Origin of the sequence: Streptomyces meridianus, assembly GCF_023703325.1 — a bacterium.
GTDB lineage: Bacteria > Actinomycetota > Actinomycetes > Streptomycetales > Streptomycetaceae > Streptomyces > Streptomyces meridianus.
In genome coordinates this window covers 1-56,459 of sequence record NZ_JAMQGM010000011.1, presented here as the reverse complement: position 1 = coordinate 56,459, position 56,459 = coordinate 1, and the positions used below count along the sequence as shown (strand labels likewise).

General features: G+C 71.0%; 53 protein-coding genes and 3 pseudogenes (1 of these 56 running past the window's edge). 23 read left to right on the top strand and 33 right to left on the bottom strand.

Annotated elements, in window-relative coordinates:
- A protein-coding gene (locus M1E25_RS04855; RefSeq protein ID WP_251410082.1) for a PPOX class F420-dependent oxidoreductase crosses the window boundary here: on the bottom strand, positions 1 to 308 show its 5' portion. The gene continues 73 nt to the left of window position 1, outside the view; only the first 308 of its 381 coding nucleotides appear in the window; its start codon is at positions 306 to 308; its stop codon lies off the left edge, out of view.
- Positions 309 to 574: 266 nt separating this feature from the next.
- Between M1E25_RS04855 and M1E25_RS04850 the strand changes: the two genes are divergently transcribed.
- Positions 575 to 1,918 carry a pyroglutamyl-peptidase I gene (locus tag M1E25_RS04850; RefSeq protein ID WP_251410079.1) on the top strand — a complete coding sequence of 448 codons (1,344 nt, stop codon included), beginning with the start codon at positions 575 to 577 and terminating at the stop codon, positions 1,916 to 1,918.
- Positions 1,919 to 1,999: 81 nt separating this feature from the next.
- Here M1E25_RS04850 and ggt read toward each other — a convergent pair whose 3' ends face one another.
- Entirely contained in the window at positions 2,000 to 3,817 is a 1,818-nt protein-coding gene (gene ggt / locus M1E25_RS04845; protein ID WP_251410076.1) for a gamma-glutamyltransferase, read from the bottom strand.
- A 108-nt stretch (positions 3,818 to 3,925) separates the two neighbouring features.
- On the opposite strand from ggt, the gene M1E25_RS04840 reads away from it, so the two are divergent.
- Positions 3,926 to 4,684 (top strand): hypothetical protein, encoded by a 759-nt coding sequence (locus tag M1E25_RS04840; protein ID WP_251410074.1) that lies wholly within the window; start codon positions 3,926 to 3,928, stop codon positions 4,682 to 4,684.
- 154 nt (positions 4,685 to 4,838) lie between these two features.
- Complete coding sequence (locus M1E25_RS04835) at positions 4,839 to 5,597, top strand: NIPSNAP family protein (RefSeq protein ID WP_251410072.1); 759 nt, start codon at positions 4,839 to 4,841, stop codon at positions 5,595 to 5,597.
- A gap of 15 nt (positions 5,598 to 5,612) precedes the next feature.
- Here the strand turns inward: M1E25_RS04835 and M1E25_RS04830 are convergent, their stop codons facing one another.
- Positions 5,613 to 6,062: a DUF6278 family protein gene (locus M1E25_RS04830; RefSeq protein WP_251410070.1), complete on the bottom strand. Its 450-nt coding sequence runs from the start codon at positions 6,060 to 6,062 to the stop codon at positions 5,613 to 5,615.
- Positions 6,063 to 6,198: 136 nt separating this feature from the next.
- On the opposite strand from M1E25_RS04830, the gene M1E25_RS04825 reads away from it, so the two are divergent.
- Positions 6,199 to 8,034 (top strand): SGNH/GDSL hydrolase family protein, encoded by a 1,836-nt coding sequence (locus M1E25_RS04825; RefSeq protein WP_251410068.1) that lies wholly within the window; start codon positions 6,199 to 6,201, stop codon positions 8,032 to 8,034.
- A gap of 35 nt (positions 8,035 to 8,069) precedes the next feature.
- Here the strand turns inward: M1E25_RS04825 and M1E25_RS04820 are convergent, their stop codons facing one another.
- The 5 genes from M1E25_RS04820 to M1E25_RS04800 form a co-directional block, all read right to left on the bottom strand.
- Positions 8,070 to 8,849, bottom strand: coding sequence for an exodeoxyribonuclease III (locus tag M1E25_RS04820; RefSeq protein WP_251410066.1), 780 nt, complete (start codon positions 8,847 to 8,849; stop codon positions 8,070 to 8,072).
- A gap of 121 nt (positions 8,850 to 8,970) precedes the next feature.
- Entirely contained in the window at positions 8,971 to 9,615 is a 645-nt protein-coding gene (locus M1E25_RS04815; RefSeq protein WP_251410170.1) for an MBL fold metallo-hydrolase, read from the bottom strand.
- Between the two features lie 49 nt (positions 9,616 to 9,664).
- Complete coding sequence (pcaDC, locus tag M1E25_RS04810; RefSeq protein WP_251410064.1) at positions 9,665 to 10,939, bottom strand: bifunctional 3-oxoadipate enol-lactonase/4-carboxymuconolactone decarboxylase PcaDC; 1,275 nt, start codon at positions 10,937 to 10,939, stop codon at positions 9,665 to 9,667.
- Positions 10,940 to 10,958: 19 nt separating this feature from the next.
- A complete protein-coding gene (locus tag M1E25_RS04805; protein WP_251410062.1) occupies positions 10,959 to 11,282 on the bottom strand; it encodes a hypothetical protein in 324 nt (107 codons plus the stop codon).
- Positions 11,283 to 11,426: 144 nt separating this feature from the next.
- On the bottom strand, positions 11,427 to 12,449 hold the full coding sequence (locus M1E25_RS04800) for a Gfo/Idh/MocA family protein (RefSeq protein WP_251410060.1): 1,023 nt from the start codon (positions 12,447 to 12,449) through the stop codon (positions 11,427 to 11,429).
- Between the two features lie 101 nt (positions 12,450 to 12,550).
- Here M1E25_RS04800 and M1E25_RS04795 point away from each other — a divergent pair, with 101 nt between their 5' ends.
- From M1E25_RS04795 to M1E25_RS04765, 7 genes are all read left to right on the top strand, one after another.
- On the top strand, positions 12,551 to 13,315 hold the full coding sequence (locus tag M1E25_RS04795; RefSeq protein WP_251410058.1) for a GntR family transcriptional regulator: 765 nt from the start codon (positions 12,551 to 12,553) through the stop codon (positions 13,313 to 13,315).
- A gap of 234 nt (positions 13,316 to 13,549) precedes the next feature.
- Positions 13,550 to 14,560 (top strand): sugar ABC transporter substrate-binding protein, encoded by a 1,011-nt coding sequence (locus tag M1E25_RS04790; RefSeq protein ID WP_251410167.1) that lies wholly within the window; start codon positions 13,550 to 13,552, stop codon positions 14,558 to 14,560.
- The gene (locus tag M1E25_RS04785) at positions 14,557 to 15,654 is read left to right on the top strand and encodes an ABC transporter permease (protein ID WP_372500522.1); all 1,098 of its coding nucleotides are present in this window, start codon (positions 14,557 to 14,559) and stop codon (positions 15,652 to 15,654) included. The genes M1E25_RS04790 and M1E25_RS04785 overlap by 4 nt, the downstream gene beginning before the upstream one ends.
- Positions 15,651 to 16,463 carry an ATP-binding cassette domain-containing protein gene (locus M1E25_RS04780; protein ID WP_251410056.1) on the top strand — a complete coding sequence of 271 codons (813 nt, stop codon included), beginning with the start codon at positions 15,651 to 15,653 and terminating at the stop codon, positions 16,461 to 16,463. Before M1E25_RS04785 ends, M1E25_RS04780 begins: the two co-directional genes overlap by 4 nt.
- 246 nt (positions 16,464 to 16,709) lie before the next feature.
- Positions 16,710 to 17,852, top strand: coding sequence for an ROK family glucokinase (locus M1E25_RS04775; RefSeq protein WP_251410054.1), 1,143 nt, complete (start codon positions 16,710 to 16,712; stop codon positions 17,850 to 17,852).
- The gene (locus M1E25_RS04770; protein WP_251410051.1) at positions 17,849 to 18,436 is read left to right on the top strand and encodes a sugar kinase; all 588 of its coding nucleotides are present in this window, start codon (positions 17,849 to 17,851) and stop codon (positions 18,434 to 18,436) included. The genes M1E25_RS04775 and M1E25_RS04770 overlap by 4 nt, the downstream gene beginning before the upstream one ends.
- Before the next feature lie 238 nt (positions 18,437 to 18,674).
- Positions 18,675 to 19,631: a serine/threonine dehydratase gene (locus M1E25_RS04765; RefSeq protein WP_251410048.1), complete on the top strand. Its 957-nt coding sequence runs from the start codon at positions 18,675 to 18,677 to the stop codon at positions 19,629 to 19,631.
- A gap of 147 nt (positions 19,632 to 19,778) precedes the next feature.
- On the opposite strand, the gene M1E25_RS04760 is transcribed toward M1E25_RS04765, so the two are convergent.
- From M1E25_RS04760 to M1E25_RS04750, 3 genes are all read right to left on the bottom strand, one after another.
- Complete coding sequence (locus M1E25_RS04760; protein ID WP_251410045.1) at positions 19,779 to 20,537, bottom strand: aminoglycoside adenylyltransferase family protein; 759 nt, start codon at positions 20,535 to 20,537, stop codon at positions 19,779 to 19,781.
- 82 nt (positions 20,538 to 20,619) lie between these two features.
- Entirely contained in the window at positions 20,620 to 21,819 is a 1,200-nt protein-coding gene (locus tag M1E25_RS04755; protein WP_251410042.1) for a cytochrome P450 family protein, read from the bottom strand.
- 52 nt (positions 21,820 to 21,871) lie between these two features.
- A complete protein-coding gene (locus M1E25_RS04750) occupies positions 21,872 to 22,855 on the bottom strand; it encodes a helix-turn-helix domain-containing protein (protein ID WP_251410039.1) in 984 nt (327 codons plus the stop codon).
- Positions 22,856 to 22,950: 95 nt separating this feature from the next.
- On the opposite strand from M1E25_RS04750, the gene M1E25_RS04745 reads away from it, so the two are divergent.
- Complete coding sequence (locus M1E25_RS04745; RefSeq protein WP_251410036.1) at positions 22,951 to 24,480, top strand: S9 family peptidase; 1,530 nt, start codon at positions 22,951 to 22,953, stop codon at positions 24,478 to 24,480.
- Positions 24,481 to 24,625: 145 nt separating this feature from the next.
- Here the strand turns inward: M1E25_RS04745 and M1E25_RS04740 are convergent, their stop codons facing one another.
- From M1E25_RS04740 to allB, 4 genes are all read right to left on the bottom strand, one after another.
- Positions 24,626 to 25,273: a bifunctional 4-hydroxy-2-oxoglutarate aldolase/2-dehydro-3-deoxy-phosphogluconate aldolase gene (locus M1E25_RS04740; RefSeq protein ID WP_251410033.1), complete on the bottom strand. Its 648-nt coding sequence runs from the start codon at positions 25,271 to 25,273 to the stop codon at positions 24,626 to 24,628.
- Positions 25,274 to 25,536: 263 nt separating this feature from the next.
- Positions 25,537 to 25,968, bottom strand: coding sequence for a guanyl-specific ribonuclease (locus tag M1E25_RS04735; RefSeq protein WP_251410030.1), 432 nt, complete (start codon positions 25,966 to 25,968; stop codon positions 25,537 to 25,539).
- Positions 25,969 to 26,180: 212 nt separating this feature from the next.
- A complete protein-coding gene (gene alc, locus M1E25_RS04730) occupies positions 26,181 to 27,326 on the bottom strand; it encodes an allantoicase (RefSeq protein ID WP_251410027.1) in 1,146 nt (381 codons plus the stop codon).
- Positions 27,323 to 28,633 (bottom strand): allantoinase AllB, encoded by a 1,311-nt coding sequence (gene allB / locus M1E25_RS04725; protein ID WP_251410161.1) that lies wholly within the window; start codon positions 28,631 to 28,633, stop codon positions 27,323 to 27,325. Before allB ends, alc begins: the two co-directional genes overlap by 4 nt.
- Before the next feature lie 344 nt (positions 28,634 to 28,977).
- Here allB and M1E25_RS04720 point away from each other — a divergent pair, with 344 nt between their 5' ends.
- On the top strand, positions 28,978 to 29,787 hold the full coding sequence (locus M1E25_RS04720) for an IclR family transcriptional regulator (RefSeq protein WP_251410024.1): 810 nt from the start codon (positions 28,978 to 28,980) through the stop codon (positions 29,785 to 29,787).
- Positions 29,788 to 29,984: 197 nt separating this feature from the next.
- Here M1E25_RS04720 and M1E25_RS04715 read toward each other — a convergent pair whose 3' ends face one another.
- Positions 29,985 to 30,290, bottom strand: coding sequence for a DUF5955 family protein (locus tag M1E25_RS04715; RefSeq protein WP_251410159.1), 306 nt, complete (start codon positions 30,288 to 30,290; stop codon positions 29,985 to 29,987).
- 324 nt (positions 30,291 to 30,614) lie between these two features.
- Between M1E25_RS04715 and M1E25_RS04710 the strand changes: the two are divergent.
- The 4 genes and pseudogenes from M1E25_RS04710 to M1E25_RS04695 all read left to right on the top strand — a co-directional run.
- Positions 30,615 to 31,244, top strand: a pseudogene (locus M1E25_RS04710) (nucleotidyltransferase family protein); the annotation flags it as partial.
- A 189-nt stretch (positions 31,245 to 31,433) separates the two neighbouring features.
- Positions 31,434 to 33,050 (top strand): malate synthase A, encoded by a 1,617-nt coding sequence (gene aceB / locus M1E25_RS04705; RefSeq protein ID WP_251410021.1) that lies wholly within the window; start codon positions 31,434 to 31,436, stop codon positions 33,048 to 33,050.
- Positions 33,051 to 33,186: 136 nt separating this feature from the next.
- On the top strand, positions 33,187 to 33,966 hold the full coding sequence (locus M1E25_RS04700; protein WP_251410018.1) for a class I SAM-dependent methyltransferase: 780 nt from the start codon (positions 33,187 to 33,189) through the stop codon (positions 33,964 to 33,966).
- Positions 33,967 to 34,087: 121 nt separating this feature from the next.
- Positions 34,088 to 34,456 (top strand): annotated as a pseudogene (locus tag M1E25_RS04695) (helix-turn-helix transcriptional regulator); the annotation flags it as partial.
- A 120-nt stretch (positions 34,457 to 34,576) separates the two neighbouring features.
- On the opposite strand, the gene M1E25_RS04690 reads toward M1E25_RS04695, so the two are convergent.
- On the bottom strand, positions 34,577 to 35,443 hold the full coding sequence (locus M1E25_RS04690) for an RNA-guided endonuclease InsQ/TnpB family protein (RefSeq protein WP_251410015.1): 867 nt from the start codon (positions 35,441 to 35,443) through the stop codon (positions 34,577 to 34,579).
- 138 nt (positions 35,444 to 35,581) lie between these two features.
- On the opposite strand from M1E25_RS04690, the gene M1E25_RS04685 reads away from it, so the two are divergent.
- Both M1E25_RS04685 and M1E25_RS04680 read left to right on the top strand, forming a co-directional pair.
- Entirely contained in the window at positions 35,582 to 35,749 is a 168-nt protein-coding gene (locus tag M1E25_RS04685) for a hypothetical protein (protein WP_251410012.1), read from the top strand.
- Between the two features lie 122 nt (positions 35,750 to 35,871).
- Positions 35,872 to 36,282 (top strand): annotated as a pseudogene (locus M1E25_RS04680) (GyrI-like domain-containing protein); the annotation flags it as partial.
- A gap of 200 nt (positions 36,283 to 36,482) precedes the next feature.
- Here the strand turns inward: M1E25_RS04680 and M1E25_RS04675 are convergent.
- The 13 genes from M1E25_RS04675 to M1E25_RS04620 all read right to left on the bottom strand — a co-directional run bounded on the left by M1E25_RS04675 (position 36,483) and on the right by M1E25_RS04620 (position 48,662).
- The gene (locus M1E25_RS04675; RefSeq protein WP_251410009.1) at positions 36,483 to 37,880 is read right to left on the bottom strand and encodes an 8-oxoguanine deaminase; all 1,398 of its coding nucleotides are present in this window, start codon (positions 37,878 to 37,880) and stop codon (positions 36,483 to 36,485) included.
- Between the two features lie 70 nt (positions 37,881 to 37,950).
- Complete coding sequence (pucL, locus tag M1E25_RS04670; RefSeq protein WP_251410006.1) at positions 37,951 to 38,895, bottom strand: factor-independent urate hydroxylase; 945 nt, start codon at positions 38,893 to 38,895, stop codon at positions 37,951 to 37,953.
- A gap of 7 nt (positions 38,896 to 38,902) precedes the next feature.
- Complete coding sequence (uraH, locus tag M1E25_RS04665) at positions 38,903 to 39,301, bottom strand: hydroxyisourate hydrolase (protein WP_251410003.1); 399 nt, start codon at positions 39,299 to 39,301, stop codon at positions 38,903 to 38,905.
- Entirely contained in the window at positions 39,298 to 39,813 is a 516-nt protein-coding gene (uraD, locus tag M1E25_RS04660) for a 2-oxo-4-hydroxy-4-carboxy-5-ureidoimidazoline decarboxylase (protein WP_251410000.1), read from the bottom strand. Before uraD ends, uraH begins: the two co-directional genes overlap by 4 nt.
- Positions 39,814 to 40,347: 534 nt before the next feature.
- Positions 40,348 to 40,746, bottom strand: a complete 399-nt coding sequence (locus M1E25_RS04655; RefSeq protein ID WP_251409997.1) for a helix-turn-helix domain-containing protein — start codon at positions 40,744 to 40,746, stop codon at positions 40,348 to 40,350.
- Positions 40,743 to 41,000, bottom strand: coding sequence for a YkoF family thiamine-binding protein (locus M1E25_RS04650; RefSeq protein ID WP_251409994.1), 258 nt, complete (start codon positions 40,998 to 41,000; stop codon positions 40,743 to 40,745). Before M1E25_RS04650 ends, M1E25_RS04655 begins: the two co-directional genes overlap by 4 nt.
- A gap of 90 nt (positions 41,001 to 41,090) precedes the next feature.
- Entirely contained in the window at positions 41,091 to 41,582 is a 492-nt protein-coding gene (locus M1E25_RS04645; RefSeq protein WP_251409991.1) for a cupin domain-containing protein, read from the bottom strand.
- 72 nt (positions 41,583 to 41,654) lie between these two features.
- Complete coding sequence (cysK, locus tag M1E25_RS04640) at positions 41,655 to 42,608, bottom strand: cysteine synthase A (protein ID WP_285830380.1); 954 nt, start codon at positions 42,606 to 42,608, stop codon at positions 41,655 to 41,657.
- 29 nt (positions 42,609 to 42,637) lie between these two features.
- Positions 42,638 to 43,291, bottom strand: a complete 654-nt coding sequence (epsC, locus tag M1E25_RS04635; protein ID WP_251409988.1) for a serine O-acetyltransferase EpsC — start codon at positions 43,289 to 43,291, stop codon at positions 42,638 to 42,640.
- Entirely contained in the window at positions 43,288 to 44,268 is a 981-nt protein-coding gene (locus M1E25_RS04630; RefSeq protein ID WP_251409985.1) for a DMT family transporter, read from the bottom strand. Before M1E25_RS04630 ends, epsC begins: the two co-directional genes overlap by 4 nt.
- Positions 44,269 to 44,289: 21 nt before the next feature.
- A complete protein-coding gene (locus M1E25_RS25735; RefSeq protein WP_308290389.1) occupies positions 44,290 to 44,514 on the bottom strand; it encodes a tautomerase family protein in 225 nt (74 codons plus the stop codon).
- A gap of 22 nt (positions 44,515 to 44,536) precedes the next feature.
- Positions 44,537 to 48,370 (bottom strand): amino acid adenylation domain-containing protein, encoded by a 3,834-nt coding sequence (locus M1E25_RS04625; protein ID WP_308290388.1) that lies wholly within the window; start codon positions 48,368 to 48,370, stop codon positions 44,537 to 44,539.
- Between the two features lie 115 nt (positions 48,371 to 48,485).
- Positions 48,486 to 48,662, bottom strand: a complete 177-nt coding sequence (locus M1E25_RS04620) for a hypothetical protein (protein WP_251409982.1) — start codon at positions 48,660 to 48,662, stop codon at positions 48,486 to 48,488.
- A 157-nt stretch (positions 48,663 to 48,819) separates the two neighbouring features.
- Between M1E25_RS04620 and M1E25_RS04615 the strand changes: the two genes are divergently transcribed.
- Positions 48,820 to 49,833: a helix-turn-helix domain-containing protein gene (locus M1E25_RS04615; RefSeq protein WP_251409979.1), complete on the top strand. Its 1,014-nt coding sequence runs from the start codon at positions 48,820 to 48,822 to the stop codon at positions 49,831 to 49,833.
- 427 nt (positions 49,834 to 50,260) lie between these two features.
- Here M1E25_RS04615 and M1E25_RS04610 read toward each other — a convergent pair whose 3' ends face one another.
- The gene (locus tag M1E25_RS04610; protein ID WP_251409976.1) at positions 50,261 to 50,695 is read right to left on the bottom strand and encodes a GNAT family N-acetyltransferase; all 435 of its coding nucleotides are present in this window, start codon (positions 50,693 to 50,695) and stop codon (positions 50,261 to 50,263) included.
- A 517-nt stretch (positions 50,696 to 51,212) separates the two neighbouring features.
- Between M1E25_RS04610 and M1E25_RS04605 the strand changes: the two genes are divergently transcribed.
- From M1E25_RS04605 to M1E25_RS04595, 3 genes are all read left to right on the top strand, one after another.
- Positions 51,213 to 51,800 (top strand): RNA polymerase sigma factor, encoded by a 588-nt coding sequence (locus M1E25_RS04605; RefSeq protein ID WP_251409973.1) that lies wholly within the window; start codon positions 51,213 to 51,215, stop codon positions 51,798 to 51,800.
- The gene (locus M1E25_RS04600; protein ID WP_251409970.1) at positions 51,797 to 52,069 is read left to right on the top strand and encodes a hypothetical protein; all 273 of its coding nucleotides are present in this window, start codon (positions 51,797 to 51,799) and stop codon (positions 52,067 to 52,069) included. The genes M1E25_RS04605 and M1E25_RS04600 overlap by 4 nt, the downstream gene beginning before the upstream one ends.
- 216 nt (positions 52,070 to 52,285) lie before the next feature.
- Positions 52,286 to 53,008 carry a hypothetical protein gene (locus tag M1E25_RS04595; protein WP_251409967.1) on the top strand — a complete coding sequence of 241 codons (723 nt, stop codon included), beginning with the start codon at positions 52,286 to 52,288 and terminating at the stop codon, positions 53,006 to 53,008.
- 34 nt (positions 53,009 to 53,042) lie between these two features.
- Here M1E25_RS04595 and M1E25_RS04590 read toward each other — a convergent pair whose 3' ends face one another.
- The gene (locus M1E25_RS04590) at positions 53,043 to 54,665 is read right to left on the bottom strand and encodes an AMP-binding protein (RefSeq protein WP_251409964.1); all 1,623 of its coding nucleotides are present in this window, start codon (positions 54,663 to 54,665) and stop codon (positions 53,043 to 53,045) included.
- Complete coding sequence (locus M1E25_RS04585) at positions 54,662 to 56,335, bottom strand: AMP-binding protein (RefSeq protein ID WP_251409961.1); 1,674 nt, start codon at positions 56,333 to 56,335, stop codon at positions 54,662 to 54,664. The genes M1E25_RS04590 and M1E25_RS04585 overlap by 4 nt, the downstream gene beginning before the upstream one ends.
- Positions 56,336 to 56,459 lie beyond the last annotated feature (124 nt).

Sequence of the window (56,459 nt, the reverse complement as noted above, 5' to 3'; positions counted from 1 at the left end):
CGGAAACGCCAGCCGTACTTGCGGGCAAGAAGCCTGCGGACGGTGCCGGTTCCCTCGGCGTCGAGCAATCGGGCCCGGCCCTCGGCCACGGGGGCTTCGGGTGCGGTCCGGCCACGGGCGTCGCACGGGGCGACCGTGACCCGGTCGTTGTTGCGAATGCGCTTGACCTTGCCCGAGTCGTCCCGGGTCCACACGTACAGCGTGCTGCCGTCGGACGCGGCCCACACCGGGGTGGGCACGGCCGTGCCGGACCGGCGGAAGGTGACGAGGCTGATGTAGGGGCTGTCGGCGAGTTCTTCGGGGATCATGTCGCGGAAGCCTAGGCCTACGTCCCGGCACGAGGCTGACAGGCGGCGCTGTCGAGCGGGTTGGGTTGTGGTGTGGGGCAAGGGGATCTCTGCCGCCCGCGGTCCCGCGGACAGCGTCCGCCGGGTGAATTTCCGCCGGCCCCTGTGACCCGGACGGAGCCGCCGATTTGCAGTCCCTGGAGCGCTGGAGTTCTGTCAGGTGCGGGGATGCCCGTTGTTCACGGCAGGGGCGTCGTCGTCCCGCCTTTGCGTTGGGAGGAACGCCCATGACACGCCCCGTACGCCCGAGACCCCGCACGCTCGGGGCCGCCCTGCTGCTCTGCGTGCCCCTGGTCGCCGGGGCCCCCACCACGGCCGTGGCGAAGGCCCGCGCCGGCGGCGCCTCGCTCACCGTGGAGGAGCGGCGGCTCTTCCGGCCCGTACCGCAGGAGATCCTGCGGCGCAGCGGGTTCGACTCGGTGGGGCCGGAGTTCGCGCATGCCCTGGCGGAGGTGCGGACGTACCGGCAGGCCCGGCACGTCGTCGGCCGGTGCGGGAGTGCGCTGTGGCGGCGGGCCGTCGACCGGGCACAGGGGCGCGGCCCGAAAGGGGGCGACCTCAGTCGCAGCGACGACCGCCCGTTGTACTGGGCCCGGCTGGCCATGAGCAGCTCGCTGCGGGAGTGGGAGCCGTCCTTCGGACTGTCGCAGGGCGGCCGTGAGGCGCTGCTCGACCGGCTCGAGCGGACCTCGCGCGGAGAGGACTCGATCGACCTGCCCCCCGGCGCCGGCATCAAGCGGGTCGTGGTCACGGGCTTCGACCCGTTCCAGCTGGACGCGGACATCCGCCACAGCAATCCGTCGGGAACATCTGCGCTCCTGCTGGACGGCAGGACGATCAGCACGCCCGCCGGCCCCGCCCGTGTCGAAACGGCCGTCTTCCCGGTGCGCTGGGCGGACTTCACGCGCGGGACGGTCGAGCGGACGTTGCTCCCGCACCTCGAGAACGGGCCCCGCCGTGCCGACGCGGTCGTCAATGTCAGCCAGGGCTCGGGTACTTGGTTCGACGTGGACCGCTTCTTCGGCGCGTGGCGCGGCGGCACTCCGGACAACGACAACGTGTCGCGGACGGGGACCGTACCGATCCCGCCCTGGGCCCCCACGGTCCGGCCGCAGCCGCAGTGGACGACGACCACCCTGCCGTACGAGGAACTCGTCGCGGCCCGCTCCAGACCGTTCCCGGTGCGCGACAACACCGCCGTGGTCGAGATTCCGGCAGGCGCGAGCGAGCCGGTGGAGCGACCCGACGGGCCGACTCCCGGCTCCCGGGCCCGCGCGGGCGGTGCCGGGAACTACCTCGCCAACGAGATCGGGTACCGCTCCACACTGCTGCGCGACGCGCTCCGGCTCCGCATTCCCGGAGGGCACGTGCACACCCCGCTGCTGAGCTTCGGCCGGGGCAACACCGACCCGGCCACCGGCCGCATCTCCGACCCCTTCCTCGTACGCGAGCGGCTGGCCATCACGCGTCAGGTGACCGGCCTCGTCGCGATCGCCACGAGCGCGGAGGGTCCGCAGCCGCACGACCGGCCGGAGGCCCGGCGAGGGTGGCGGACGAGCGGCGCCCGCTGACCCGCATCGCCCCCGCCGTGGGCCGGGACCCGCCGCTGCCCCCGGCGGGTCCCGGTCCACGGCACGGTGGGGGCGGTGGTGCTACGGACGCCCGTCGGGGTGGACCACCATCGCGGAGCCGCCTCCGCGGCGCGTCTTCTCCGCCGCCGCGAGCCAGCGTCCGTCCGGGAGCCGTTGGACCCCGGTGGCGGCACCGATCTCGGAAGTCTCCTTGAACACGTGGCCCAGCGCCTCGAGTCGGGCCCGCACCGGGCTGTTCCACAGATCCGGTTCGAGGTCGGTGGCCGCTGTGTTGCGCTGACTGGCGCGTGGCGCCTCGATGGCCTGGTGGAGCGGCAGCCCCCGGTCCAGGTGGTTGGTCAGGGTCTGCAGGACGGTGGTGATGATGGTCGAGCCGCCGGGAGAGCCGAGGGCGGCAACGGGACGCCCGCGGTCCAGCACGATCGTCGGCGCCATCGAGGAGCGCGGCCGCTTCCCCGGGCCGGGCAGGTTCGGGTCGGGCACGTCCGGGCTCGCCGGCGCGAACGAGAAGTCCGTCAACTCGTTGTTGAGCAGGAAGCCGCGGCCGGGCACGGTCATGCCGCTGCCGCCGGTCTGCTCGATGGTGAGTGTGTACGCGACGACGTTGCCCCACTTGTCGGCGGTCGTCAGGTGCGTGGTGCTCTCGCCCTCGTACGTGGTGGGGGCGGCCGTACCGCGCTCGTCGCAGCCCCTGCCCGGCCGGCGCGGATCCCCGGGCGCCACCGGGCTGGTGAGGGCGGCGTCGTCCTTGATGAGGCATGCGCGGGAGTCCGCGAACCGCTGGGAGAGCAGTCCCTTGGTGGGCACGTCCTCGAAGGCCGGGTCACCGACCCACCTCCCGCGGTCGGCGAACGCGATCCGGCTCGCCTCGATGTAGCGGTGGAGGTACGCCTTGTCGTCGAGCTTCGACAGGTCGCTGCGCTCCAGCATGTTGAGCGCCTCGCCGACGGTCGTGCCGCCGGAGGAGGACGGCGCCATGCCGTACACGTCGTGGCCCCGGTAACGGGCCAGGCTCGGGTCCTGCGTCTTGGCCCGGTAGCTGCGCAGATCGCCCGCCGTCATGTCGCCGGGCCGGACCTCGCGGTCGGATGCCGGGGCGACCTGCGGCTCCCTGACCGTGCGCACGACGTCCCGGCCGATGTCCCCGTGGTAGAGCGCGCCGACACCCTTCTTGCCGAGTTCCCGGTAGGTGCGCGCCAGGTCGGGGTTCTTCAGGGTGGAGCCGACCTCGGGGAGCTTCCCGCCGGGCAGGAAGAGCTCCGCGCTGGCGGGGAAGTCCCGGAAGCGGGCCTCGTTGCCGGCCGTCTGCTGCCGGAACGTGCCGTCGACGGTGAACCCGTCGCGGGCGAGTTCGGCTGCGGGTTCGAGGGCGCGCGCCAACGGGATGGTCCCCCAGTCCCGCAGTGCCTTCTCCCAGGTGGCCGCGGTTCCCGGAACGCCGACACTCAGCCCGCTGGTGACGGCGTCCGCGAACGGCAGCGGCTTGCCGTCCTCGTCCAAAAACAGCTTCTCGTCCGCGCTCATGGGCGCGGTCTCGCGGCCGTCGATGGTGCTGACCTTGCGGGTCTTCGCGTCGTAGTGGACGAAGTACCCGCCTCCGCCGATGCCTGCGGAGTACGGCTCGGTCACGCCCAGCGCGGCGGCCGTCGCGACCGCGGCGTCCACGGCGTTGCCGCCGCGGCGCAGCACCTCGATCCCGGCGGCCGAGGCATCGGCATCGACGCTCGAGACGGCGCCGCCGTAGCCCGTGGCGACGGGCGACTTGGCCGGCGCGGCGTCCTCACGGTGCACGGCCGACGTCGGCGGGGAGGCCGCGACGGACACCAGCGCCGTCATGGCGGCGAGCAGTGACAGTTTCCGTGCAGCGGGACGACGCATCCGTTCCTCCACTCAACCGGCGTGCCGGAAGCCTAACTTCGCGCGCCCTTCTGCGTCAGCAACATCACGGACTCGAACAGGGTCGCCGGATGCGGATACATTTCCCGCGTGAACGACGACATACGCGACATCGTGCTGGGCCTGATCGCCACCGGCATCGCCGCCGCCATCGGCTGGTTCGCCCGAACCTACCTGTGGCGGCGCAGGCTCCGCCGCAAGCAGCGCTTCTTCGGCCTCCCGGGGAACTCCGAGTGCCTGCTCGTGGTCAACCGGAAGGCCGGCGGCGAGGACTGGAGCGTTGCCCGACGGGACGTCTTCGGCCTGCTCGAACTCGCCGCGCTCGTCAAGGACTGCGGGGCGAACGTGCAGATCGTCGCCCATGACGCGGTGCAGCAGGGCTTCGGTGAGCGGACCGAGTTCTGTTTCGGCGGCCCGGTCTCCAACCAGCGCACCGCCGCGCACCTGCGGGCGCTCCTGCCGGGGGTGCGGATCGCGTCCGGCCCGGAACCGGGAGCCGGCCGGAAGACCTTTGCGGTCTCCTTCTCCGTCGGGGGCGAGACGTTCGCCATGGAGGAGGGCCGCGCCGAGTACGTCCTGCTCGCGCGTCTGACCGGCGGCGCGAGCGCCCGGCCGGTGTTCCTCGCCTGCGGTCAGCGCGCCGTGGCAAACCAGGCCGCCGTGCGCTACCTGCTCCGTCATCACGAGAGGCTCGCCCGCAAGCACGGCAACGCGTTCTGCCTGCTGCTCAAGGTCGTCGACTCCGAGGCCTACGGGCCGGACGTCGTGGAGCTGGTGAAGGACGTGACCCGGGATGCGACCTCCCCCGTCACCGAGGAGGTCCCCGAGTCCGCCGGGGAGCCTGCCTGACGGGACGGTGTCAACGCGGGCGGTAGTGCTCCTGGTTCCGCAAACGGGGGCGGTGCCCTACTGCTGCGAGGGAGGCACTGTCAGCGGTGTCACCTACATTGAATCTCCTCTCTCGTCGGGGGACGAGTCCGCATCACTGCGACGGAGGCCACTCATGCACCGGAACAGCACCGAACCGCAACGGCTCGATGTCCTCGAACTGCGGCAGTACACCCTGCAGCCTGGCCGCCGGGACGATCTGATCGACCTCTTCGACCAGCACTTCGTCGAGTCTCAGGAGGAGGTGGGCATGCGTGTGGTCGGGCAGTTCCGCGACCTCGGAAATCGGGACCGCTTCGTCTGGCTCCGGGCGTTCCCCGACATGACGACGCGCGCGCGATCCCTGTCCGCGTTCTACGAACGGCACCCCGCGTGGCAGGAGCACCGGGGAGCGGCCAACGACACGATGGCCGACTCGGACAACGTCCTGCTGCTCCGGCCGGCCACCGCGGACAGCGGATTCGCCGAACCGGCGGCATCCCGTCCTCCCACCGGGACGACCGCTGCCGTTTCCCCTGCTCTCGTGACGGTGACCATCCACCGTCTCGGGAGTGCGGCGGCACTGGAGGACTTCGTCGGGTTCCACGAGGATCGCGTACGGCCCCTGTTGGCCGGTGCCGGGTCACCTCCGGCCGCCTGCTTTCGAACGGAGGCCGCCGAGAACACGTTCCCCCGTCTGCCGGTGCGCACCGGGGAGCACGTGTTCGTCGAGGTCTCCGTCTTCGCGGATGCCGACCACCACGAGAAACACCGCGCCCGACTGGCCTCCCTGACGGTGTGGCAGCGGGACGTTCTCCCCGAACTGGCCGGGCGGCTCACCGGCCCGAGCGAGGTCCTCCGGCTTTCACCCACGGGGCGTTCCGCGCTCCGCTGAGACGGGAGCCCGCGACTACGCCTCCGAGGCCTCCGCGTAGACCTGGGACAGCTCGGGGCTGCCGTGGCGCGCCCACTCGCGGCCCCGTTCCACGACGTCGATCCGGCGTCCGGAGCGCAGGACGACCACCGGGCGCCCGGTCGGCCAGACCTGCCAGTGCGTACCGGGCACCGTCCGGACCAGCACCGTGCCCAGGTACAGCCCCGCGTCGTTGCCGAGCCACCCCTCGGCGTCCTCGTCGCCGCGCCAGCGGGGCACGACCTGGTCGAGCTGCTCGAGGGAGGCGGGAGTGTCGTCCAGTCGCAGCCCGGCCTGCGCGGCCTGCACCCGCAGGAGTTCGCACTCCGACAGCAGGGCCGCCACCCCTTCCCGGTCCTCGGCCGGACGGTCCGCGGACCCCGGCGCCGCGGCGCCGCGCACCGCCTCATGCCGTTTACGCCACTTGTCCAGGATCGCGATTTTCATGCTGCCAGAGTGGCATTCGCTCGCCCTTTCGCACCATGGGGCGCGCGATTCCGGCACGGACTGTTGACGCACCGTATGCACCTCCTTACGGTCGTCGGGCACCTGCGAACCGCTGCCGATCCGGGAGGGGACGGGCATGCTCGTCGGAAGAAGACGGTGGACGGCCGGGGGACTGGCGGCGGGAGCGGCGTTCGCCGTGCTGGCCGCAGGCGCCCCGGCGAACGCGGACCCGGAGAACGGCGCACAGGGGCCGGGACGTCCGCTGCCTCTGGAGCAGCACTTCGACAACACGGCCGTCAGCCGGGACGGCCACCCCGGCGAGGCCGACTTCGACGGATCCGGGAACTCGCTGTCCGCGCAGGATCTGAGCGCCGCAGGATGGACACCCGGTCAGCGCCTCACTCTGGACGCAGCGCGGCTGGAGTGGCCGCGGTCGGCGTCCGGCAAGCCCGACAACGTCCGGTCCGACGGGCAGGCGGTGCGGCTGCACGGCTCGGGGAACGCCGTGTCCTTCCTGGTCGCAGGAACGTCACTTCGCTCACCCGGCGGCGCAGTGGCGGGCACCGGCACGATCCGCTACGCCGACGGTTCCACGAGCAGCTACACCCTCACCGCGCCGGACTGGCGGACCGGAAGCCTCGCCACCAAGGCCGTCGCGCTGCCGCACATCAACACCCCAGCCGGCCAACAGGCCGGGAAGGCACGGCTGTACGCGGTGAGCGTGCCCGTCGAACGGGGCCGCACGATCTCCTCCGTCATCCTGCCGAAGGACCCCGGGCCGGACACCGACCTGCACGTCTTCGCCGCAGCGGTGCGCACGCCGGTGGTCGGTTCCTGGACCGGCAGCTGGGCGGCGAGCCCGGCCGGGTACACCGCGGTCGGACCATGGACGGACCGGACCCTGCGCCTGGTGGTGCACAGCAGTTCCGGTGGCAGGAAGGTCCGCATCCGGCTGGCCAACACCTTCGCCGGGCAACCGGTGGAGATCGGCCACGCCAGTGTCGCGGCGCAGGCCGAGGGGGCGACGGCGCAACAGGAGCCGGCGGCCCTGTCCTTCGGCGGCCGGCCCGGGGCACGGATCCCCGCGGGCGCGCAGCTGCTCTCCGACCCGCTCGGCTTCACCGTCCCGGCCGGAGCGAACCTGCTGGTCAGCATCCACCTGCCGGGAACGGTGACGGCGGCGCCGGTGCACAGCCAGGCGATCCAGCGCTCGTTCATCAGTGCCCGGGGCAGCGGTGACCGGACGGGTGAGAGCGGTCCGGACTCGTACACCGGCACCCTCACCACCTGGCCCTTCCTCACCGGTGTCGACGTGGGCGGGGGCCCAGGGACGGTCGTGGCGCTCGGTGACTCCATCACCGACGGGGTCCGGTCGACACGGGACGCCAACCACCGCTGGCCGGACGTTCTCGCCGAGCGCTTGCGGAACCAGGACGAAGTACCGCGCTACGGCGTCCTCAACCACGGCATCTCCGCCAACCGGATCGTGACGGACCGTTACCCCGGTGACGGGGTCAGCACCGACACCGGCGGGGTGAGCGCCCAGCACCGGCTGGACCGGGACGTGCTGTCGCAGACCGGCGCGCGGACGGTCGTCGTCTTCGAAGGGATCAACGACGTGCGCTGGGGCACCTCGGCCGCGGACGTGGTCGAGGGCCTGAAGGCGATTGCCGAACGGTCCCGCGCTCGCGGACTGCGGGTGGTGGCCGCCACGATCGCGCCCTGCGAGGGATACCACGACTGCACCCCCGAGGTGGACGCCCGGCGCACCGCCGTCAACACGTTCCTGCGCGCGAACGCCGGGAAGAACGCCGTGTTCGACGCGCTGCTCGACTTCGACGCCGTCGTCCGCGACCCGTCACGGCCGTCCCGGATGCGGCCCGAGTACGACAGCGGCGACCACCTGCACCCCGGCGACGCGGGTCTGCGGGCGCTCGCCGAGTCGATCGATCTGCGGGCCCTCGAGTCCTGAGGCAGGCCCGGCGCGCCCGGCCGGCCCGCGCCGGGCTACACCTCGAGGTCCACCACGACGGGTGCGTGATCGGAGGCGCCCTTGCCCTTGCGCTCCTCGCGGTCGGAGTAGACGTCCTTCACCGCGACGGTGAAGGACTGGTTGCCGAGGACCAGGTCGATCCGCATGCCCCGGTTCTTCGGGAAGCACAGCTGGCGGTAGTCCCAGTAAGTGAAGGCGCGGTCGTACTTCAACGGGCGCGGCACGATGTCGGTCAGGCCCCTGGCCCGCAGGCTCTCCAGCGCCGCCCGCTCGGCCGGGGTGACATGCGTCAGTCCCTCGAAGGCCGCCGGGTCCCACACGTCCTCGTCGGCCGGCGCGATGTTGAAGTCCCCCAGCACCGCGAACGGACGCCCGCCGGAGGCGTCGCCGGCCACCGCCGCACCGAGGTCCTCGAGCCAGCGCAGCTTGTAGGCGTAGTGCGCGTGCTCCACCTCGCGGCCGTTCGGGACGTACACCGACCAGACGCGGACGCCGCCGCAGGTGGCCGAGATCGCACGCGGCTCCTGCACGCCGTCGTACTCGGGGCCGCCGGGAAGCCCCGCAACCATGTCCTCCATCCCGACCCTGGACAGGAGGGCGACGCCGTTCCAGCGGCCGTCGGCGTTCACCGCGGCCTCGTAACCGAGTTCCTTGAGCTGCTCGCGCGGGAACTGCTCGTCGGTGCACTTGGTCTCCTGGATGCACAGCACGTCGGTGCCGCTGCTCTCCAGCCAGGCCAGCAGCCGGGGCAGCCGGGCGGTGATCGAGTTGACGTTCCAGGTGGCGATGCGCATGCGCCAAGGCTATCGGGGGCCGCCGACAACGGGCCCCGCAGCCGCCCCGGCCATCCGCTCGGGCCGGGACGGGGACCCGTGGCAGCAGGCCGCCAGGGCCACCGGCACCGGTCGGAGCCCGTCAGAGCCCGACCGACTCCCCCGGCTGGAGGCGGGAGTGGACCGCACCCGCGACCCCCGGGCCGTCCGGCCCGAGCATACGGTCGTAGACCGTCCGGGCGACATCGCTCAGCAGGCCGTCGTGAACATCGATCGCCCGCTGCGGCGCGACCTCCCGCACGTAGTCGATCACTTCGCCGATCTTGTTCCAGGGTGCGTGCACCGGCAGCATCAGCGTCTCCACCGGCCGCTCCGGCACGGTCAGGGCGTCGCCGGGATGGAAGACCGCGCCGTCCACGAGATAGCCGACGTTCGTGACCCGCGGGATGTCGGGGTGGATCACGGCGTGCAACTCCCCGTGCACCTCGATGTCGAAACCCGCCGCGGAGAACGTGTCCCCGTGTCCGACCGTGTGCACCCGGCCGGGGAAGACCCCGGCGATCCGGTCCGCGACGCTGCGCAGGGTCCAGACGGCCGCCCCCGGGTTGCTCTCCAGGGCCGCCCGCAACCGCTGTTCGTCGAAGTGGTCCGCGTGCTCGTGCGTGACGAGCACCGCGTCCGCCCCGACGGCGGCGTCCGGCTCGCTGAACCCGCCGGGATCGATGACGAGCCGCTGCCCGTCCTTCTCCAGCCGGATGCAGGCGTGGCCCTTCTTGGTCAGCTCCACAGCGTGGTCCCCTCCGATGCGGTGCGCGGGATCGGTACTTCCCATCGTGCTACCCGTGCGGCGTGGTCTCCTCCCGTATGACGTCGCGGGCGACCCGGAAGGCGGCCGCGGCTGCCGGCATCCCGCAGTACACGGCCGTCTGGAGCAGGACCTCACGGATCTCGGCGGGGGTCAGCCCGGTGCGCAGGGCGGCGCGGGTGTGGGCAGCGAGGTCGTCGACGTGGCCCCCCGCCACCAGGGCCGTCAGGGCCACGACGCTGCGCATGCGCCGGTCGATGCCGGGACGCGTCCACACCCCGCCCCAGGTGCTGCGGGTCAGGAGCTCGTCGAACTCGGCCGTGAACTCGTCGGTGCCCGCCGACTCACGGTCGACGTGGGCGTCCCCGAGCACCTCACGGCGCACCTTCATGCCGGCCTCGTACTCGGTGCGCACGGCCGGCGCCTCGGGCTGCTCCCCGGCGGCCGACAGCTCCGCGAACGGGGAGGCCGGCGCCGACTGCGCGGGCACCCTCTGCCGGGGCCCGATGCCGCTGACGCCCCCCGGCACCTGCCACGCGGTGTCGAAGTGGCGCACGAGCAGATCCGTCACGGCAGCCGGCTGCTCCACCGGAGCGAGGTGGGACGCGGCGGGGACGAGCGCCAGCCGCGCGTCGGGGATGCCGGCGACGAGCAGACGGGCCTCCGCGGGCGGGGTCACCCGGTCCTCGGAGCCCGCCACCACCAGAGTCGGCACCCGGACGCCGGACAGGTCCCCGCGCACGTCGAAGGAGGCCAGCGCCTCGCAGGCCCCGATGTAGCAACCCGGATCGGTGGTCCGCATCATCTGCACGGCCCACTCCAGTATCGCGGGCTGCGACGCGGCGAACGACGACGTGAACCAGCGGTCGGGCAGGGCGCGGGCCATCGGCTCCAGACCGTTGCTGCGCACCACGACGCCGCGCTGACGGTACTCGTCGGGCGTCCCGAACCGGCCCGCGGCCGACACCAGCGCGAGCGAGGCGATGCGCTGCGGGTGCCGCAGCGAAAGCTCGATGCCGACGGCTCCGCCCGCGGAGCAGCCGGCGTAGCCGAACGTTCCGACGCCCAACTGGTCGAGCGTGGCGAGCAGACGTTCGGCGAGATCCGCCACGGAAGTCGCGGCGTGCGCCGGAGCGCCGCCGTGGCCGGGCAGGTCGAAGCGCAGGACCCGCCACTGGCGGCTGAGCTCGGGGATCTGGCGGTCCCACATGTGCCAGGTGGTGCCGAGAGCCGGTCCCAAGATCAGGACCGGGGCGTCTTCCGGCCCGTCAAGGCGGTACTGCAGAGTTCTCGTCGTCGTGCTCACCGGCTTACGCTCCCACATCTCACAGAAGCCCCTGAAGCTGGGGCCTGTCACTTTTCCGGCCCTGAAGGGATCTGCGGTAACGCTCCAGTCGGCGGCCGGTGTGGTTGTCCCCGTCACTGGTGGTGGCCGGATTCACGATGCCCCGGTCCACCCCGATCCAGTCCACCGGTGCGGTGTTCATCGGCGCGGGCTCGACCTCACACGTAGCGAGGAGGAACCACTTGCCGTCGCGGTAGACGAGATCCGTCTCGCCTCTGCGGCACGCGGTCAGCGTGGCGAGGTGATCCCGGTGGCCGGTGCAGGGGATATCGCGCAACCGCCCCGCCACCGTCCAGATGCTCACCGTCCCCGCGTCGTACTGCCACGACAAACACCGGTCATCAGAAGGCTGCGCCGCATCCGGCCGGAAGCCGACCGGCTTCGACTCCGCCCGCATGTGCCGGACCGAGCCCCGCCTTGCGGCCGACGGCGCCGTTCGGGGACGACCTCAGGCCCGGACCGCGTTCCCGGCCTGCTCGGCCTCCTCGATCCGGACCGGCCGGCGCTCCCGCCGCGACATCTCGCACGCCTCGGCGACCAGCAGCGCGCGCAATGCCTCCCGCCCGTCGCACGGGTTGTCCAGCTCGCCCCGCGCCACCTGCACGAAGGCGTCCAACTCCGCCTCGTAGGCGGGACCGAAGCGTTCCAGGAACCCGGGCCACGGCTTGTCCGGGGCGGGCGGCCCCGAGATCTCCGTCGACGTGATCGGGGTGCGCGGGTCCAGTCCGACGGCGATCTGGTCCCGGTCACCGGCCAGTTCCATGCGCACGTCGTATCCGGCGCCGTTGCACCGGGTCGCCGTCGCCGTGGCGAGCGTGCCGTCGTCCAGGGTGAGCAGCACCGCGGCGCTGCTGACGTCCGAGGAGTCCCGGAACATGGCCGGCCCGGCATCCGACCCGATCGCGTACACCTCGGTGATCTCACGGCCCGTGACCCACCGGAGGATGTCGAAGTCGTGGACGAGGCAGTCGCGGTACAGACCGCCCGACACTGGCAGATAGGCGGCCGGCGGCGGCGCCGGGTCGGAGGTGACGGCCCTCACGGTGTGCAGCCGGCCCAGCGCGCCGGACCGGACCGCTGCCCGTGCGGCCAGGTAGCCGGCGTCGAACCGGCGCATGAAGCCCAGCTGGAGGACGGTCCCGGCCGCCTCCACCTCCCGCAGCGCCGTCACGGTACCCGGCAGATCGAGGGCGATCGGCTTCTCGCAGAAAGCGGGCAGTCCGGCGCGGGCGGCACGCCCGATCAGTTCGGCGTGGGCCGCGGTGGCGGTGGCGATCACCACGGCGTCGGGACCGTCGGTGAACAGGGCGTCCACCGACGGGGCCGCGCGGCCGCCCACCCGGTCCGCGACCTCGGCGGCCCGCGCCGCATCGGCGTCCGCGACGACCAGTGAGGAGACCTCGGGGTGCCCGCCCAGCACTTCTGCGTGAAGTGCGCCGATACGTCCTGTTCCGATGAGTCCGATACGCATGGCTCCAACCTGGCGGGCGCCGCACACCCTGTCAACACTTTGTCCTGACAACCGAACGTCACGACTTCCCGTCAACCGGGCTTGCCGATACGCTCGCGAGCGTGGCGAGACGTGAGGCAGAACCGACGGAGGCGCTCCGGCTCGGGGTCGACCGCAGCAGCCCGGTTCCGCTCTACCACCAGCTGTCCCAGCAGTTCGAGGCGGCGATAGAACAGGGCCGGCTGGTCCCCGGAAGCCTGCTCGGCAACGAGATCGAGCTGGCCCGCCGGATCGGGCTGTCCCGGCCCACCGTCCGCCAGGCCATCCAGTCGCTGGTCGACAAGGGGCTCCTGGTGCGCCGCCGGGGCGTCGGCACCCAGGTCGTGCACAGCCAGGTCGGACGTCCACTCGAACTGAGCAGCCTGTACGACGACCTCGAGGCCGCGGGCCGGCGCCCCACGACCCGCGTGCTGCGGCACGCCACCGAGTCCGCCTCGGCGTCGGTCGCCGGACGGCTCGGCATCGCCGAGGGTTCGGACGTCGTCGTGGTCGAGCGCCTGCGCCTGGCTCACGGCGAGCCGGTGGCCCACCTGCGCAACCACCTCCCGCCGGGCCTGCTCGACATGACCACCGAAGAGCTGGAGGCGACCGGCCTCTACCGCCTGATGCGCCGGTCCGGGATCGGCCTGCACAGCGCCCGGCAGTCCGTCGGCGCGCGGGCGGCCACGGCCGGCGAGGGCGAACGGCTCGGCGAGCCGGGGGGCGCTCCGCTGCTGACCATGGAACGCACCACCTTCGACGACACCGGACGGGCCGTCGAATTCGGCACGCACCTCTACCGGGCGTCGCGCTACGCCTTCGAGTTCCAACTGCTCGTGCGCCCGTGAACCGGCGGCCGCGGGCCCTGAGTTCGGGTCTCACGGCGACGACTCCCGGCCAATTCCGGCGACGGCGCATTGACGGTGCTCAGTCGTCACGGCCAGACTCCCGGGGGCCTCCGGCGGACCCGCCGGGTGTCTCCGCCGGACCGGTGGCGGATACTTGTGCGGCGACTCGTGACCGAGGGTCGCGAGAAACAGCCGGCAGGCCGCACGGAGCAGCAGCGAGAGGGGCACGTCATCGTGGCAAGGGCAGGAACAGGCATACGTGCGGCGGGTGCGGTGCTGGCCATGGTGTTCGCGGCCGCCCTCACGGGGTGCAGCAGCACCGGCGGCAAGGGTGCCGAGGAGCAGGCGAGCGACGGGGCCGGCGGCCGGCCCGCGGTGGACACCCCCCGCTACACCTTCGCCATGGTGACGCACTCCGGCGACGGGGACAGCTTCTGGGACATCGTCAAGCGCGGTGCCGAGCAGGCCGCCGCCAAGGACAACGTCAAGTTCCTCTACAGCCAGAACGACCAGGCGCAGGAGCAGGCCGAACTGGTGCAGACCGCCATCGACCAGAAGGTCGACGGGCTGATCGTCTCCCTGGCCAAGCCCGCTGCCATGAAGGACGTCGTCAGCAAGGCCGTCAAGGCGGGCATTCCCGTCATCACGGTCAACTCCGGTTCGGAGGAGTCGAAGAAGCTCGGCGCGCTCTCGCACATCGGCCAGGACGAGACCATCGCCGGTGAGGCCGTCGGCCAGGAGCTCGACAAGCGCGGCCGCAAGAAGGCGATCTGCGTGCTGCACGAGCAGGGCAACGTGGGCCACGAACAGCGTTGCGACGGCGCCCGCAAGACCTTCGGCGGCAGTATGAAGAACCTGTACGTCGAGGGCACCAACATGCCCGACGTGCAGGCCGCCATCGAGGCGAAGCTGCAGGCCGACAGGGACATCGACGCCGTGGTCACCCTCGGCGCGCCCTTCGCCGCCACCGCGGTCAAGGCCAAGGAGCAGGCGGGCAGCAAGGCCGAGATCGACACCTTCGACCTCAACGCCAAGGTCGCCTCGGCCCTGCGCGACGGCGACCTCGGCTTCGCCGTCGACCAGCAGCCCTACCTGCAGGGCTACGAGGCCGTGGACCTGCTCTGGCTCCACAAGTACAACGCCGACGTACTCGGCGGCGGCCGTCCGGTCCTCACCGGTCCGCAGGTCGTCACGGGCAAGGACGCTGGGGCGCTGCAGAAGTACGCGGAGCGTGGCACTCGATGACCGCCACGGCCACGACGCTGTCCGCCGGCATGGGGGCCGCGTCGCGTTCCACCGCGCGCCGCCTCCTGGCCCGGCCCGAGCTCGGGGCCGTGGTGGGCGCCGCAGCCGTCTTCGTCTTCTTCGCCTTCGCGGCCGAGGGATTCCTCCGCGCGTCCAGCCTCAGCACGGTCCTCTACGCCTCGTCGACCATCGGGATCATGGCGGTGCCCGTCGCCCTGCTGATGATCGGCGGCGAGTTCGACCTGTCGACCGGCGTGATGGTCACGTCCTCCGCGCTGATCTCGTCGATGTTCAGCTACCAGATGACGGCGAACGTCTGGGCCGGCGTCGGGGTCTCGCTGCTCGCCACCCTCGCCATCGGGTTCTTCAACGGGTTCATGCTGGTCAGGACCGGGCTTCCGAGCTTCATCATCACGCTCGGCACCTTCCTGATGCTGACCGGCCTGAACCTCGGCTTCACCAAGCTGGTCAGCGGCAGCGTGAGCACCCGGACGATCGGTGACATGGAGGGCTTCTCCTCCGCGCACGGTCTCTTCGCCTCACAGATGTCCTTGGGGGACGTCACCATCAAGGTCACGGTCCTGTGGTGGGCCGGTCTCGTGGCCCTCGCGACCTGGGTGCTGCTGCGCACCCGCACGGGCAACTGGATCTTCGCCGCCGGAGGCGGGGCGGCCGCGGCCCGGGCCGTCGGAGTCCCGGTCGCCCGGACCAAGATCGGGCTGTACATGGCCGTGGCGTTCTGCGCCTGGGTCTCCGGCCAGCACCTGCTCTTCTCGTACGACGTCGTGCAGTCCGGGGAGGGCATCGGCAACGAGTTCCTCTACATCATCGCGGCCGTCATCGGCGGCTGCCTGATGACCGGCGGCTACGGCTCGGCGATCGGCTCGGCGGTGGGGGCGGCCATCTTCGGCATGGCCAGCAAGGGAATCGTCTACGCCCAGTGGGACCCCGACTGGTTCAAGTTCTTCCTGGGGGCCATGCTGCTGCTCGCCACGCTGCTCAACGCCTGGGTGCGCAGACGGGCGGAGGCCACGTCGGCGCAGTCCCGGCAGGATGACCCGACGGCGCGGAAACAGGCAGGTGAGACGCGGTGAGCGCACTGGTCGAGCTGACCGCGGTCAGCAAGTCCTACGGCAACGTCCGGGCACTCGACGACGTGTCCCTGGAGGTCCACGCCGGGGAGATCACCTGCGTCCTCGGTGACAACGGCGCCGGCAAGTCCACCCTGATCAAGATCATTGCCGGTCTGCACCGGCACGACGCCGGCGTCCTCTCCGTGGAGGGTGAGGAGACCGTGCTCTCCTCACCCCGCGAGGCCCTGGACCGCGGCATCGCCACGGTCTACCAGGACCTGGCCGTCGTCCCCCTCATGCCGGTCTGGCGGAACTTCTTCCTCGGCTCGGAACCCCGCAAGGGCGCGGGCCCCTTCCGGCGCCTCGACGTCGCGACGATGCGGGAGACGACCCGCTCCGCGCTGCTGCGGATGGGTATCGACCTCCGGGACGTCGACCAGCCGATCGGCACCCTCTCCGGCGGCGAGCGGCAGTGCGTGGCCATCGCCCGTGCCGTCCACTTCGGCGCCAGGGTGCTCGTGCTCGACGAGCCGACGGCCGCCCTGGGCGTCAAGCAGTCCGGAGTCGTCCTGAAGTACGTCGCGGCGGCCCGTGACGCCGGCCTCGGCGTGGTCCTCATCACCCACAACCCGCACCACGCGTACCTGGTCGGGGACCGCTTCGTCCTCCTCAAGCGCGGTGCCATGGCAGGCAGCCACGCCAAGGACGGCATCACCCTCGACGAGCTCACCCGCCAGATGTCGGGGGGCAGCGAGCTCGAGCAGCTCAGCCACGAGCTCGAGCGGGCGCCCGTGCCGGAGCACCTCGCAGAGGACGTCGCCGGGGACTGACCCGTGTCCCGGATCCGGCCCGGCCGGGTCCGGGGCCGCCCTGCCACCATGCGCCGCCCCGCGCCGGTGAGGCACAATCGCACGGCGGGACCAACCCGCCCAGAACCGTGCCAGCCCGGGCGGCCCGCCGCCCCAGACTCCGCAGGGACGACGACTCTTGCCAGCACGCACCCGCAGCGACCGCCACGGCCGCAGGCCCGGAACCCCGGCGGCCCTCCGCGCCGCTCAGGGCCGCGAGGCGGACCGATGAGCACCTTCCGCGAGCAGGCGTCACGCGGAACGGCCCGCGCCACCGTGCTGCGCACCATCGGTTCCAGGGAGCGCCGCTCCCATCTCGCCGCGCCCCGGGTGCCCACGGTCGGCATCGACATCGGCGGCACGAAGGTCGCCGCCGGGGTCGTCGACGCCGACGGCAACATCCTGGAACGCATGCGCAGCGAGACCCCCGACAAGTCGAAGAGCCCCAAGGTCGTCGAGGACACCATCGTCGAGCTCGTCCTCGACCTCTCCGACCGGCACGACGTGCACGCCGTGGGCATCGGCGCCGCCGGCTGGGTCGACGCCAACCGCTCCCGCGTCCTGTTCGCACCGCACCTGTCCTGGCGCGACGAGCCGCTGCGCGACGCGCTCGCCGCCCGCCTCGCCGTACCGGTCATGGTCGACAACGACGCCAACACCGCCGCCTGGGCCGAGTGGCGCTTCGGGGCGGGCCGCGGCCAGGACCATCTCGTCATGATCACCCTCGGCACCGGCATCGGCGGCGCCATCCTGGAGGACGGCCAGGTCAAGCGCGGCCGCTACGGGGTGGCCGGCGAGTTCGGCCACATGCAGGTCGTCCCGGGCGGACACCGCTGCCCCTGCGGCAACCGCGGCTGCTGGGAGCAGTACAGCTCGGGCAACGCCCTGGTCCGCGAGGCGCGCGAACTGGCTGCCGCCGACTCGCCCGTCGCCTACGGGATCATCGAACGGGTCGGCGGGCACATCCCCGACATCACCGGCCCCCTCATCACCGAGCTGGCCCGCCAGGGCGATGCCATGTGCATCGAACTCCTCCAGGACATCGGCCAGTGGCTCGGGGTGGGCATCGCCAACCTCGCCGCCGCCCTCGACCCGGCCTGCTTCGTCGTCGGAGGCGGCGTCAGCGCGGCCGACGACCTGCTGCTCGGCCCCGCCCGCGACGCCTTCCGCCGCCATCTCACGGGCCGCGGCTACCGGCCGGAGGCGCGGATCGTCAAAGCGCAGCTCGGCAACGAGGCCGGGCTGGTCGGAGCCGCCGACCTCGCACGGCTGATCGCCCGGCGCTTCCGCCGTGCCAACCGCAGGCGTGTCGAGCGCCACGAACGCTACGCACGGGCGGCCTCCGAGTCGTCCGCTGGAGGACTTGCATGACGTCGGCCGATCCGCGCCCCTCGGTGCCGCACCAGGCCCCGCCACCGGGCGCCCCCCAGCCGGGCAGCACCACGACCACCCGGCGGCGTCTGGTCACCCTGCTCGTCGTCGTACTCCTCATCGGGATCCCGACCGGCTACCTCGTGGTCTCCGCTCAGCAGAGCCGTGACAGCGGAAAGGACAAGGCCCGCAAGGCCGCGGCCACCGGGCTCACCGCCGACTGGCCCTCCCGCGTCCAGCGCCGCATCTACGACGTGCCGATACCGCGCTACTCGAAGAACGTCGCCTTCTACGAGACGAACACGTGGAAGGTCAGCCGGCTCTACGTGCAGTTCACGACGACCGACGAGGGCCTCGACACCTTCCTGCACAACATCGGGACCAGCCGGTCCGACCTGCGCAAGGACCGGCAGGCCGTCACCGAACGGAACGCCGCCGTGGTCGGCTGGAACATCGGCTCCGGCTCCCGGTGGGCCGGAACGGCGCACCCGCAGCCCGACCCCCAGCCGGACCACCGGATCGCCGTCGATCTCGGGAATCCCTCGCACCCGACGGTGTATGTGGTGTCCACCGCCACCCCGTGAACCGCGGGTGAACTCCGGGCTCCCGACTTCCGGGACGCCGCACGCGTCGCCGCCGGGAAGGCGTTCGTGATCCTGGACGGCACGGTGCTGCCGCTGGACCGGATCGCCGAGGCACCGGCGGCACCGTGCGTATGGGAGAACCCTAGAGTGGTGGGCGCCCAGCGTGCCGGACGGGCCGCCGGCGTACGGCGCCCCGTCTCCGTCCGGCCGGACGTCGAGACCCAGGGGGCCCACCCGCATGGCCGTGATCCAGCACGAAGACGTGAAGGCTGCGGGCGACCGCATCGCCGGGCACACCCGCCCCGTCGTCCTCACGCCGGCCGGACCCGCGAGCACCGGGGCCGAGGTCCGGCTCGCCCTGGAGTTCCTCCAGCACACCGGGTCCTTCAAGGCGCGCGGGGCGGCCAACTTCACTGCGGCGCACCGGGAAGCCGGCACCCTGCCCGCGGCCGGGATCGTGATCGCCTCGGGCGGCAACGCCGGGCTGGCCTGTGCCTGGGCGGCGGCCCGGTACGGCGTCCCGGCCAACGTGTTCGTACCGGAGACCGCGCCCGCGGTGAAGGTCGCGGCGCTGCGCGCCCGGGGAGCGGTGGTGCACCAGGCCGGGCAGGAGTATGCCGAGGCTCTCGAGGCCTCCCAACGGTTCGCGCGGCAGACCGGTGCCCTCTCCTCGCACGCCTACGACCATCCGCTGATCGCGGCCGGGGCCGGCACGCTGATGACCGAGATCCACCACCGGATGCCCGAGGTGGACACGGTGGTCGTCGCGGTCGGCGGGGGCGGTCTGTTCGCCGGGTGTGCGGCGGCCGCCGCCCACCTGGGGGTGCGGATCGTGGCAGTGGAGCCGCAGAACTGCCGGGCGCTGAACGCGGCGATCGGGGCCGGGCAGGTGGTGGACGTCCCGGTGCAGTCCGTGGCGGCCGATTCGCTCGGCGCCCGGCGGGCTTCCCCGACCGCCCTGGAGCTGGCCCGCGACGGCGATGTGCGCTCGGTACTCGTCAGCGACGAGGCCGTCGTCGCGGCACGGCAGACGCTGTGGAACGAGCGGCGTCTCGTTGTCGAGCACGCGGCCGGCACCGCGATGGCCGCGATCACCTCCGGCGCCTACGAGCCGGCAACCGGCGAGCGGGTCTGCGTGGTGCTCTGCGGGGCCAACACCGACCCGTCCGATCTGTTGGCGGCCCCGACCGGCTGAAGCGCATCGGCGCCCCCCCCGGGACCTCGAGACCACCCCATCGGAGGCGGCCGCCGGGCGGCTGATGCGCCGACTCACCCGGGGCAGGACGAGTTCACCGGACACGCCTGCATGCCGTCATCGGACCGACTCCGTCGGCTGCGGAGCTCAGCGGCGCGACAACCGGTCGATCCGGGCGAGCACGGCGTCCGCGTGAGGACGCACCTGTTCCCTCAACGCGGCGCTCCAGCTCTCCTCGGAGTACCGGCAGCGCAGGTAGAGCTCCCTGGCATGGGCCAGGACCGGGCGGTGCTCGGCGGGCAGGCGGGCCAGGGCCCAGTCGGCCGCGGCGTCCTTCGTCCTGATCTCAGCCGTGGCGAGCGTGCACCAGATGCGAGCAAGGGTCAGCAGGACGTTGCGGGTGTCGCCGTCGAGGTCGTCGAGCAGGCCGGGGACACCGGCCAGGCTTGCGCGGACCAGGTCGGTCTGCGGGACGGGGGCGAGGACCTGCGCCGGTGGCGGGCCGGCCAGCGGACGGTCACCGGCCAGCACCGACGTGATCCCCACGGCCAGATCCGGCATGGGCACCGGCTGCGGCACGACTCCTGCCTCGAATTCCCCGCGCAGCCACTCGCCGTACAGGAAGTCGCCGACCGGGGGGTACCGCCACGGGCACACCTCGCGCCGGGTCACCACGGTGAGCTCGACGGGCCGGGCACCGTTGACGGACCCCGACGTCGCGAGCAACGACCCGACGAGCGCCCGTCGTTCCTGCTCGTCCATGCTCCGACGCGCCACGACGAGCACATCCACGTCGCTGGCCGGTCTCAGGCCGCCCAGTACGGAGGACCCGTGCAGGTACATGCCGATGACCTCAGGTCCCAGCACGTCGTCGACGAGCGGGACGATCTTCCCGAGCTGCTCCACCCGGCCACTGTCCGCCACCGGACCCGGGCATGCAACGGGTTTGCCCGGTACGGAACCCGGACCGTCGCCTTCCCAGGCCTGCCTAACCGAAGCGCACCGGCAGGGACTGCGGGCCCCGGATGAGCATGCCGGGACGCCAGGTGAGGGCCGCGGGGTGGGCGTCGAGCCGCAGTTCGGGACAGCGACCGAGGAGGGTTCCGATGGCGACTCCGGCCTCGAGCCGGGCGAGCGGCGCACCGAGGCAGTAGTGGATGCCGTGGCCGAAGGCGATGTGGCCCTGGGCATTGCGCCGGATGTCGAACCGGTCAGGTTCCGGGAAGCGGGCGGGGTCGCGGTCGGCGTCGGCCATGGCCATCAGTACCAGCCTGCCGTCCCCGGGAATCACCGTGCCCCCGATCTCGACGGGGGCGGTGGTGAAGCGGTAGGTCGGGGTCTCGACAGGGCCCTCCCAGCGCAGCATCTCCTCCACCGCGGACGGCAGCAGGCTCATGTCCGCACGCAGGGCGTCCAGTTGGCCGGGATGGGTGAGCAGGGCGAGGACGCCGTTGGAGATGAGGTTGACGGTGGTCTCGTGCCCGGCGACGAGCAGCAGCCAGACCGTGCCCATGAGTTCGTCGGTGGAGAGCCGGTCGCCGTCCTCGTCGGTGGTGCGGATCAGGGCACTCAGCAGGTCGTCGCCGGGGCGCCTGCGCTTGTCCTCGAGCAGCTGGGCGAGGTAGCGGGATGCGGCTTCTGCGGCGGCCTTGCGCCGGGCCGGGTCCTGGGCGCCCACGGCCTCGTTCGGCCAGGTCCGGAAGGACTCCCGGTCGAGGAAGGGGACTCCCAGCAGCTCGCAGATGACGGACATCGGCAGCGGGAAGGAGAGCGCGTCGACAAGGTCCGCTCGGCCGTCCGGCCGGGCGAGCATGGCGTCGAGGAGTTCGTCGGTGATCGCCTGGACCTGGGGTTGCAGTTTGTCGACGCGCCGCGAGGTGAACTCCTTGGCGACGAGCTTGCGGAGGCGCTCGTGCCGGGGCGGGTCCGAGTTGAGCATGTGCGATCCGGCGGCCACGTTCACCAGGCCGAGTTCCGGGGAGGCGTTGCGCCAGTCCTTGGACAGCCGCGGGTCGGCGAAGGCGGCGCGCGCCGCGTCGTATCCGACGACGAGCCAGGCCTCGGGGCAGTCGGGGATCCTGACCCGGTGCACCGGGCCGCGCTTCCGGAGTGCGGCGTAGACCGGATAGGGATTGCGGACGAAGTCCTCACCCAGGGAGGTCAGGTCGACCGGTTCATCGGTGTCCACAGGCAGCCCCTTCCGAAATGAGCGTGCAGCAGGTTAGTGACGTGGCATCAGCTCAGGAAGAACGTTCTCGGCCATGGCCTCGGGCACGGCCTGTGCTGCTGCCACCGCGGTCCCGCTGCCCCTGCCCGATGCGGTTCACCTGAGTGTCCAGGGCTGCGTGGAGCCAGTCGTGCGCGGCCCCGGCAGTCGGTTCCGAGGGGCCGGACAGTTCTGCGACGAGCTCCCAATAGAGGTCGATACGGGGATCTGCGGCGAGCTGGCCGCTGAGCCGGCGGCGGAAGGCCGGTGTGTCGCGTGCGGCGTGCGAGACGGCGTAGGCGGAGACGAAGCAGTCGAGTGCCTCACCCTCGTGAGGTGGCCGCCGGGCCCGCAGGTCCTGCGCCGCCAGCGCGAAGGCCTCGCCGAGACCCTCGTAGAGCACGGCAGGACGGTAGCCCTTGTCGGCCCGGTGCGCCTCGGGCTGGCCGCGGTCGGTGCCCCGGCAGTCCCGGGAGACGAAGGCGTGGAGTCGTGCGAACGCCAGGACCTGGGCCGGTGTCGGATCCGCGGGCGGCTGCGGAACGGCCTGTTCGACGACCGCGGAGACCACCCGGGCCGGGAGCCGCGGGGGGAGCCATCTCCGCCAGAAGCGGGCCGGGGCGTCCGTGCTGGGCGGGACGGACAGGGCGCCGATCAGCGACAGCCTCTCGGCGCGTTCCCGGGGCGTGGAGTCCCGGAGCAACTGGAGGGCGGCCTCCCGCCACAGCAGGGCGGCGCGTCGGGAGCCGAGCTCCCGCAGATGCGCGGCGACGACCTCCTCGAAGGCGTCCTCCTGCTCCAGGATCCGGCCCACGTCCGGGACCCGCAGGTCCAGCGTCCGCAAGGAGCGGATCAGACGGAGCCGGTCCAGCGCCTCCGGGCCGTACCGACGGTGGCCACCTGAGCTGCGGGCCGCCTCGGGCAACAGGCCGCGGTCCGAGTAGAAGCGGACGCTCTTGACCGTGACACCCGCCTGCTCGGCGAGCTCACCGATGCTCCATGTGCCGTCCTGAACCACAGGCTTGAACCTCCCTCAGGGGGAGTTCCTACGGTACGGCGAGCGCGGCCCGCACCGGGCCGGAACGCGGAGGACGGCAGGCGAGGAGGCGTGTGATGACGGCATTCGTTCTGGTGTCGGAGACCTGCACCGGCGGCTGGATCTGGCGGGAGGCGGCAGCCAGGCTGCGCGCGTCGGGGGCCGAGGTGCACCCGGCGACGCTCACGGGCATGGGCGACCGGCGCCATCTGGCGGGCCCCGCCACCGATGTGGAGACCCACGTCCAGGATCTGGTGCAGCTGATCGACCACGTGGACACGCCCGAGGTGGTGGTCGTCGGTCATGGCTACGGGATCCACCCGGTGCTCGGCGCCGCCGGCCGGCGCCCGGAGCGGATCGCACGGATCGTTCACCTGGACGTCGGCAGTCCCCGGGACGGCGACACCGCCCTGGCCCTGCTGCCCGATCAGGCCCTGTGTGAACGCCTGTTGAGCCGGGACGGGCCGGTCGAGGAGGACTGGCGGGTCATGCCGCCGGCCGGTGGCGACTGGGAGCGGTGGGGCAGCACCGCGGGTGTCCCCGCCGATGCGCTGGCCCGGCTGAGTCGCCTGGCTGCTCCTCAGCCGGTGGGCACCCTCACCCGGCCGCTCCGGCTGTCGGAGGCGGTGTCCGGCCTGCCGGCGACCGGCATCCTCTGCACCGCCAACGGATCGAGCATCGCGATGGTCGAAGCCCGGCTGCGGTTCGGGGACCCGGCCCTGCGGGAACTCGCCGACCGGGGCGTGCGGCTCCTCGAAATCGGCACCGGCCACTGGCCGATGCTTTCCTGCCCCGACGAGCTGGCCGAGCTGCTGCTCCGAGCCGCGGACGGCGAGGGACGCCGACTCGACGGGGTGGCCGGCGAAATCCCCGGCCACCTCCGGCCGTTCCTGCTGGACGTACCGCAGCGACGGCGCGAGCGGACGGGCCGGATCGATTTTCATCTGCCGGACAGCGACCGTCCCTGTCCGGCCGTGGTGTTCGTCCACGGCGGGCCGCTCCCCGCCGGCACGCACCCGACACCGCGGGACTGGCCGGCCTTCACCGGTTACGGCCGGTACGCAGCGAGTCTGGGAGTTGTCGGCGTGACCGTGGATCACCGACTGCACGGTCTTGCCGACCACGGGCGCGCTGCGGACGACGTGGCCGAGGCGGTCGCACTCGTCCGGGCCGACCCGCGGGTCGACGGGGAACGGATCGCCCTCTGGTACTTCTCCGGTGGTGGGCTCCTGGCTGCGGATGTGCTCGCCGCGCCCCCGCCATGGCTGCGGTGTGTGGCGGCGAGTTATCCCGTGCTCGCGCCGCTGCCCAACTGGGGGCTCGGCGACTCCCGGTTCCGGCCGGTGGACGCGGTGCGTACCGCTGGACGTCTGCCGGTGGTGCTGACCCGGGTGGAGCTGGAGCGGCCGGAGTTCGCGGTGACGGTTGAGGAGTTCCTGACCGCAGCGAAGGAGAGCGGGGCCGATGTGGAGGTGATCGACGTACCGGGCGGGCACCACGGGTTCGAGACGCTCGACCACACCGAGGGGGCGCGCAACGCCGTGGAACGCGCGGTGCGTTCGGTCCTCGGGCACCTGCGGGGCGGCGCGGCGGCGGAATGCTCGTAAGGTCCCCGGCGCCGGGACCGGAGAGCGTGGAGACGCTCCACCGGACCGCGGCAGGGCGGGTCCTCGGGGAACACCGCGCGCCACGCACCGGGCGGTGCGAATCGCCGCCGGCCGGAGGGCACGGCTTCCTCACGGCCGGCCGGAGTCACGGGCCGGACGTCCGAGGCGGCGGGGCCGCTTCGGCCAGACGGGAGAACAGGTCGGCGGTGCGCTTGGCAACGGCGTCACGGTCGCCCTCGGAGAGGTCCGATCCGATTCCGCAGGCCGCCGCGCCCGCGGCGATCCAGTCGGGGGCGTCCTCGACCGTGACTCCTCCGCTCGGCAGCAGGGGCGCGTGCGGCAGCGTGGCGCGCACCGCCTTGATCCAGGCCGGCCGGTGGGCCGAGGCCGGGAAGAGGTTGAGTGCGTCGGCCCCGAGTTCCAGGGCCCGCATCATCTCGGTGGGCGTGGCCACGCCGGGGAAGACCGGAACCCCGTAGCGATGGCCGGTGCGGATCACGTCTTCGTCCAGCCCCGGGGAGACGAGGAAGCGCGCTCCCGCGTCGACGGCCATCCGGGCCGAGGTCGCGTCGAGGACGGTGCCCGCTCCGATCAGCGCTTCCTCGCCGACCTCGCGGGTCAGGGTCGTGACGACCTCCAGGGCGAACGGCGTCGTCAGCGATATCTCGAGACTGCAGATCCCCCCGGAGATGAGGGTGTCCGCCGTCGCAGCCGCCTGGTCGTAGCTGTCGGCACGAACCACGGCGAATACCCGCTGCGCCAGCACGGCTGTGGTGATCTCCCATCGGTACACGGCAGTTCGTCGCCCTTCGTCGGTTCACCCGCCCCGGTGGGCGGGTTCGGGAGCGACGCGTGGCCGACCGGTGGGAGGCTCTGCGCAGGCACGCACCTTTGCCACCCTTGGGTCCCCTTGCCCGCCGTACGTCGCTTCTGACCTGAACCGTACCGGGCAGCACCGACATCGACTTCCGGTGGGGGCGTTTTGCGGACATGCCGCAGTGGCGGCCGCCCGTGCGGGGTGCGGTCGCCACTGCGGACGGCGCTGCCGTCCGGCGGTCAGCAGCCGTGGTCGACGAGGTCGAACGACGCGTAGTGGTCGGCGGTGTAGTAGTCCTCCTCGACGTCCTCGCCGGTGACGATGCGGCGCGCTCCGCGGTCGGGAGAGCCGGGGGTGATCACCGTGTACTCGTGGTAGTAGCCGGAGCTCTGGGGCGGCAGGAGGCCCTCACGGTTCTGGAAGACGGTGCCGTCCTGCGGATACGGGTAGGGGCCGCCCGACTCGATGAGGTCCAGGGTGTCGTGGGCCTCGGGCGGCAGGTTCGTGTAGCAGATGTCGCCGACCGCCGCGGCCGCCGGGGCCGTGACGGAGTGTGCGGGGGCGGGGGCGGCCGTCGCCGCCGGGGTGGCGACGGCCGGTCCGCCGAAGAGGAGGGCGGAGGCCAGGGCGCCCAGGGCGCCGATCCTGATGATGTGTGGGGGGAATCGCATGGGACGAGAATGACGCGCGTAGAGTGCGACATGTCAACGTCAACCACCCGAATTCCGCGAGACGTTCACGTTCCTCGGCCGTTGCGGCCGACGGCGTTCACACCCGGAGTGGCCGATTCCCCGCGGTCGGCGACGCGCGCCGGAGCCGGTTCCGGCCATGCCGGCGCATCCGGGCCGGAACCGGTCCGGGTGCGCCGGCAGGCAGCACGACGTCATCCGCCGAGCATGCGATGACGTTCCGTCAGCTCGGCGAGGGCTTCCGGGGTGAGGCTTCCGTGCAGCCGCAGCCGGGCGATCCCGCCGTCGGGGAAGATGTCGATCCGCACATGGGTGGCCGGCGGCGGCTCGTCCAGCAGGAAGCGGTGGAGGGTGTCCGGCTGGAGCCGAGTGCGCGGCAGGAGTTCGGTCCAGGCCGCCGAGGTGTGGTCGGCCGGATCCGCACCGCTCTGCGCATCGAGTGCGTGGACGGCCGCCCATCCGGCCGCATTGCCCTTGAGGTAGGCGGTGTCGATCTCGACGGCCCTGATCGCGGCCCGGCCCGCGAGCGCGTAGCGGACCCAGTCGTTGCCCCGGTCGCGGCGGCGCCGGGTCTCCCAGCCGTCGTCCATGCGGTGCGAACGGCCCGGCGCGATGGTGTTGGCGGGCGGCGAGTAGAAGCGGTCGGACGCGTCCTCGACCCGTCCGCCGTTCTCCAGCGCGACGACGTCGAACGTGCCGAGCGCGGTGAGCCACACCGGATCGGGAGCGACCTCACCGTGCACCCGCAGCCGTGCGATCCCCCCGTCGGGATGCTGCTTGAGGCGCAGATGCGTGAAGCGGCGCTCGCAGTCCACGGCAAAGCCGTTGGCCGCGTGGCCGCCGACGGGCGTCCGGGGAACGATCTCCGTCCACTCGACACCGGGCGCGAGAAGTTCACCGGGCGTGACGACACCGTCCACACAGGCCGCCTCGACACTGACCGCCTGCGGGTAGTTGCCGCGGAAGTGCGCCGTGTCGACGACGATGCCCCGGACCACCCCGGGCACGCCGAGCCTGATGAGCGCCCAGTCGTGGTCGTCGGCGTCCGGGTGGGGGGTCTCCGTGCCCGCACCACGCCGCCGGCGGGTCTCCCAGCCGTCCATCACCTTGCCCTTGTGGCCGAAATGCGCCGGGTCGAACCGGGCCGGCCCGGGAACGAGGAGGTTCTCCCGCTCGGCGAAGAACTCGTCGTTCGCGGCGACGACTCCGGCCCCCAGCCGCCGGTCGGCCAGGTCGACGAGCGTGGTGAAGGGGAACTCGGCGGCCCGGTAGTCGGCGTAGGGGTCCCCGCCGGAGTAGGGGTTCGCGTCGCCGGTGAAACGTACGATCTCCGCTGTCATGCCCGGTTCTGCCTCTCGAGAAGTCGGCCGGTGGGCCCGGTGGTGCTGCCGTGGTCCGCGATACGGCGCCCGCGCAGCCAGGTGGACCGCACGACGCCGTGGAGTGTGCGTCCTGCATAGGCCGTGACCGGGTTGCGGTGGTGGAGCCGCACGGGGTCCACCGTGAACGTCTCGTCCGGGGCGAGGACGGCGAAGTCGGCGTCGCGGCCCGCTTCGATGGCTCCCTTGCGGTCGAGCCCCGCCAGCTCCGCGGGCGCGGTCGCCATCCACCGCGCCACGTCCTCGACGGCGTGACCACGCCTGCGGGCCTCCGTCCAGACCGCGGGCAGCCCCAGTTGCAGGGAGGAGATGCCGCCCCAGGCCTCGGCGAAGTCACCGGTGTCGAAGCGCTTGAGATCAGGCGTGCAGGGTGAGTGATCGGAGACGACGCAGTCGATGACACCGTCCGCGAGACCCTGCCAGAGGGCGTCCTGGTTGGCGGCCTCGCGGATCGGCGGGCAGCACTTGAACTCCGTTGCCCCGTCGGGGACTTCCTCCGCCGTCAAGGTGAGGAAGTGCGGACAGGTCTCGACACTGACCCGCACTCCCTCCCGCTTGGCACCGGCGATGAGCGGCAGCGCATCGGCCGAGGAAAGGTGCAGGACGTGCACCCGGGCCCCGAGCCGTTTCGCCGTTCCGATCAGGCGGGAGACCGCCGCGTTCTCCGCCTCCCGGGGGCGGGAGGCGAGGAAGTCGGCGTAGCGCGGGCCGGGGGCGTGCGGCGCGGAGCCGATGAGGTGCGGATCCTCCGCGTGCACGATGAGCAGGCCGTCGAACCCGGCGATCTCGCGCATGGCACCGGTGAGTTCGTCCGCGCCGAGGTGCGGGAACTCGTCCACACCGGACGGCAGGAGGAAGCACTTGAAGCCGAACACGCCGGCCTCGTGCAGCGGAGCCAGGTCCCGGAGGTTTCCGGGCACCGCGCCACCCCAGAAGCCGACGTCGATGTATGCCTTGCCGCGGGCGACGGCTCGTTTCGTCTCCAGGTGCGCGACACTCACCGTCGGCGGGATGCTGTTCAGCGGCATGTCGACCAGGGTGGTGATCCCGCCGGCCGCCGCCGCCCGGGTCGCGGACGCGAAACCCTCCCAGGCGCTGCGGCCGGGGTCGTTCACGTGCACATGGGTGTCGACCAGGCCGGGCAGCAGCACGTCGTCGCCGAAGTCCTCCAGTTGCGCCCCGGCCGGAACCTCGGCGTCGTACGGGAGAACGCCCTCGATCCGGCCTCCGGTCACGGCGACCGAGGCCGGGCGGGTGCCGTCCGGCATGACCACACGCCGGGCCCTCAGGACCAGTTCCGCTCGGGACACCCGGTTCCTCCACTTCACGCTCGGCGCCCGCCCGCGGCGAGCACCGCGACCGGAGGGCGGAGCGGGGCATGCCTCCGACCCGGCAGTATTCAACGTTCTGTTGAACGAAAGTCTTCACTTCGCGCCCGGCACCGTCAAGACCCCCCGGGCCGACCTCGGCCGCGGGACCCGCGTGACCGGCGGCGATCCCATGCGGCCCCGGCCCGCGCATCCGGCCGGCAGGTAGGCTGCCACGTGCCGGCCGGCGCGGTCCGCGCACCCGACGCGATCACCGGCCCTTCCCGTCCCGAAAGGAACGCGACGTGCCGCCGTCACGCGAAAGCACTTCCGCACAGGCCAGATCAGGAAGCGGGACGGGCGGCGTGCAGTCCCTCGAGCGCGCCTTCGACCTCCTGGAGCGGATGGCCGATGCCGGTGGCGAGGTGGGGCTGAGCAGACTATCGGCCGACAGCGGGCTGCCACTGCCCACCATTCACCGGCTGATGCGCACGCTGGTCTCCTGCGGATACGTCCGCCAACTGCCCGACCGCCGTTACGCGTTGGGACCCCGGCTGATCCGGCTCGGCGAGACCTCGGCGCGTCTGCTCGGCACCTGGGCCCGCCCGCATCTGGCCCGGCTGGTGGAGGAGACCGGCGAGACGGCGAACATGGCCCTGCTCGACGGCGACGAGGTGGTGTACGTCGCCCAGGTGCCCTCCCGGCACGCCATGCGGATGTTCACCGAAGTCGGCCGCCGGGTCCTTCCCCACTCCACGGGCGTGGGGAAGGCACTGCTCGCCCAGTTCCGCGCCGACGAGGTCCGTGCCCTGCTGGCCCGCACGGGCATGCCCGCGGCGACCGAGCGGACGATCACGTCCCCGGACGCGTTCCTGGACGCCCTGGAGCAGGTCCGCGAGACGGGGTATGCCATCGACGACAACGAGCAGGAGATCGGCGTCCGCTGCCTGGCCGTCGGTGTGCCGGGCGCCCCCACGGCCGCTGCCATCTCGGTCTCCGGACCGGCCGGCCGCCTCACCGAGGCCCAGACGGACCGGCTCGTGCCCATGCTGAAGGAGGTGGCGGCGGAACTGTCGGCCGCCTTCGACGACGGCCCGGCGGGTCAGCCCGGTTGAGGCCGGCCCACGGGGACGCCGACCGGATGTCCGCCGGCAGGACGCGCGTCGGCCGGGACCGTCGGACCTCTGCGCCGGTTTGCGGCCACGGCGGAATGCATACTGCCGGCGGGCGCGGCCCTGCTCCGCCGATGTTCTCCCGTCTGCGGGAACCGGCCGCGGTCCTGCGCCAGCGCGACTGCGAGCGGCTGATCCGGTCAGCGGCCCTGTGGGTCCGTGAAGATCTCCACGGCCTTGCGCACCTCGCGGAGCGCAGCACCCAGAGCACTGACCGAGCCCACTGCCCCGGCCACCAGCAGCAGCGAATGACGCAACCGCGGAACCTCGGGAAAACCGGTGCTCACCATGGCGTCCAGAACGGCGAGTTCGTCCTCGGCGACGGTGCGGTCCGGCAGATCGGCGGGATGCCCGGCCAGTTCGCGGCGCAGTCGCGCCACCGCCTGCCGCAACCGCGCCACCCTCGGGTCGCCGCCGCCGGCCTCTGCTGTCCGCCCGTGTTCCACGGCCACAGCGCCCTCTCCGGCCACCTCGGCGCCCGGGAGCGTTCCGTCGATGATCAGTTCCTCGCGCAACCGGCACCCCCCGGTTCCGTGCCCTGCCTGCATGTTCCCGCCTCCCTGCACTGCCACCGGTCGACGGCCGCACGAGCAGGAACAGGACCAGTTAACGCCACTCTCCGCACCGACATCTACACGGAGGGCGAAATTCAACCCCAAGGATGACGTCCGCGGTCCGGTCCCCTCCGGGAGGCCCCCGGGGCGGGGCTTCCGGGCAACGCCACGGGGCACATGTCCCCCCGAAGGGCTCGGCCTGCAAGGATCGGGGGCATGGGTCGGGACATCGGTCGGGAGAGGGAAGAGAGCGGTGCGGCGGCGCCGGTGGCGGGACTGCTCCTCGCGGCCGGCGCGGGCCGGCGGCTCGGCGGCCGCCCGAAGGCACTGCTCGACACGGACGGCCGGCCGCTCGTCGAGGACCGGGCGAGGGCCCTGCTGGACGCCGGATGCGGGCCGGTCCATGTGGTGCTCGGCGCGACGGCCGCTCAGGTGCGCGAGCGGGCCCGGCTCCCCCGTTGCGTGCTCGTGGACAACCCGGACTGGGCCGAGGGCATGGGGTCCTCGCTGCGGGCCGGACTGGCGTCGCTGGCCCGGTCCGGAGCACGGGCGGTCGTCGTCCTGCTCGTGGACCAGCCGCGGATCGGCGCGGACGCCGTGGCGCGCGTGGTGGGTGCCGCGTCGAGAACCCGTACGGCGCTCGCCGCCGCCGTGTACGACGGCCGCCGCGGGCATCCTGTGCTGATCGGGTCCGACCGCTGGACGGATGTCGGGGCGAGCGCGTCGGGCGACCGCGGGGCCCGCGACTACCTGCGGCGGCACGAGGCCGAGATCCTCGTGGTGGAGTGCTCCGACATCGCGAGCCCCGACGACATCGACACCCCCGAGGACCTCGGACTGCTGGAACACCCCCCGGCCCGAGCGGCCCGAGCGGCCCGCGAGGGCGCCGACCCGGCCCACCGCCCGCCGGCCCCACCCGGTTCCGCAACCGATGCCTCCCATTGAAGTTCCACCATGAGGAAACTAGTCTCCACAAGCCAGAAGGGCTGCCGGGAACACGTCCCGGGGCACCGCCCGCTGAAGGAGTGACAACTCATGTCCGCACCAGCGCCGTCCTCGCCGGTCACCGTCGTCGACGCCCCGACTCTTCCCCGGCAGGAGGAGGTCCTCACCGAGCCGGCGCTCGCCTTCCTCGCCGAACTGCACCGGCGCTTCACCCCGCGCCGCAATGAGCTGCTGGAACTGCGCAGGGAGCGGCGCGCGGAGATCGCCCGGACCGGCAGGCTGGACTTCCTCCCCGACACCGCGCACATCCGGGAGGGCGCGTGGCAGGTGGCCCCGGCTCCCCCGGCCCTGGAGGACCGCCGCGTGGAGATCACCGGCCCGACGGACCGGAAGATGACGATCAACGCGCTCAACTCGGGCGCCCGGGTGTGGCTCGCCGACTTCGAGGACGCCTCCTCCCCCACCTGGGAGAACGTGGTCCTCGGCCAGCTCAACATGACCGACGCCTACGAGCGCCGGATCGACTTCACCAGCGGGCAGGGCAAGACGTATGCGCTGCGGCCGGCCGATGAACTCGCCACCGTCGTCATGCGCCCGCGCGGCTGGCACCTGAACGAGCGCCACCTGCGTTCGGAAGCGGGCCCGGTCCCGGGCGGACTCGTCGACTTCGGGCTGTATTTCTTCCACAACGCGCAGCGGCTGATCGACCTCGGCAAGGGCCCGTACTTCTACCTCCCGAAGATGGAGTCCCACCTCGAAGCACGGCTGTGGAACGACGTCTTCGTCTTCGCGCAGGAGTACCTGGGCATCCCGCAGGGCACGGTGCGCGCGACCGTCCTGATCGAGACGATCACCGCCGCGTACGAGATGGAGGAGATCCTCTACGAGCTGCGCGACCACGCCTCGGGACTCAACGCGGGCCGGTGGGACTACCTGTTCTCCATCGTCAAGAACTTCCGCGACGGCGGGCAGAAGTTCGTGCTTCCCGACCGCAACGCGGTGACGATGACCGCCCCCTTCATGCGCGCCTACACCGAACTCCTGGTGCGCACCTGCCACAAGCGGGGCGCGCACGCGATCGGCGGCATGGCCGCCTTCATCCCCTCGCGCCGGGACGCGGAGGTCAACAAGGTCGCGTTCGAGAAGGTCAAGGCCGACAAGGACCGCGAGGCGAACGACGGCTTCGACGGCTCCTGGGTCGCGCACCCCGACCTGGTGCCGGTCGCCCAGGCCTCGTTCGACACCGTCCTCGGGGACCGGCCGAACCAGAAGGACCGGCTGCGCGAGGACGTGCACGTCACCGCCGAACAGCTGACCGCGATCGACTCGCTGGAGGCCAAGCCCACCGCGGACGGGCTGCGCAACGCCGTGCAGGTCGGCATGCGGTACATCGAGGCGTGGCTGCGCGGCCTGGGAGCGGTGGCCATCTTCAACCTCATGGAGGACGCCGCCACGGCCGAGATCTCCCGGTCCCAGATCTGGCAGTGGATCAACGCCGGGGTGGTGCTGGACACCGGCGAGAAGGTAACGCCCGAACTGGCCCGCCTGATCGCCGCCGAGGAACTCACCGCCGTCCGCGAGGAGATCGGCGAGGAGGCGTTCGCTGCCGGACGCTGGCAGCAGGCGCACGACCTGCTGCTCCAGGTCGCCCTCGACGAGGACTACCGGGACTTCCTCACCCTGCCCGCGTACGAGTTGCTGGACTGAGCCGCCGCACCGGCCCGTGGCTCACGTGCCGTTCTCTTCCGCTGTGGACAGCGGAAGAGAACGGCACCCGGGTCACCGGGCACTGAGCCGGAAAAGCGGTGGCCCACGCGTGCGCAGGGCTGCCACAGTCACGGGCATGGTGACGACCTTCGAAGCGCTCGTGTCCGAAGCCGAGTCGGTTCCCGTGGACGGCTGGGACTTCTCCTGGCTGGAGGGGCGGGCGAGCGAGGAACGCCCCCCGTGGGGCTACGCGCGGGCAATGGCCGGGCGGATGGCGAAGGCCACCGCGGCACTGGACGTCCAGACCGGCGGCGGCGAGGTGCTCGCCGAAGCGCCGGTGCTCCCGCCGCTGTGCGCCGCCACCGAGTCATGGCCGCCCAACGTGGCGCGGGCCACGCGGTTGCTGCACCCGCGCGGTGCGGTGGTGGTCGCCGACCCGGACGAGCCTCCGCTGCCGTTCGCGGACGAGGCGTTCGACCTGGTCGTGAGCCGGCATCCGGTCACCACCTGGTGGGAGGAGATCTCGCGGGTGCTGTGCCCCGGCGGCACGTACTTCTCCCAACAGGTCGGTCCGGCGAGCGTGTTCGCGCTCTCCGAGCACTTCCTCGGCCCGCTGCCGCCGGAGGCCCACCGGGCCCGGAATTCCGAGGACGCCCGCGCTGCCGCCGAGAAGGCGGGGCTGGAGGTCACCGACCTGCGGACGGCCACCTTGCGGATGGAGTTCCACGACATCGGCGCCGTCGTGTACTTCCTCCGCAAGGTGATCTGGATCGTCCCCGGTTTCACGGTCGACCGCTACCGGCGCGAACTGGCCCTGCTGCACGATCGGATCGAGGCCGAGGGCCCCTTCGTCGCCCACAGCTCACGCTTCCTCATCGAGGCGCGGAAACCGGACCGGGCCGTGTCCGGGACGTGAGCAGAGTCCCTGCACGACGAGTACGCGGATCGAGCGCTTCCGACCCGACCGCGTCGGGCACGGAAAGTCGGGTCCACCACGGCGGCGCCTTCCTAGCGTGACGACAGGGAAGGAGTCCGGGATGCTGGAGCGGCTGAACCAGGCCATGGAGCACATCGAGTCGCACCTCGATCAGCCGATCGACGTGGCGGATCTCGCGCGCATCGCGGTGACGTCGGAATATCACTTCCGACGGTTGTTCTCGGCGCTGGCCGGCGTCCCGCTGTCGGAGTACATCCGCCGCAGGCGGCTGACCGTCGCGGGCGCCGAGGTGTTCGCCGGCGAGCGGACGCTGCTGGACGTCGCGGTGCGCTACGGCTACGGCTCCGGGGAAGCCTTCGCCCGTGCTTTCCGCACGTTCCACGGTGTGGGTCCGGGTGAGGCCCGACGCACGGGTGCGGCGCTGCGTTCCGGCAGGAAGGCCCGCGTCCCGCTCGTCCACGAGGGGGTCACCTTCTCGGCCCTGAAGGGACCGAGCTTGTGTGCCCGGTGGCCTTCAAGCCGGGTCGCGCTCCCGGCTGTCCCCTACGACAGGACGGCCACGGATCGCATCTACCAGTCCAGGAAGTTGTCAGGTCCCTGGTGGTACGGGTGCGGTGACGAACACCCACGCCGAGCGTGCACGGTTGCGCACATTGACCCCGGCGACGACGTCAGCGGGCCCAGCGAGGCCGCACCGACGACAACAGAAACGGTCCCGGCAGGGACGGTTGTTCCTCGCGGTGTGCCCGCACCGCGGACACCTCTGCGAGGTGTAGGCCGAGTCCACCTCCAGGAACGGCACCCCGGCCCGCTGAGCCTTGTAGGCCAGATGTTCGCCGAGCTGGTGGAACGGCCAGGAAGACACTCGGGCCCGCTGGTGCGCTGGAAGCCGTCCCCGGTCGCGGATACCACCCAGATCCTCCAGGGCAATTCCGCGTCCGGTGCGTTGCGCATCGGCCACGATCGTCTTCGCGATCTTGTGGTTGGTGTGAGTGGCGTGGCGGGCTTCCTTCTTCGCCCGCCGCTTGAGCCTGCGGTTCGCCGAACGGGTGCGCTTGGCCTGCAACTCCTTGCGTTTGCGCGCCTGCCACCTGCGATAACGGTCCAGCCGGCGGCCGGTGTGGTTGCCCCCGTCACTGGTAGTGGCCAGGTTCACCACGCCCCGATCCACCCCGATCCAATCCACCGGATCGGTATTCAACGGCGCGGCCTCGACCTCACACGTCGCCAGCAGGAACCACCTGCCGTCGCGGTGCACCAGATCCGACTCACCCCTGCGACATCTCGCCAGCATCGCCAGATGATCGCGATGGCCAATGTACGGGACGCCGCGCAGCCGCCCCGCCACCGTCCAGATCGACACCGTCCCCGCGTCGTACTGCCACGACAAACACCGGTCATCGAAGGGCTGCGCAGCGTCGGGCCGGAAGACGATCGGCTTCGACTCCGCCCGCACCCGCCGCCTCGACCCCGGACCCCAAGATTCCCGGCCCGGAGGCTCGCCCGCAACGTCGCGTAGGCGTCCACGACCTTCTTCACCGTGCGCACCGCAGGCTGCGCCGACAACCCGAAGCCGGCCTTCAACTCGGCGTAGATGAGCTTTTGCAGGTCGTTGCGGGAGAACACACCGGCCCCGAACGCCGCTGCCGAGGCCCGGTCCGCCGCCGCGTTGCACGTACGCAGCGTCGCCTCCAGCGCCGCCGCCTGCTCCGGCGACGGCAACAGCTTCACCTGCACCACCAACTTCACCCCGCCAACCTAGACAAGGCCACTGACAACGCAGCTTGACCGGCAACGAAGCGACAACGACGCCGCTCCGCGCCGCCGAACCAAGGGGCCGATTCCTCCCGGCCCTGAAGGACGGGCATCCTCGGTAGAAGTCCGGTGAACCCGGCGATCGCCGAGTTCATCCGGGGCATCGACCCCGAGGCGCTGGCGCGCATCACGGCGTTGTCCGACCAGGAACCGGCGGGAATCGTCGGAGTGGGCGACCAGCTCGATCCGAGTCGTGCGGAGGGAACGGAACTCGACTATTACCACGGCGTGGTGACCCGCCGCGCAACGCCCGAGGACATGGACGCCCTCACCGTCCCGGCAGGAGTGTGGGCCGTCTTCGAGAACACCGGCCCGTTCCCGCAGGCGCTCCAACACCTGTGGCCCGACGTGTTCACCCAGTGGTTCCCCTCGAACCCGTACCGGAGCAGGCCGGGGCCCGAGATCCTGCGGGTGGGCCTGGTTCAGGACAGGGCGGAGGCGGACGCGGAACTGTGGATTCCCGTGGAGCCCGCAGCCTGAGCGGGCATGTGCCGGCGGCTCGCGGACGGGTCCGGGCCGCCGGCAGGCGCGGCGGATCGTCTCTGTGCCGGCCGCGGTTCGGCTCGCCCCGACGCACCAGGCGCTGTGATCACCACGTGCCCGTGTGGCACGAAAGGGCAGCCGTCAACAGGGCCACCCGGCCGGGGGCGCTCCCCCCGGCCGGGGCGGTGTCGGCCGATTCAGTCGCCGGCGGCGATACGGGCGAGGCGTCGGGCCTCGTCGCGGGCCTCGCGGGCGATCGTGTCCTCGTCGACGGTGGCGAGGTGGTTGTCCTCGACGACCGGCCGCCCGTTGACCAGCGAGAGGGTCACCGGGGCCGCCGCACCGAGCACCAGCGCGGCGACCGGGTCGACGATCGTCGAGTGCCCCAGACCGTCGAGCTTCCACAGCACCAGGTCGGCGAGCTTGCCCGGCTCCAGCGACCCGATCTCCCGCTGTCTGCCCAGGACTTGGGCCCCGCCGTAGGTGCCCAGCCGCAGGGCCTGCCGGACGTTCAGGGCCTTCTCGCCCCCGGCCAGCCGGTGAATGAGCAGTGCGTTGCGCAGCTCGGTGTGGAGTTCGCCCGACTCGTTGGACGCGGTTCCGTCCACGCCGAGCCCGACGGGAACTCCCGCCCTCAGCATGTCGGGCACCCGGGCGGTTCCGGCGGCGAGGCGGGCGTTGGAGGAGGGGCAGTGCCCGACGCCGGTACCGGTGCGGGCGAACGCCTCGATGTCGGCGTCGTTCATGTGCACGCAGTGGGCCATCCACACGTCGTCGCCCAGCCAGCCCGTGGACTCGAAGTAGTCGGTGGGCCCCATGCCGAACAGCTCCTTGCAGAACTGCTCCTCCTCCACGGTCTCCGAGCCGTGCGTGTGCAGCCGGACTCCCTTGCGGCGGGCCAGGGCGGCGGCCTCACGCATGAGGTCGGTGGACACGGAGAACGGCGAGCAGGGTGCGACGCCGATGCGCAACATCGAGTCGAACGAAGCGTCGTGGTGGGTGTCGATGGCCTCCTCGGTGGCGAGGAGCGCCGCTTCGGTGGTCTCGACGGCGAAGTCCGGCGGCAGTCCGCCGTCCGACTCGCCGCGGTCCATGGAGCCGCGCGTGGGGTGGAAGCGGACCCCCATCTCGCGGGCGGCGCGGATCTCGGCGCCGAGCAGGTCGCCGGAACCCCGTGGGAAGACGTAGTGGTGGTCCATGGCGCTGGTGACGCCGCCGCGCACCATCATGGCCAGGGAGCCGCGGGCCCCCGCGTACACCATCGGCTCGTCGATGCGGGACCAGGTGGGGTAGAGCGCGACCAGCCAGTTGAAGAGGTTGGAGTCCTGGGCGAGTCCGCGGGTCAGCCACTGGTAGAAGTGGTGGTGGGTGTTGACCAGGCCCGGGGTGGCGAGGTGGCCGGTGCCGTCGACCCGCCGGACCACGTTGTCCAGGCCGTCGGGGGCGGGCCCCGCGCCGACGGACTCGATGCGGTTCCCGGCGACGACGACGTGCCCGGTGCCGTACTCGGTGTCGTCGGCGTCGACCGTGGCGACGGCGCAGTTCTCGATGACGATGCGCTCGACCGGTCCGGTGGAGTCCGTCGGTGGTGCCATGTCGTGTTCCCCGTTCTCTCTCTCGGCAGGATCTGCGCCCCGAAGGTGCGGCTGTCAGGGCTCAGGGTCGTCAGAGGTTCGTCATGTCGACCGGGATCCGCTGCTGCGCGCCCTCGCGCAGCACGGTCGCCTCGATCAGACCGTAGGGGCGGTCGGCGGCGAAGTAGACACCCCCGTCGGCGTTTTCATTGGTGAGCCCGAACGGCTCCAGGTCCACCAGGAAGTGGTGGTTGTTGGGCAGCGAGAACCTGATCTCGTCGATCTCGGGCAGGTTCTCGACGACCCGGGAGCCCATCTGGAACAGCGTCTGCTGGAGCGAGAGGCTGTAGGTCTCGGCGAAGGCCTCGAGGATGTGCCGGCGGGCCTGCTGGTAGCTGCTGTCCCAGTCGGGCGAGCGTTCGTCGTCCGAGGTCCAGTTGTGGCGCCAGCAGGCGGAGACGTCTGTGGCCAGGATGCGGTCGTACGCCTCGGGCAGGGTGGTGTAGCGGTCCTTGACGTAGCCCCAGAACTCCGAGTTGGTGGAGTTGAGGACGGTGAGGTCCTTGAGTCCGGTGAGGATCTCCCAGTTCTCGCCGTCGAACGTGATCTGGGCGGTGCGGATCTCCCGGCCGTTGCGGACGAACGAGTGGTTGATCTCGTCGGCGCCGGCGGTGCGGGAGTCGCTCCCGGACGCTCCGATCCGGTCCCAGGCGTACTCCTCGATGCGGATCCGTGCCGTGCCGATCGCCTCCTGGCCGGTGACGAAGTGCCGGGCCAGGTGGATGCCGAACTGCTCGGCGCTGTCGATGCCGTGTTCCCGGGCGAAGGCGAACACGGTGTTCTTGGTGGTGTCGGTGGGCAGCACGTTGGCGTTGCTGCCGGAGTAGTGGACCTCGTCCATGTCGCCGGAGAGGGACACCGAGACGTTGAGATCCTTGATGTGGTGGACGCTGCCGTCGCGGGTGACCTTGACGACGCGGGTCTCGGCCTTGCCGTACTGGTTCTGGCCGAGGACGGCCTTGCGGGAAGGTGACATGGCGGTGCTAGCTCCCTCGGTATACGGAGTAGCCGAACGGGCTGAGCAGCAGAGGCACGTGGTAGTGCTCGCCCGGGTCGACGGCAAAGGTGATCGCGACCTCGGGGAAGAAGCAGACGGCGCCCTCGCCGGAGGAGCCGGCGTCCGCGCTTCCGCCCTGACCGGCGGTGCGGCCGGCGAAGTATGCCTCGGTGGCGAACTCGAGACGTGCGTGGGTGGTGCCCTCGGCGAGGGCGGGCAGGTCCTTGCAGCGGCCGTCGGCGTCCGTAACGGAGGCCCCGTGCTCGTGCCACGTTCCACCGGGGCCGCTGCGGACGGACAAGCTGACGGCGACACCTGCTGCGGGGCGTCCGAGCCCGGTGTCCAGGATGTGCGTGGAGACCGATGTCGGCCTGGGGCTGGTCACGCGGTTCCTCCCTCCTCCGCCAGACGGGTGAGGCGGATGCGGTTGATGAGGCCGAGCTGAGTCCGGACGATCTCCCGCTCCTGCGCGGGAGCATTGTCGATCCGGTGGCGGATCGCCTCCCGCATCTGTTCGGCGCCGAGGCCGGAGGCGCAGATGAGGAAGACGTGGCCGAACCGCTGCTGGTAGGCGAGGTTCAGTTCGCGCATCTCGGTCTTCAGGTCCTCCGGGGCGTCCGCCATGCCGCGCTGCTCGCGGGTGGAGGCCGGGTCGCCCGGCTCGGGCCGCCCGATGGGAGGGTGTCCGGCCATGGCCTCGTCGAGGTCGTCGGCGGTCAGCCCGGCCATGGCGGCGTCATTGGCCGAGAGGAGGGCGTCGAGGTCTTCGTAGGGACGGCGGGCGAGCACCTCACTCGTCCAGGAGGAACTGGTGCACACCTTCCTCAGTACGGCGCGCGCCTCGCTGTCCTCGGCGGTGTTGAGCCGGGACAGGCCGGGGGTCGGGCTCGACGTCACGGGATCCTCCGCGGCCTGCAAGCTGTCGGGGCTGGGCGCCGAGCGGTCCTCGGCGCGTTCCTGGTGCTGTGGCCGGAAAAGTTCACCTGCTCGCGACGCCCTGTACGGCGCCTCGCTGCGTTGTCGCATCGCCCGAGTACGCCCGGTACGAGGACGATTCTCCGCCTTGCGATGCACCGCACCGGACGCCGCGAGCCACCCGGGAAACCTTTCCGGTCACAGCACTAGCTAACGCCCCACCACCCCGAGACGTCAACAGTTTGTTGAAACAGTCTGCCGACGGTCTCCGGCAGCGGCAACACGAGGGCGCCCGTGCGAGGCAGGCACCCCGCATGCACGCCGCTGCGACCGGATCTCAGCGGTCCTTCGCGGCTGTCGGTGCGCACCGAAGAGACGCACGTCCCCCTCCGGCAAGAACCGGGCCTCCACCGGATGGCCGTGGACCGCGGAAGCCGGAACACGGGCGCTGCCCGGGACTCGGGCACGAGGAGCTGTCTCGAGGAGTTGTCGAACCGTCTCTGCAGGCAGGGCCATTCATTGCGCCTCGCCCCGGCGCTTCTCGGCGCGCTTCTCCTCTTGGGAGTTGATGTAGTTGTAGACGGTGAAGCGACTGACGCCCAGCGCGCCGGCCACCGTCTCCACCCCGTGCCGCACCGAGAAGGCACCCCGGGTCTCCAGAAGGCGCACGACGGACTGTTTGGTGCGGCGGTCCAGCTCGGACAGCGGTACGCCGTGGCGCCGTTCGAGCTCCGCGAGGATGTGGTCGAGGGAGTCGGAGAGGTGGGGCAGACGCACGGCCAGCACCTCGCGGCCCTCCCAGGCGAGGACGACGTCGTCGTCCCGGGCGTCCTCGGGGGCGACCATCTCACCGCCCATGGCGTCCACCAGGGGTTTGACGGCGGCCACGAAGGGGTGGCCCTCGGCTGCGGTCATGCCTCGCCCTCAGCGACCACGTTGACCTGGATCGAGACCCGCGTGGCCCCGGCCTCCAGGGTCCGGCGCAGCATGGTGTCGACGGTGGCGAGCACCGTCTCGGCCGGCCCATCCGCCGTGTTGCCGAACGGACCGACGTCGATGTCCTCGAGCCCGGCACGCTGCACGACCTCGCGCGCCACCACCGCGTGCGGGGGTGCCTCGTCGAGGTCGAAGGGCTCGGTCGTGAACTCGACCCGCAGTCGTCGCACCATGCCCTCAGCGTAGTCGGCGGGCCGCCGGGGCCCGCGGCCTCGTACCGCGGACCGGGTGCCGGCCGCCCGCGGGGGCGGCCGGCACCCGGATCAGTGGCGTCCCCAGCCGGGGACGGAGCCGTCCATCGTCAGCTCGTACTGGTCGTAGCGGTGCATGAGGTCCAGCAGCTCGTCCTCGGTGGGCCGGTTGCCGTCCTGGTAGAGCTCGGCGAGCCCCCGGAAGTACTCCTCCCGGTTGATGGCCGGGGTGAAGACGATGAGCATCGTCGCCTGGTCCTGGTACGGATTGCGGAAACCGTGCGACATGTTCTCGGGGACGTTCACGAACGTGCCGCGCGGGGCGGCGAAGCTCTTCCCGTCGAGGTGCAGTTCCACCACGCCGTCCAGGACGTAGAAGGCCTCGAGCTGTTCACGGTGCACGTGCGGAGAGGCACCGGGGGCACCCGGGTCCATCTGGTGCTCGAACAGGCCCAGCCGGTCGTCGGTCCAGCCGCCGACGGCCTTGAAGGTCGTCTGCGTGGTGGTGCCGATCTTCACTGCCTCGCCCTCGCCGGGCAGGAATATCTTGGGCAGCATGGTCATCCGGTCTCACTCCTCAGTGTGTCGTCCGTGGGGACGTCGGTCGTGCCATCCGTGGGGACCTGCGGGGCGGCGTCAGTTCTCGTCGCTGTCGGCAGCGGCCTGGAGCCATGACAGGTATCTCTCGCCGGTGTCCGGGAAGACGGTGACGAACCTCTTGCCGGCGTATCCGGGCCGCGAGGACAGCACCCGGCAGGCGTGGGCGGCCGCCCCGGATGAGACCCCGACCAGGAGGCCGGCCGTGCGGGCCACCGTGCGGGCGGTCGCGAAGGCGTCGTCGTCGGACACGGTGACGACCTCGTCGATCAGGCCGATGTCGGTGGTGTCCGCCACGAACCCGCCGTTCAGGCCGGGGATGCGGTGGAGGCCGCCCCATCCCTGGCTGATGACGGGCGAGCGCTCGGGCTCGACGGCCACCACCCGGATCGCCGGGTCCTGCTCCTTGAGGTAGCGGGCGGTGCCGGTCAGGGTGCCGCCGGTGCCGACTCCGCAGACCAGGACGTCCAGTTCGCCGCCGGTGTCGTTCCAGATCTCCGGCCCGGTCGTGGCGTAGTGCGCCTCCACGTTGTCGGGGTTCTCGTGCTGGCAGGCGAACCAGGAACCGGGCAGGTCGCGATGGATCTCCTCGGCCTTCTCGATCGCGGCCACGTAGCCCTTCTCGTGCGGTGTCCTGACGATCTCGGCGCCGAACGCGCGGAGCATCTGGACGCGCTCGTTGGTGGCGTTGTCCGGGAGCACGATCACGCACCGGTACCCGCGGGCCGCGCACAGGGCGGCCAGGGAGATCCCGGTGTTCCCGGAGGTGGCCTCCACCACGGTGCCGCCGGGGCCCAGCAGACCGCGCTTCTCGGCGGCTTCGATCATGTACAGACCGGTACGGTCCTTGACGCTCGAGAGCGGGTTGGCCATCTCCAGCTTGGCGTGCACCGTGGTTCCGGTGTCCGGTGCAGCGAGGTCGAGCCGGACCATGGGGGTTCCCCCGATGAGGTCTTCCAGCGAGTCGGCGAGCGGGCGTTGGGGCAGCGACAGCACGATGTCCTCCGTTTCGGTGGGTCGGATCACCAGGTGGGGAAGGCGGTGACCGCGCCCCTGTCCCGGCCCCCAGCGGCTGCTGCCGCGGGGTGGTGGAACTGCTGAAGCGGCGGCAGCCCTGCCGGCTGCAACCGTCTGCGGGCGGGGGCGGCCTTCGGCGCGAGGACGCGGGAGCCGCCCGGGACGTCCTCGACGACCAGGGCCTGTGCACCGATCACCGCGTCGTCCCCGACGGTGATCGGGCCGAGCAGGGTGGCGTTGGCTCCGATGACGACCCGGTCGCCGAGCCGCGGGTGGCGGCGCGACCCCTCGGGCCGGGCCGCGTCGTGCCACCAGCCGACCGAGCCCAGCGTCACCTGGTGGAAGACCGTGACGTCGTCTCCGATGACCGCGGTCTCCCCGATCACCACCCCGGCGCCGTGGTCGACGAAGAAACGCCGGCCGATCTCGGCGCCGGGATGGATCTCGATGCTCCCCGACAGGACCCGGGCGGCCACCGAGACGAGGCGCGCCGCGCGGCGGAGCCCCCGGCGGTGCAGGCGGTGCGCCACCCGGTGCCCCCAGAGGGCCGGCAGGGACGGGTGGAGCAGGGCCTCGGTGCGCGACCTCACCGAGGGGTCCCGCTCCCGGATGGTGTCCAGGTCGGCGGATGCTGCCCGGAAGAGGTCCGCAGCGCTCACCGCGATCCCTCGGAGACACCGGCTTCCCGAGCGGTGTCGACGGGCTCGTCCTGCGGGCCGGCCGCCGGGGCGGCAGCGGGCGCGGATTCCCCGCTGACACTGCGCAGTTGCTTGACGCGGTTCTCGGCGTACCCCATGCCGACGAGCACCACCAGACCGCCGACCAGCAGGTTCCAGGTGACCGGCTCGCCGAGGGCCAGAACGCTGATCACCACCGCGGCCACCGGGACCACGTAGTTGACCGCGGATGCCGTGGTGGCGCCGACCTCGCCGATGAGCGAGAAGTACAGGATGTAAGCGAGGCCGGTGCTGAAGAGTCCGAGCACGACGATGCTCAGGGTCACCCGGGTGGTGAAGTGCGGGGTGTCCCAGGCGAGGAAGGGGGTCACCAGTCCCTGCAGGACAGCGGCGGCGACGAGCTGCGACGCGGCGAGCGAGAGCGGTGCGAGCCCGCGGGGTGAGAGGTACTTGCGGACGTAGACGAATCCGGCGGCGTAGCTGAGTGCCGCTCCGACGCAGGACAGCTGGCCTCCGAGCGATCCGGCCGCCTCCCGCCACGGGCCGATGACCAGCACCACCCCGATGAAGCCGGCGACGAGGCCGACGGCCTTGCGCGAGGTGACCCTTTCGGCGGGCAGGAGCACGGCGGCGAGCGTCATGGTGAGCAGCGGGGTGGCGCCGACGAGGACGCCCGCGATGCCCGCGCCGGTGGTCTGCTCGCCGTAGGACAGCAGGAGGAACGGGATGACGTTGCCGAACAGTGCGGCGGCGGCCACATGGCCCCAGAGGTCGGCCGAGCGGGGCAGGGGGGCCTTGCGGATTCCGGCGATGGCGAGCAGTACGACGGCACCGAGCACGAGCCGGCCCAGCACGAGCTGGCTGGGTGTCAGTCCTTCCAGGGACATCTTGATGAAGGTGAAACTGCTTCCCCAGAGGGTGGCCAGCAGCAGGAACCGTACGACGGTGGCGTTCTTCATGTGTCTCTTTCCTCAGTTCCCTCAGTAGTTCGGTGTCTTGCGCAGAAGGTTCTTCCGGCCGACGATCTCCGGGACGTAGACCTGCTCGTTCCAGAACTCCTGCTCCACCGGTTCGAGCGCGATCGACACTGCGCCCTCGTCGCACCCGAGAGCGTCCGTCAGGGCCTGGGTCACCACCGTGACCAGGGCGTCCTCCCGTTCCTTGTCGAGCGGGACGGGGAAGTGCTTGATGTTGACGTGCGGCATGCGGCCTCCTTCGGTCCGGGGATCATTTGCCGACGCTCAGGCGGTGGTGGATGACATCGACGAGCTCGTCGATGCCGGGGTCCCTGAGCATGCTGTAGTGATCGGCTTCGAGGTTGACGACCGTGGGCGCCTTCGCCGAATAGCCGCTGCTGTTCTCGATGAAGGAGTAGTCGTCGCCCTGCGCCTTGAAGATCGTCACGGGGGCCGAGATCCTTCTTTCCACCAGCTCCCGGAATGCGTACTTGAACTGGAACGTCTGGTAGACGACCTTCATGATCCGCTTCGCCAGGTCCACGTCCAGGTTGTTGAACGTTCCGCTGATGTAGGACGCGAAGCTCTCCTCGTCCTTGGCCACTTTCAGGCACTCGGCCAGCGCCGGATCGCTGATGCTGCCCGAGAAGACCGAATAGAGAATGGTCACGTAGGCCTCGTTGTGGTATGTGGCCTCGGTCGCGTCGGCGTTTCCCGTCCCGCTGCGGAGCTTCGGCGACCCGGGGGCTATGAGGAACAGGTTCTCCACCTCGTCACCGGCCTTTTCGAGCTGGTAAGCGGTTTCGAAGGCGACCCTGGCGCCGAACGAGTAACCCCACAGCGTGTAGGGGCCGTTCGGCTGGATGTGCTTGATCTCCTTGATGTCCTCGGCGGCCATCTCCTTGATGGCCGCGAAGGGCGTCTCGTCCTGGTTGATGCCGTGCGCCTGCACTCCGTAGAAGGGCCGGCCGAGGCCCACCCTGCCGGCCAGCAGCCGCAGGTTCATGGTGTAGCCCCCGAGTCCGGGCCAGCAGAAGACCGGCTTCTCCGTACCGTCGCCGTGCAGCCGGACGAGCCGTGAGGACGTCCCACCGCCCAGGGCGTCGACCCGGTGCGCGAGTTTCTCGACGGTCGGCGACTCGAAGAGGACCTGCAGCGGCAGTCCGCGCTGGAACTCCTTGTTCATCTTGTTGATGAGCCCGACGGCAATGAGCGAATTGCCGCCGGATTCGAAGAAGTCGTCGAGCACGGAAACCCTCTCGCGCTTCATCTCCTTCTTCCAGAGCTCGCTGATCCGCTGCTCGGTGATCGTGCGCGGCGGGACGAAGGGACGGTCCGCGAAGTCCACGTCCCGCTTCTCCAGCGCCTGGAGGTCGATTTTCCCGTTGGCGGTGAGGGGCATTTCGTCCAGCACGACGACCCGGTTCGGCATCATGTAGTCCGGCAGGAAGTTGACCAGGTCGTCCCTGATCATTTCCGCCGGACCCTTCATGTGCACGACGTCCTCCTTCATCCCCTCGCTGCGGATCTGTTCCTCGCTGACCCGTCCGCCGACGAAGAAGTACGACGGTCCGGACTCCAGTCCGCAGGCGGCGAGAACGGAGTCCATCCGACGCGCGGAGGGCAGGTCGTTGCCCGACTTGGAGCTGTATCCGGAGGACATGAAGCCGAGCCCGAGATCGTTCATCTGAAGGCTCTGGAGCTTCCGCCCCAGATCGACGTAGCTCGCCCAGTCGTCGGGGCCCTTCCGGACGACGGTGATCCCGAGCGACGCACGGTCGTAGACCGCCTGATTGATGGCGATGACGTGCTTTCTCAGCACCAGTTCGTCGGAAATTCGCTCCAGATCACCGTCCCGGTACCGGTACTGGCCGGCCGGCAGGTCCTCGATTTTTCCGGGATGAGACTGGACGTAGACGTCGAAGGAGTCTTCGCACGGTGTTCCGGCGTCCGCTGGAACGATGTCGAACGTGCCGAGGTAGTAGTCCTCGTCCGCGCACTCCAGGCCGTCCTTGACCGCGGGCGTGTACGCGGCCCGCCTGATTCCCAGCCCGTATTCCGGCAGCACTTCCTCGAACAGGCCGACCATGTGGCCGGCCTCGATCTCGAGGACCTCCCGGATGTTGTTCTTGTAGACGGGCTCGATCGCCCTTTTCCTACCGATGAAATGGATTCCGAACCGGTCACCGCCGGCCGCGTCCTTCCGTTGCAGGAGGACGAGCTGGTGCTTGACGGGGTGGTAGTAGTAGCAGCCCGGTTCCAGTCCGCCGATCCCGTTCAGATCGAGGTACATCTGCGTCGCGTACAGAGAACCGGGCGAGGCGTAGCCGTACTTCGGCAGCAGCCGCTCGTCGCTGAGGTACTGCCCGAAGTACCTCAGGATCTGCCCGATCTCGCCGAAGCCGAGCGACCGCGGACTGCGGGACCCCCGGTGTCCGGGCCTGCGCTCCAGCAGACGCAGGACGTCGGCCCGGGACACTTCTCCGCCCTCGAAGAAGCGGTAGGTCTTGCGGGAGAACGCCTGCCGCCGCTGCTCCCGGGCGGGCTCCCGGCCGGGCAGGTCCAACACCGACCTGCCCCGGAGCTCCTCGGGCGTCCGGCAGCCCATGTTCGACAGCTGCGCCTTCACCTGGAGCTTGTTCGCCTTGGACTGGTGGTGGGCGCCGTGGTTGCCCTGGTCCATCAGGGCGGCCTCCCTGGGGTTCAGTTCCACGAAGGCGATCAGGTTCTGGAATCCGCTGCGCGGGTCGTCCTTGACGACGATCGCCGCGTTCTTCACCCAGTCGTGGCTCTCGATGGGCAGCCGTATCTCGTCCAGCTCGACCCGGAAGCCCCGCAGCTTCACCTGGTTGTCCGTGCGGCCGGCGAACTGGAGGGTGCCGTCGGCGTTCCGGGAGACGAGGTCCCCGGTCCGGTACAGGATGGGGTGAGCAGGATCCGAGGAGAAGGGATTGCGGATGAACCGGTCTGCGGTCAGTTCCGGGCGGTGCAGATAGCCTCGCGCCAACTGCACACCGCTGACGTAAAGTTCGCCGACCTCCCCGACGGCGACCGGCTCGCGGCTACCGTCGAGCACGTGGTATTCGGTGTTCCGGACCGGGGAACCGATCGAAATCGCGTGCGGCCCGTCCGCGACGGTTCCCCGGTCGACGACGAAAGCGGACGCGTTGATGGTGCATTCCGTCGGCCCGTAGAGATTGACCAGATCGCAGTGCGGAAGGGCGTCCAGTAACTGCACGGCCAAGTTCTTCGACAGTGCCTCCCCACCGCTGAAGATCTGGGTGAGCGAGGTGCAGCGGCGGAATTCCTCCGCGTCCACGAGTGCCTGGAGCAGTGTGGGCACGCACTGGAGCGTGGTGACACCGTGCCGGACCACGGTCTCCATGAGCCGTTCCGGGTCCCGGTACACGCCCGGACTTCCCATGACGACCCGGGCCCCGCATGCCGGGGCGAGGATCTCCCATTGCGCGGCGTCGAAACTCATCGGCGTCTTCTGCAGGACGGTCTTTCCCCGGTCCAGCCCGCACGCCTCGTGCATCCACTGCATCTGGTTGACGATGCTGCGGTGTTCGATCATCACCCCCTTCGGCTTTCCGGTGCTGCCGGATGTGTAGATGACATACGCCAGATGGTCCGGCCGCAGGCCCGGGGCAACCACGTCGTTTCCGGATCCGACGAGCGATTGCGCGAAGCCGGCCGCTTCCTCCAGGGTGACGATCCGCGTCCCGCGCGGCGCGAGTGCGGCCAGCTTGGGCCGCAACTGCTCCTGGGCGAAGACGATCCCGGCACGCGAGTCCTCGATCATGTAGCGCAGGCGTTCTTCGGGGTACTCCGGCGACAGCGGCAGATAGGCGCCCCCGGAGCGCAGAATTCCCCAAGCACCCACCATGAGTTCGGCAGAGGGCTCGACGAACAGTCCGACCCGGTCGTCCGGAACGACTCCGAGATGCACCAGATACGCCGCCACGTCCCGGCTGCTCTCCACGAGCCGACGACAGGACATCGTGTCGTCTCCCGCGACGACAGCGATGGCGTCCGGATGCGCCTCGGCCTGTTCCAGGAGAAATTCAGGGAGGCATCTTCCTCCGGGGAATGCGGGACTCATCGCGCTGAATTCCTTTCGGCCCAGTCGGACAGACGTGATGCGCTTCTCGTTTCGGAGTTGCCGTCCACCTCTCACACCGGAATCGGGGCGGGCACCGGGCCCGCCCCGGGGATGCTCATCCCCAGCCGGTGTCGTCGCCGTCCTCGCCGCCGGTCATTCCGGGGAGAAGGACGGATGACGCGCCGGCCGCCGGCCGGAAATCCTGTGCGGCCGCCGTCGGAGCGGTGATGCCGGTCAGGGTGAGGACCGCCACGCCGGCGGTCAGGAGAAAGCGGGCACCGATGATCTTCATGGGTCGCATGAACCTTCTGTGTGAGCTGCAGATATCCACCGCCGGATTCCAGTCACCGGGGAGGAACTGGTTCACAGTCACATCAGACCTGAGTCATATTCGAGGCGTTGCAGGGGGCGTGTTCACGCACGTCGTATACACGAAGGGGGCCCATACCATGCCTACTGGCATCATTCGGGACAATTCACCTACGCCTCAGCTCAGCAGCGAGGCCCTGCGCGCCTACGCCTTCGCAGTGAACCGGATCCGCTTCTTCCCCGAGGAACTCGCCGAATCCCTCGACATGGACCCCGGTTCGGCGAAGCGAGCCATCGACGAACTGGAGGCGCTGCATCTGCTGGGCCGGGTCCTCGACAACCCGAGCGAACTCACCCCCGTCCCTCCGGAGTCCGCCGCAGCACAGGTCCTCACCCCCCTGGAACAGGAGGCGCGGCAGCAGCAGCGCCTCATCGACGAGGTCCGGGCCCGCCTCCAGTCCCTCATCCCGCAGTACGAGGCCGGGGCGGCGCACCGAAGACGGGCCGAGTGCATCGAAACCGTCACTGACCTCGCCTCCGTGCGCAGCGTCATCCTGAGTGCCAGCCTCCGCTGCACCACCGAGGTTCTCACCGCGCAACCGGGCGGCGGTCGCCGCACCGAGGTCCTCGAGGAGGCCATCGCCCGGGACGAGCAGATGCTGCGGCGAGGCGTGTCGATGCGCACGATCTACCAGCACACCGCGCAGTACAGCCAGCCCACGATCACCTATGTCGAGCGGACCACCCAACTCGGCGCCCGGGTGCGCACGGTGGGCGACGGGCTGCACCGCATGCTGGTCTTCGACCGTTCCATGGCGGTGATCGAGGTCCGGGACGATCCCAACGCAGCCCTGGTCGTCCGTGAGCCGAGCCTCATCGAGTTCATGTGCACCGTGTTCGAGCAGACCTGGCTCCGCGCCCTGCCCTTCGCGACCAGTTCGCTCTCCCGCGAACAGGCCAAGGCATTATCCGAGCAGATCCGACAGTCGATCGCCGGCCTGCTGGCCGAGGGACTGGACGACAAATCGATCGCGCGCCGGCTCGGCATGTCGGAACGTACCTGCCAGCGCCACATCTCGGAGATCATGTCGCGCATCCGGGCCCGGAGCCGTTTCCAGGCCGGCTACCTCCTCTGCAAGCTTCAGGACGGCTGACCGCATGCGGCTGCGGGGCCGCGGCCGCGCAGCCGGCGCCCCCGCCCTCCCCGCCCGTGCGCCGGTAGCCGAACCGCAGCCGCAGCAGGTCGTCCCGGTGCACGGGCCGCAGCCGGACCAGCCGCAGCGCTCCGGGAAACGGCTGCACCCGTCATGCATCCGCCCGTGCACAAGCCCCGCCCCTGTCCCCGGACGTCCCGAGCGCCGGTGCCTCAGGGCGGAAGTCTGCCATCGGGGAACGTCGGAGGAGTGCGAGACCGAGGTGCGCGGGCCGACGGTCCTTCCGGCAGGCTCCGGGAAGGGGAGCGCCCGATCGTTCTCCGGGGAACGGCCCAGGGACCGTCCAGCCCGTGCCGCCCGGAACTTCCGGGCCGCACGGCTGGGCGCTCCCGGAAGCCGGACCGGGCACGCGACGGTGGGGAGTCGCCTATCGTCCGCCCATCATCTCTTCCAGCTCGGGCAGCAGTTCGGCGGACCGCGCCATCAGCCGGAGCCGGTCGCCACCCCGGCCCACCTCCCGCACCAGGTGGAACCCCTGCAGGGTGTAGCGCCGGACGAGCCCGGCATCCGTGCAGACGCGACGCACCCAGTCCCGCCCCTGCTGGGCGGCACGGTCCACGGCCCACCACGCCATCATCCGTCCCAGTCGGTACAGGTGGTACGACGGGTCGGTGAAGGACGACGACAGATAGAACGCGGGTTCCCGCCGCTCGGCGGCGGACCATCCCAAGGTGGGAGCTTCTTCGAAGAGCGTGGTGAATCCGACCACGCGCCCCTCGTTCTCGACGAGGACCCACACCGGGAACACCGGGTCCGCCACCTGGGCGGCAATCAGATCGGCCGAGTCACTCCGGCCGGGCATCCCCCGCTCCTCCAGCCAGGCGCTCCGCGCAAGGGCGACCCTTCGAACCGACGCCTCGTCACCAGGGGTGGCGGGCCACATGGAAAACCTCTTCTCGGCGGCCACGATCCGGCCTCTCCCTTCAGTTCGGACCATGTCCCGCCGGGTGAGATACGACGCCCGGCGGGGCTGATGCCCGTAAACCACCGCCACCGGTCGATGGTCACTTCCGCACGTCAGATGCCGCCCCGCTCCCGATGCCGAAACTGATCACATGTGCGAAATTGTCCCATTTATGTAACGAGGAACGTTTCTTCTGGCGAAGAGCTCAGGTATCCAGACATCTTGGCCTCTCTCCTCCGAGAGGAAAGCTGAAAAATCTGCAGAACTGGCGTGGTCGGCAACGCTCTCGCCGAGAGGCACCGAGCCCCGGCGCGCCCAAGTCCACGACACCACCGCACACGGACGGGGTCACCGGTTCCGACCCGATGACCCCGTCGCATGACCCCCAACCCGCACAACGCAAGGGGTGTAGGCCATGAAGGAATCGTCCACCCGTAACACTGCGTCCGCATCGCACGTGCATCGAGTCGAACGAGCACGTTCCGGAGACGTCGACGCGTTCGCCAGTCTCTACCACGACTACCGCGCCAACGTGTTCCGGTACACGCTCGCCAGGATGCGGAACCCGGCCCAGGCCGAGGACATCACCAGCGAAACGTTCATCCGCGCCTTCCAGGCCATCCACAATTTCACGCCCACCCACGTGGACATCGGGGCCTGGTTCATCACCATCGCGCGGAACCTGACCGTCGACTACGCCAAGTCCGCATGTGCCCGCCGGGAATGGCTCGTCGACGACGTGGTCGGCTGGGACCGGGCCGTCGTGCCCTCGGCCGAGGACCAGGTTCTGCAGACCGCCCGGTACGACCCGCTGCGCCAGGCTCTGCTGGCCCTGCCGAGCGACCTGCGCGAAGCCCTGGTACTGCAGTACTGGGCAGGCTGGCCGAAGCAGCGCATCGCCCGGCGGATGAAGCGCCCCACCGCGGGCGCCGTGAAATCCATGAGGAACCGGGCCATCCAACAGCTCCGGACGAGCCTCGACGCGGGGACCTTCACCCCATGACGCCCGCGGAAGGGAACCACCACAGCGGACCGGCCGCCCCGGCCGCACCCCTGTTGCCCATTTCCCCCCTGCTGTCGGACCTCCCGGCGGGAGTGCACCTGACCGCCACGGAAGCCCACCGGGTCATGTTGCACTGCGCACTGGACTCGGCCGGCGTGCGCCTCCTCTCGGACGATGTACTGGCCGTCATCCGCATCGCCGAACTCAACTACCCCACGGTCGGCGCCGTCGTCTCCTGGCTCGGCCAGACGGAGCATCGCCACTGGTAGACGGTCCGCGCCCCACAGCCGCAGCCCCCGAGCAGCGCATCCTCGGGGGCTGCCGTTGCGGACCCTGAGCCGCCCCCGCGCCTGCCGGGCCCCACCGCGTCCTGCGCGCTTCCGCGCGTTCCCCGTGGCCGAACTGCTGCGAGTGACTCCCCAACTCGCCCTGTGTGGTGGACGATGGCAGCCGAAGAGACCCCCACGAACAGCGCTGGAGCCGAGATGGCAGAGAGCGTGCCGGTGCAGTGCCCCGCGTGCCTCCGGGAGCACTCGTTCAGCCCGCCGACCTTTCCCTGTGCCTGTGGCGCGCCACTGACGCTCCCGATGCTGCGCGGCGCCGACCCCGTGCCTCTGGGGCACCCCACATGGGAGAACTCCTGGGTCGCGGTGCGCTGCGCGTCGTGCGCGCGTGTCGACCAGTGGCCGCAACCCGAACTCGGCTGCACCTGCGGCGCGGTGCTGCACCTGCCGGTGGCCGAGGCCTCGCTCGGTCACGGGCCGGTGGCCCCCGGCGAGTACAGCGCCGTGCAGCCGGCCCGCACCTGCGACGACCCCCGGCCCGCCTTCCAGCCGGTGACCATACGCACCAGCCGGGACGCCGTCACCGCGGCCGGCCTCTACCTGAAGTGGCTCGGGTTCACCGATCTCACCCGGTCCGGCGAGCGCCCGGCATCCGGCATCGACATCCGGGGCAGCGGAGTGGTCGCCCAGGTGGACCCGGCGACCAGCCCATCGCGTCTGCGCGACATCGAATGCCTGTGGCTGCACGGGCTGAACACGTCGTCCCTGCCGGTGTTCTTCTCGCTGGCGGGCTACGCACACAACGCCCGGGCCCGAGCCGACGACCTGTGCGTGCCCCTTTTCGTCATGGACCTCACCGGAACCCCTCAGCCGGTGAACGACGCCGCCGACGACCTGCTGCGCACCGGCGCGATCAAGAGCTGAGCCGAGGGGCCCCTGCGGGCGGACCGGCCCGCGGTCAGGGGGCGGGAGGCTGCGGGGCGAAGCTCTCGCGCAGCTCGATCTTGCGCACCTTGCCGCTGACCGTCATCGGAAAGCTGTCCATGACGCGCAGATGGCGCGGGACCTTGTAGTGCGCTAGCTGCCCGTCGCAGAAGCGGGCGAGTTCGTCGAGCGTGAGCGGGTCGGCGGCGTCGCGCGGGATGACGCAGGCCATGATCTCCTCGCCGTACTTCTCGTCGGGCACTCCGACCACCTGCACGTCCGCGATCTTGGGGTGCCCGTAGAGGAACTCCTCGATCTCCCGCGGGTACACGTTCTCCCCGCCACGGATGATCATGTCCTTGATGCGGCCGACGATCGCCAGATAGCCATCATCGTGCATCACGGCCAGATCCCCGGTGTGCATCCAGCGGGCCGCGTCGATCGCCTCGCCCGTCTTCTCCGGCTCCTCCCAGTAACCGAGCATCACCGAGTAGCCGCGGGTGCACAGTTCACCGGATTCGCCGCGCGGCACGGTCACTCCGGTGACCGGGTCGACGACCTTGACCTCGATGTGCGGAAGCACCCGGCCGACCGTGGCCGTGCGGTGCTCGAGGTCGTCGTCGCGGCGGGTCTGGGTGGACACCGGCGAGGTCTCGGTCATCCCGTAGCAGATGGAGACCTCGGACATGTGCATCTCCGCCACCACACGCTTCATCACCTCGACCGGGCAGGGGGATCCCGCCATGATGCCGGTGCGCAGCGTCGCAAGGTCGTGGTCGGCGAAATCCGGCAGGTTCAGCTCGGCGATGAACATGGTGGGGACACCGTAGAGCGAGGTGCAGCGCTCCTGTTCGACGGCCCGCAGGGTGGCCTCCGGGTCGAAGACCGGCGCGGGTATCACGATGCACGCGGCGTGGCTGGTCGCCGCGAGGTTGCCCATCACCATGCCGAAGCAGTGGTAGAAGGGCACGGGCACGCACACCCGGTCGGCCTCGGTGTAGCCGACCATCTCCCCGACCCAGTAGCCGTTGTTGAGGATGTTGTGGTGGGAGAGGGTGGCGCCCTTGGGGAAGCCGGTGGTTCCGGACGTGTACTGGATGTTGATCGGGTCGTCGCAGCTCAACTCGCTCGCAAGACGCATGAGTTGCGCTCGGTCGACGGAGGATCCCGCTGCGGCCAGCTCCTCCCAGCTCGGGTCACCGATGAGGACGACCTCGCGCAGCGCCGGGCACTCCGGCCGCACCTGCCGGACCATGGCACGGTAGTCGCTCGTCCTGTAGGACACCGAGGACACGAGCAGAGTGACCCCGGACTGCCTCAGGACATAGGCCAGTTCGTGCACCCGGTACGCCGGGTTGATGTTGACCATGATGGCGCCGATGCGCGCGGTCGCGTACTGGACGAGCACCCACTCGGCGCAGTTGACGGCCCAGATGCCGACCCGGTCCCCCTTGCCGATGCCCTTGGCGAGCAGGCCGAGCGCGACCTCGTCGACGGCCTGCGCGAAGGACCTGTACGTCCAGCGGCGCCCGCTCTCCACGTCCACCAGGGCCTCACGGTCGGGGTGCGCCGCGACGGCCCGGTCCAGGTTGGCGCCGATCGTGTCACCGAGCAGGGGGGCGTCGCCGATTCCGCTGCTGTACGAGAACTCGGTCACGTCAGGTCTCCTTCGCGGTGTTCGGCGGTGCTTCCCTCGGCGGTGCGGTTGCGCAGTTCGACGCGGCGGATCTTGCCGGAGACCGTCTTCGGAAGGTCGGCGAACTCGATGCGGCGGATGCGCTTGTAGGGCGCGAGTGTCCTGCGGGAGTGGTCGAACAGGACCGCGGCGGTCTCCGGGCCGGGTTCCCAGCCCTCCGCGAGCACGACGTACGCCTTGGGAACGGACAGTCGCAGCGGATCGGGCGCGGGCACGACGGCGGCCTCCGCCACCGCCTCGTGCTCGAGCAGCGCGCTCTCCAGCTCGAACGGCGAGATCTTGTAGTCCGATGCCTTGAACACGTCATCGGAGCGGCCGACGTAAGTGATGTAGCCGTCGGCGTCCCGGGACCCGATGTCACCGGTGCGGTAGTAGCCGTCGGCCATCGCCTCGGCCGTGCGCTCCGCGTCCCCGTGGTAGCCCGTCATCAGCCCCACCGGCTGCTCGTCGAGGACGAGGCAGATCTCCCCCTCGTCGCCCGGCTTCCCGGTGGCCGGATCGAGCAGGGCGACGGTGAAGCCCGGCGTGGGACGGCCCATCGAGCCCGTCTTCAGCGGCTGGCCGGGGGTGTTCGCGACCTGCACGGCCGTCTCGGTCTGCCCGAAGCCGTCCCGGATGGTGACGCCCCAGGCCTCCCGGACACGTTCGATCACCTCGGGGTTGAGCGGCTCACCCGCCGCGACCACCTCGCGCGGCCGGGTCCGCAGCTGTCCCAGATCAGCCTGGATCAGCATGCGCCACACGGTGGGCGGGGCGCAGAAACTGGTCACCCCGGCGCGGTCCATCTCCGACATCAGCCGGACGGCGTCGAACCGCGTGTAGTTGTGGATGAACACGGTCGCCTCGGCGTTCCACGGGGCGAACAGATTGCTCCAGGCGTGCTTCGCCCAGCCGGGAGAGGAGATGTTGAGGTGCACGTCGCCCGGCCGGAGCCCGATCCAGTACATCGTCGCCAGGTGGCCGACGGGGTAGGAGACGTGGCTGTGCTCGACGAGCTTCGGCTGCGCGGTGGTACCGGACGTGAAGTACAGCATCAGGGGGTCGGAGGCCCGGGTCGGGCCGTCCGGCTCGAAGGAGTCCGGCTGTCCGTAGGCATCCTCGTACCGGAGCCAGCCGGCGTCCGCACCGCCCACACTGACCCGGGTGTAGTCGCCGGGCACCTCGCCGAACTTCGGCGTGTCACCGGACCGGACGACGACGTGCTTCGCCCGGCCGCGGACGACCCGGTCGGTGAGGTCGGCCGGACCCAGCAGAGGCGTGGCCGGAATGACCACGGCGCGCAGCTTCATGGCGGCCAGCGCGGTCTCCCACAGCTCGGCCTGGTTGCCCAGCATGACGATGATCCGGTCGCCGGCCCGCACCCCCTGCTCGCGCAGCCAGTTGGCGACGCGGTCGGAGCGGGAGGACATCTCGGCGAAGGTCAGGCGGGTCTCGGTGCCGTCCTCCTCGACGATGTGCAGTGCGGGACGGTCGTTGCCGAGGGCGATGCGGTCGAACCAGTCCAGCGCCCAGTTGAAGGCGTCCGGCCGCGGCCAGCGGAAGCCCGCGTACGCCGCCTGGTAGTCCTCCCGATGGGCGAGCAGGAAGTCCCGGGCGGCCCGGAACTCCTCGGTCGCACTGGTTACCGCCATGTGTCCTCCCTCGTCGCGGACCGCCTGGTGTGCATCGTCTCCACAGTCCGGCGCGTCACACCACCGTTCCTCATCAGTGAGCAGGAGTGGGTCTTGGACCCATACCTGGTCTCTGCGGACATCC

Bases quoted from the DNA above. Each gene is read 5' to 3' on its own strand.
- M1E25_RS04850 (WP_251410079.1), top strand. From the start codon at position 575: ATGACACGCCCCGTACGCCCGAGACCCCGCACGCTCGGGGCCGCCCTG.
- ggt (WP_251410076.1), bottom strand. From the start codon at position 3,817: ATGCGTCGTCCCGCTGCACGGAAACTGTCACTGCTCGCCGCCATGACG.
- M1E25_RS04835 (WP_251410072.1), top strand. From the start codon at position 4,839: ATGCACCGGAACAGCACCGAACCGCAACGGCTCGATGTCCTCGAACTG.
- M1E25_RS04830 (WP_251410070.1), bottom strand. From the start codon at position 6,062: ATGAAAATCGCGATCCTGGACAAGTGGCGTAAACGGCATGAGGCGGTG.
- M1E25_RS04825 (WP_251410068.1), top strand. From the start codon at position 6,199: ATGCTCGTCGGAAGAAGACGGTGGACGGCCGGGGGACTGGCGGCGGGA.
- M1E25_RS04820 (WP_251410066.1), bottom strand. From the start codon at position 8,849: ATGCGCATCGCCACCTGGAACGTCAACTCGATCACCGCCCGGCTGCCC.
- M1E25_RS04800 (WP_251410060.1), bottom strand. From the start codon at position 12,449: ATGCGTATCGGACTCATCGGAACAGGACGTATCGGCGCACTTCACGCA.
- M1E25_RS04785 (WP_372500522.1), top strand. From the start codon at position 14,557: ATGACCGCCACGGCCACGACGCTGTCCGCCGGCATGGGGGCCGCGTCG.
- M1E25_RS04775 (WP_251410054.1), top strand. From the start codon at position 16,710: ATGAGCACCTTCCGCGAGCAGGCGTCACGCGGAACGGCCCGCGCCACC.
- M1E25_RS04770 (WP_251410051.1), top strand. From the start codon at position 17,849: ATGACGTCGGCCGATCCGCGCCCCTCGGTGCCGCACCAGGCCCCGCCA.
- M1E25_RS04765 (WP_251410048.1), top strand. From the start codon at position 18,675: ATGGCCGTGATCCAGCACGAAGACGTGAAGGCTGCGGGCGACCGCATC.
- M1E25_RS04745 (WP_251410036.1), top strand. From the start codon at position 22,951: ATGACGGCATTCGTTCTGGTGTCGGAGACCTGCACCGGCGGCTGGATC.
- M1E25_RS04735 (WP_251410030.1), bottom strand. From the start codon at position 25,968: ATGCGATTCCCCCCACACATCATCAGGATCGGCGCCCTGGGCGCCCTG.
- alc (WP_251410027.1), bottom strand. From the start codon at position 27,326: ATGACAGCGGAGATCGTACGTTTCACCGGCGACGCGAACCCCTACTCC.
- allB (WP_251410161.1), bottom strand. From the start codon at position 28,633: ATGCCGGACGGCACCCGCCCGGCCTCGGTCGCCGTGACCGGAGGCCGG.
- aceB (WP_251410021.1), top strand. From the start codon at position 31,434: ATGTCCGCACCAGCGCCGTCCTCGCCGGTCACCGTCGTCGACGCCCCG.
- M1E25_RS04700 (WP_251410018.1), top strand. From the start codon at position 33,187: ATGGTGACGACCTTCGAAGCGCTCGTGTCCGAAGCCGAGTCGGTTCCC.
- M1E25_RS04685 (WP_251410012.1), top strand. From the start codon at position 35,582: ATGAGCTTTTGCAGGTCGTTGCGGGAGAACACACCGGCCCCGAACGCC.
- M1E25_RS04675 (WP_251410009.1), bottom strand. From the start codon at position 37,880: ATGGCACCACCGACGGACTCCACCGGACCGGTCGAGCGCATCGTCATC.
- pucL (WP_251410006.1), bottom strand. From the start codon at position 38,895: ATGTCACCTTCCCGCAAGGCCGTCCTCGGCCAGAACCAGTACGGCAAG.
- M1E25_RS04655 (WP_251409997.1), bottom strand. From the start codon at position 40,746: ATGACCGCAGCCGAGGGCCACCCCTTCGTGGCCGCCGTCAAACCCCTG.
- M1E25_RS04650 (WP_251409994.1), bottom strand. From the start codon at position 41,000: ATGGTGCGACGACTGCGGGTCGAGTTCACGACCGAGCCCTTCGACCTC.
- M1E25_RS04645 (WP_251409991.1), bottom strand. From the start codon at position 41,582: ATGACCATGCTGCCCAAGATATTCCTGCCCGGCGAGGGCGAGGCAGTG.
- M1E25_RS04630 (WP_251409985.1), bottom strand. From the start codon at position 44,268: ATGAAGAACGCCACCGTCGTACGGTTCCTGCTGCTGGCCACCCTCTGG.
- M1E25_RS25735 (WP_308290389.1), bottom strand. From the start codon at position 44,514: ATGCCGCACGTCAACATCAAGCACTTCCCCGTCCCGCTCGACAAGGAA.
- M1E25_RS04625 (WP_308290388.1), bottom strand. From the start codon at position 48,370: ATGAGTCCCGCATTCCCCGGAGGAAGATGCCTCCCTGAATTTCTCCTG.
- M1E25_RS04620 (WP_251409982.1), bottom strand. From the start codon at position 48,662: ATGAAGATCATCGGTGCCCGCTTTCTCCTGACCGCCGGCGTGGCGGTC.
- M1E25_RS04615 (WP_251409979.1), top strand. From the start codon at position 48,820: ATGCCTACTGGCATCATTCGGGACAATTCACCTACGCCTCAGCTCAGC.
- M1E25_RS04610 (WP_251409976.1), bottom strand. From the start codon at position 50,695: ATGCCCGGCCGGAGTGACTCGGCCGATCTGATTGCCGCCCAGGTGGCG.
- M1E25_RS04605 (WP_251409973.1), top strand. From the start codon at position 51,213: ATGAAGGAATCGTCCACCCGTAACACTGCGTCCGCATCGCACGTGCAT.
- M1E25_RS04600 (WP_251409970.1), top strand. From the start codon at position 51,797: ATGACGCCCGCGGAAGGGAACCACCACAGCGGACCGGCCGCCCCGGCC.
- M1E25_RS04595 (WP_251409967.1), top strand. From the start codon at position 52,286: ATGGCAGAGAGCGTGCCGGTGCAGTGCCCCGCGTGCCTCCGGGAGCAC.
- M1E25_RS04585 (WP_251409961.1), bottom strand. From the start codon at position 56,335: ATGGCGGTAACCAGTGCGACCGAGGAGTTCCGGGCCGCCCGGGACTTC.